The 57,671-nt window shown below is 32.6% G+C and carries 51 protein-coding genes and 2 tRNA genes (1 of these 53 only partly in view); 40 read left to right on the forward strand and 13 right to left on the reverse strand.

The features are described from left to right. On the forward strand, nt 1-1,551 hold the 3' portion of the coding sequence (locus BJS11_RS06380; RefSeq protein ID WP_069994938.1) for an acyltransferase family protein. Its footprint begins 279 nt before the window's first position; 1,551 of the gene's 1,830 nt are visible here — the last part of the coding sequence; the start codon falls outside the window, past its left edge; its stop codon occupies nt 1,549-1,551. 333 nt (nt 1,552-1,884) lie between these two features. Continuing rightward, the gene (gene clpB, locus BJS11_RS06385; RefSeq protein ID WP_069994937.1) at nt 1,885-4,494 is read left to right on the forward strand and encodes an ATP-dependent chaperone ClpB; all 2,610 of its coding nucleotides are present in this window, start codon (nt 1,885-1,887) and stop codon (nt 4,492-4,494) included. Between the two features lie 344 nt (nt 4,495-4,838). Here the strand turns inward: clpB and BJS11_RS06390 are convergent, their stop codons facing one another. Beyond that, nucleotides 4,839-5,033: a YjzD family protein gene (locus tag BJS11_RS06390; protein ID WP_069994936.1), complete on the reverse strand. Its 195-nt coding sequence runs from the start codon at nt 5,031-5,033 to the stop codon at nt 4,839-4,841. 230 nt (nt 5,034-5,263) lie between these two features. Between BJS11_RS06390 and BJS11_RS06395 the strand changes: the two genes are divergently transcribed. From BJS11_RS06395 to BJS11_RS06405, 3 genes are all read left to right on the forward strand, one after another. Further along, the gene (locus BJS11_RS06395) at nt 5,264-6,205 is read left to right on the forward strand and encodes a beta-ketoacyl-ACP synthase III (RefSeq protein ID WP_069994935.1); all 942 of its coding nucleotides are present in this window, start codon (nt 5,264-5,266) and stop codon (nt 6,203-6,205) included. 12 nt (nt 6,206-6,217) lie between these two features. Continuing rightward, a complete protein-coding gene (gene fabF, locus BJS11_RS06400; RefSeq protein ID WP_069994934.1) occupies nt 6,218-7,462 on the forward strand; it encodes a beta-ketoacyl-ACP synthase II in 1,245 nt (414 codons plus the stop codon). Between the two features lie 232 nt (nt 7,463-7,694). Next, nucleotides 7,695-8,951 carry an MFS transporter gene (locus BJS11_RS06405; RefSeq protein ID WP_069994933.1) on the forward strand — a complete coding sequence of 419 codons (1,257 nt, stop codon included), beginning with the start codon at nt 7,695-7,697 and terminating at the stop codon, nt 8,949-8,951. A gap of 145 nt (nt 8,952-9,096) precedes the next feature. Here BJS11_RS06405 and BJS11_RS06410 read toward each other — a convergent pair whose 3' ends face one another. Next, entirely contained in the window at nt 9,097-9,471 is a 375-nt protein-coding gene (locus BJS11_RS06410) for a DUF3899 domain-containing protein (RefSeq protein WP_069994932.1), read from the reverse strand. A gap of 245 nt (nt 9,472-9,716) precedes the next feature. Here BJS11_RS06410 and opp3b point away from each other — a divergent pair, with 245 nt between their 5' ends. The 5 genes from opp3b to BJS11_RS06435 are packed head-to-tail and all read left to right on the forward strand — an operon-like array spanning nt 9,717 to nt 15,417. Further along, a complete protein-coding gene (gene opp3b / locus BJS11_RS06415; protein ID WP_069994931.1) occupies nt 9,717-10,643 on the forward strand; it encodes an oligopeptide ABC transporter permease in 927 nt (308 codons plus the stop codon). Further along, nucleotides 10,643-11,710, forward strand: a complete 1,068-nt coding sequence (opp3C, locus tag BJS11_RS06420; RefSeq protein ID WP_069994930.1) for an oligopeptide ABC transporter permease — start codon at nt 10,643-10,645, stop codon at nt 11,708-11,710. The genes opp3b and opp3C overlap by 1 nt, the downstream gene beginning before the upstream one ends. Before the next feature lie 17 nt (nt 11,711-11,727). Next, nucleotides 11,728-12,813 carry an ABC transporter ATP-binding protein gene (locus tag BJS11_RS06425; protein WP_069994929.1) on the forward strand — a complete coding sequence of 362 codons (1,086 nt, stop codon included), beginning with the start codon at nt 11,728-11,730 and terminating at the stop codon, nt 12,811-12,813. Next, nucleotides 12,800-13,744 (forward strand): ABC transporter ATP-binding protein, encoded by a 945-nt coding sequence (locus BJS11_RS06430; RefSeq protein ID WP_069994928.1) that lies wholly within the window; start codon nt 12,800-12,802, stop codon nt 13,742-13,744. The genes BJS11_RS06425 and BJS11_RS06430 overlap by 14 nt, the downstream gene beginning before the upstream one ends. Nucleotides 13,745-13,764: 20 nt before the next feature. Then, complete coding sequence (locus BJS11_RS06435; protein ID WP_069994927.1) at nt 13,765-15,417, forward strand: peptide ABC transporter substrate-binding protein; 1,653 nt, start codon at nt 13,765-13,767, stop codon at nt 15,415-15,417. An 82-nt stretch (nt 15,418-15,499) separates the two neighbouring features. On the opposite strand, the gene trpS is transcribed toward BJS11_RS06435, so the two are convergent. Then, entirely contained in the window at nt 15,500-16,489 is a 990-nt protein-coding gene (gene trpS, locus BJS11_RS06440) for a tryptophan--tRNA ligase (protein WP_069994926.1), read from the reverse strand. A 301-nt stretch (nt 16,490-16,790) separates the two neighbouring features. Between trpS and spxA the strand changes: the two genes are divergently transcribed. The 6 genes from spxA (at nt 16,791) to BJS11_RS06465 (ending at nt 22,162) form a co-directional block, all read left to right on the forward strand. Beyond that, nucleotides 16,791-17,186: a transcriptional regulator SpxA gene (spxA, locus tag BJS11_RS06445; protein ID WP_002483765.1), complete on the forward strand. Its 396-nt coding sequence runs from the start codon at nt 16,791-16,793 to the stop codon at nt 17,184-17,186. A 332-nt stretch (nt 17,187-17,518) separates the two neighbouring features. Further along, nucleotides 17,519-18,235, forward strand: coding sequence for an adaptor protein MecA (gene mecA, locus BJS11_RS06450; protein ID WP_069994925.1), 717 nt, complete (start codon nt 17,519-17,521; stop codon nt 18,233-18,235). A 137-nt stretch (nt 18,236-18,372) separates the two neighbouring features. After that, complete coding sequence (locus BJS11_RS06455) at nt 18,373-19,368, forward strand: competence protein CoiA (protein ID WP_069994924.1); 996 nt, start codon at nt 18,373-18,375, stop codon at nt 19,366-19,368. Between the two features lie 50 nt (nt 19,369-19,418). Further along, the gene (gene pepF, locus BJS11_RS06460) at nt 19,419-21,227 is read left to right on the forward strand and encodes an oligoendopeptidase F (protein ID WP_069994923.1); all 1,809 of its coding nucleotides are present in this window, start codon (nt 19,419-19,421) and stop codon (nt 21,225-21,227) included. A 323-nt stretch (nt 21,228-21,550) separates the two neighbouring features. After that, on the forward strand, nt 21,551-21,682 hold the full coding sequence (locus tag BJS11_RS14065; protein WP_309598719.1) for a hypothetical protein: 132 nt from the start codon (nt 21,551-21,553) through the stop codon (nt 21,680-21,682). Between the two features lie 48 nt (nt 21,683-21,730). Continuing rightward, nucleotides 21,731-22,162 carry an NAD(P)-dependent oxidoreductase gene (locus tag BJS11_RS06465; protein WP_309598718.1) on the forward strand — a complete coding sequence of 144 codons (432 nt, stop codon included), beginning with the start codon at nt 21,731-21,733 and terminating at the stop codon, nt 22,160-22,162. 96 nt (nt 22,163-22,258) lie between these two features. Here the strand turns inward: BJS11_RS06465 and yjbH are convergent, their stop codons facing one another. The 3 genes from yjbH to BJS11_RS06480 all read right to left on the reverse strand — a co-directional run bounded on the left by yjbH (nt 22,259) and on the right by BJS11_RS06480 (nt 24,108). After that, entirely contained in the window at nt 22,259-23,047 is a 789-nt protein-coding gene (yjbH, locus tag BJS11_RS06470; RefSeq protein WP_069994922.1) for a protease adaptor protein YjbH, read from the reverse strand. A 17-nt stretch (nt 23,048-23,064) separates the two neighbouring features. Continuing rightward, a complete protein-coding gene (locus BJS11_RS06475) occupies nt 23,065-23,436 on the reverse strand; it encodes a truncated hemoglobin YjbI (protein WP_069994921.1) in 372 nt (123 codons plus the stop codon). A gap of 87 nt (nt 23,437-23,523) precedes the next feature. Further along, nucleotides 23,524-24,108 (reverse strand): CYTH domain-containing protein, encoded by a 585-nt coding sequence (locus BJS11_RS06480; RefSeq protein ID WP_069994920.1) that lies wholly within the window; start codon nt 24,106-24,108, stop codon nt 23,524-23,526. A 187-nt stretch (nt 24,109-24,295) separates the two neighbouring features. Here BJS11_RS06480 and BJS11_RS06485 point away from each other — a divergent pair, with 187 nt between their 5' ends. From BJS11_RS06485 to fabI, 7 genes are all read left to right on the forward strand, one after another. Then, on the forward strand, nt 24,296-24,643 hold the full coding sequence (locus tag BJS11_RS06485; protein ID WP_069994919.1) for a UPF0738 family protein: 348 nt from the start codon (nt 24,296-24,298) through the stop codon (nt 24,641-24,643). 16 nt (nt 24,644-24,659) lie between these two features. Beyond that, complete coding sequence (yjbM, locus tag BJS11_RS06490) at nt 24,660-25,295, forward strand: GTP diphosphokinase (protein WP_069994918.1); 636 nt, start codon at nt 24,660-24,662, stop codon at nt 25,293-25,295. A gap of 11 nt (nt 25,296-25,306) precedes the next feature. Then, nucleotides 25,307-26,116, forward strand: coding sequence for an NAD kinase (locus BJS11_RS06495; RefSeq protein WP_069994917.1), 810 nt, complete (start codon nt 25,307-25,309; stop codon nt 26,114-26,116). After that, nucleotides 26,116-26,982: an RluA family pseudouridine synthase gene (locus BJS11_RS06500; protein ID WP_069994916.1), complete on the forward strand. Its 867-nt coding sequence runs from the start codon at nt 26,116-26,118 to the stop codon at nt 26,980-26,982. The genes BJS11_RS06495 and BJS11_RS06500 overlap by 1 nt, the downstream gene beginning before the upstream one ends. A 25-nt stretch (nt 26,983-27,007) precedes the next feature. After that, nucleotides 27,008-28,393, forward strand: a complete 1,386-nt coding sequence (gene mgtE, locus BJS11_RS06505; RefSeq protein ID WP_069994915.1) for a magnesium transporter — start codon at nt 27,008-27,010, stop codon at nt 28,391-28,393. Nucleotides 28,394-28,402: 9 nt separating this feature from the next. Further along, nucleotides 28,403-30,247, forward strand: a complete 1,845-nt coding sequence (locus BJS11_RS06510) for a monovalent cation:proton antiporter family protein (protein WP_069994914.1) — start codon at nt 28,403-28,405, stop codon at nt 30,245-30,247. A 330-nt stretch (nt 30,248-30,577) separates the two neighbouring features. Next, nucleotides 30,578-31,348 carry an enoyl-ACP reductase FabI gene (gene fabI, locus BJS11_RS06515; RefSeq protein WP_069994913.1) on the forward strand — a complete coding sequence of 257 codons (771 nt, stop codon included), beginning with the start codon at nt 30,578-30,580 and terminating at the stop codon, nt 31,346-31,348. 60 nt (nt 31,349-31,408) lie between these two features. Here fabI and cozEa read toward each other — a convergent pair whose 3' ends face one another. After that, nucleotides 31,409-32,494: a lipoteichoic acid biosynthesis protein CozEa gene (gene cozEa, locus BJS11_RS06520; RefSeq protein ID WP_069994912.1), complete on the reverse strand. Its 1,086-nt coding sequence runs from the start codon at nt 32,492-32,494 to the stop codon at nt 31,409-31,411. A gap of 308 nt (nt 32,495-32,802) precedes the next feature. On the opposite strand from cozEa, the gene BJS11_RS06525 reads away from it, so the two are divergent. The 3 genes from BJS11_RS06525 to BJS11_RS06535 all read left to right on the forward strand — a co-directional run bounded on the left by BJS11_RS06525 (nt 32,803) and on the right by BJS11_RS06535 (nt 35,801). Further along, complete coding sequence (locus BJS11_RS06525) at nt 32,803-34,374, forward strand: alanine/glycine:cation symporter family protein (protein ID WP_069994911.1); 1,572 nt, start codon at nt 32,803-32,805, stop codon at nt 34,372-34,374. 85 nt (nt 34,375-34,459) lie between these two features. Further along, the gene (locus tag BJS11_RS06530; RefSeq protein WP_069994910.1) at nt 34,460-35,206 is read left to right on the forward strand and encodes an esterase family protein; all 747 of its coding nucleotides are present in this window, start codon (nt 34,460-34,462) and stop codon (nt 35,204-35,206) included. 85 nt (nt 35,207-35,291) lie between these two features. Beyond that, entirely contained in the window at nt 35,292-35,801 is a 510-nt protein-coding gene (locus tag BJS11_RS06535; protein WP_069994909.1) for a YjcG family protein, read from the forward strand. Between the two features lie 127 nt (nt 35,802-35,928). On the opposite strand, the gene ltaA is transcribed toward BJS11_RS06535, so the two are convergent. After that, nucleotides 35,929-37,125, reverse strand: coding sequence for a lipoteichoic acid biosynthesis MFS flippase LtaA (ltaA, locus tag BJS11_RS06540; RefSeq protein ID WP_069994908.1), 1,197 nt, complete (start codon nt 37,123-37,125; stop codon nt 35,929-35,931). After that, nucleotides 37,103-38,278 (reverse strand): diglucosyl diacylglycerol synthase, encoded by a 1,176-nt coding sequence (locus tag BJS11_RS06545; RefSeq protein ID WP_069994907.1) that lies wholly within the window; start codon nt 38,276-38,278, stop codon nt 37,103-37,105. Before BJS11_RS06545 ends, ltaA begins: the two co-directional genes overlap by 23 nt. A gap of 410 nt (nt 38,279-38,688) precedes the next feature. Between BJS11_RS06545 and BJS11_RS06550 the strand changes: the two genes are divergently transcribed. The 7 genes from BJS11_RS06550 (at nt 38,689) to BJS11_RS06580 (ending at nt 48,256) form a co-directional block, all read left to right on the forward strand. Next, nucleotides 38,689-40,173 carry a UDP-N-acetylmuramoyl-L-alanyl-D-glutamate--L-lysine ligase gene (locus BJS11_RS06550; RefSeq protein ID WP_069994988.1) on the forward strand — a complete coding sequence of 495 codons (1,485 nt, stop codon included), beginning with the start codon at nt 38,689-38,691 and terminating at the stop codon, nt 40,171-40,173. Next, complete coding sequence (locus tag BJS11_RS06555) at nt 40,163-40,402, forward strand: YueH family protein (RefSeq protein ID WP_069994906.1); 240 nt, start codon at nt 40,163-40,165, stop codon at nt 40,400-40,402. The genes BJS11_RS06550 and BJS11_RS06555 overlap by 11 nt, the downstream gene beginning before the upstream one ends. A 12-nt stretch (nt 40,403-40,414) precedes the next feature. After that, entirely contained in the window at nt 40,415-41,977 is a 1,563-nt protein-coding gene (locus BJS11_RS06560; protein ID WP_069994905.1) for a peptide chain release factor 3, read from the forward strand. A gap of 361 nt (nt 41,978-42,338) precedes the next feature. Beyond that, a complete protein-coding gene (locus BJS11_RS06565; protein WP_069994904.1) occupies nt 42,339-43,139 on the forward strand; it encodes a MeeY/MeeF family manganese export membrane protein in 801 nt (266 codons plus the stop codon). Between the two features lie 249 nt (nt 43,140-43,388). After that, complete coding sequence (locus tag BJS11_RS06570) at nt 43,389-45,173, forward strand: S1C family serine protease (RefSeq protein WP_069994903.1); 1,785 nt, start codon at nt 43,389-43,391, stop codon at nt 45,171-45,173. An 18-nt stretch (nt 45,174-45,191) separates the two neighbouring features. After that, nucleotides 45,192-46,550 (forward strand): TrkH family potassium uptake protein, encoded by a 1,359-nt coding sequence (locus BJS11_RS06575; RefSeq protein ID WP_069994902.1) that lies wholly within the window; start codon nt 45,192-45,194, stop codon nt 46,548-46,550. A gap of 197 nt (nt 46,551-46,747) precedes the next feature. Further along, on the forward strand, nt 46,748-48,256 hold the full coding sequence (locus BJS11_RS06580) for a bifunctional metallophosphatase/5'-nucleotidase (protein ID WP_069994901.1): 1,509 nt from the start codon (nt 46,748-46,750) through the stop codon (nt 48,254-48,256). Nucleotides 48,257-48,324: 68 nt separating this feature from the next. Here the strand turns inward: BJS11_RS06580 and BJS11_RS06585 are convergent, their stop codons facing one another. Further along, the gene (locus BJS11_RS06585; RefSeq protein ID WP_069994900.1) at nt 48,325-48,927 is read right to left on the reverse strand and encodes a CPBP family glutamic-type intramembrane protease; all 603 of its coding nucleotides are present in this window, start codon (nt 48,925-48,927) and stop codon (nt 48,325-48,327) included. A 5-nt stretch (nt 48,928-48,932) separates the two neighbouring features. Further along, the gene (locus BJS11_RS06590; protein WP_002483735.1) at nt 48,933-49,118 is read right to left on the reverse strand and encodes a YkvS family protein; all 186 of its coding nucleotides are present in this window, start codon (nt 49,116-49,118) and stop codon (nt 48,933-48,935) included. A 360-nt stretch (nt 49,119-49,478) separates the two neighbouring features. Between BJS11_RS06590 and lplA the strand changes: the two genes are divergently transcribed. Then, a complete protein-coding gene (gene lplA, locus BJS11_RS06595; protein ID WP_069994899.1) occupies nt 49,479-50,468 on the forward strand; it encodes a lipoate--protein ligase in 990 nt (329 codons plus the stop codon). Nucleotides 50,469-50,546: 78 nt separating this feature from the next. Here lplA and BJS11_RS06600 read toward each other — a convergent pair whose 3' ends face one another. After that, nucleotides 50,547-50,765 carry an IDEAL domain-containing protein gene (locus BJS11_RS06600; protein ID WP_069994898.1) on the reverse strand — a complete coding sequence of 73 codons (219 nt, stop codon included), beginning with the start codon at nt 50,763-50,765 and terminating at the stop codon, nt 50,547-50,549. Nucleotides 50,766-51,017: 252 nt separating this feature from the next. Between BJS11_RS06600 and BJS11_RS06605 the strand changes: the two genes are divergently transcribed. The 6 genes from BJS11_RS06605 (at nt 51,018) to BJS11_RS06630 (ending at nt 56,705) form a co-directional block, all read left to right on the forward strand. Further along, nucleotides 51,018-51,581, forward strand: coding sequence for a competence protein ComK (locus BJS11_RS06605; protein WP_069994897.1), 564 nt, complete (start codon nt 51,018-51,020; stop codon nt 51,579-51,581). Nucleotides 51,582-51,737: 156 nt separating this feature from the next. Further along, a tRNA-Asn gene (locus BJS11_RS06610) sits at nt 51,738-51,812 on the forward strand. A 2-nt stretch (nt 51,813-51,814) separates the two neighbouring features. Continuing rightward, nucleotides 51,815-51,903 (forward strand) — tRNA-Ser (locus BJS11_RS06615). A gap of 400 nt (nt 51,904-52,303) precedes the next feature. Beyond that, a complete protein-coding gene (locus BJS11_RS06620) occupies nt 52,304-53,062 on the forward strand; it encodes an ISL3 family transposase (RefSeq protein WP_258953781.1) in 759 nt (252 codons plus the stop codon). Nucleotides 53,063-53,653: 591 nt separating this feature from the next. Next, nucleotides 53,654-54,730 carry an acyltransferase family protein gene (locus BJS11_RS06625; RefSeq protein ID WP_069994895.1) on the forward strand — a complete coding sequence of 359 codons (1,077 nt, stop codon included), beginning with the start codon at nt 53,654-53,656 and terminating at the stop codon, nt 54,728-54,730. A gap of 79 nt (nt 54,731-54,809) precedes the next feature. Continuing rightward, nucleotides 54,810-56,705 (forward strand): glycosyltransferase, encoded by a 1,896-nt coding sequence (locus BJS11_RS06630; protein WP_069994894.1) that lies wholly within the window; start codon nt 54,810-54,812, stop codon nt 56,703-56,705. A 149-nt stretch (nt 56,706-56,854) separates the two neighbouring features. Here the strand turns inward: BJS11_RS06630 and BJS11_RS06635 are convergent, their stop codons facing one another. After that, a complete protein-coding gene (locus tag BJS11_RS06635) occupies nt 56,855-57,109 on the reverse strand; it encodes a hypothetical protein (protein ID WP_069994893.1) in 255 nt (84 codons plus the stop codon). Nucleotides 57,110-57,671: the final 562 nt, after the last annotated feature.

Below are 57,671 nucleotides of genomic sequence, written 5' to 3' on the forward strand. Positions count from 1 at the left end.
TTAGTATTTACTGTAACATTGACAACGCTCATTTTTAAACCTGAACAGATAATAAGTATTAAGCAAGATGCATTTGCAGCGATTTTCTATGTATCCAATTGGTGGTACATCGCTACTGATGTCAATTATTTTGAACAATTTGCATTCATGCCACTAAAACATCTATGGTCTTTAGCAATAGAAGAACAATTTTACATATGTTTTCCAATAGTCATTGTCGTGTTATTATTAACGGTAAAAAAATATCGCAATATATCGCTGATTTTTTGGATTGTATCGCTGATTTCATTAGCATTTATGATTTATATAGCACAGCCACATATGCATCATTCTCGTGTGTATTTTGGAACGGATACGAGACTTCAAACAATGTTACTAGGTGTCATACTAGCATTTATTTGGCCTCCGTTTAAATTGAAAGAAAATCCAAACAAAGCGTTAAGAACGATTATAGATAGCATGGGTGGATTTGGAATGATAATATTATTATTGTTATTCATTAAAGTAGATGACAATAGTGATTGGATATACAATGGCGGGTTTTACCTTATTTCTGGTATAACATTATTTGTTATCATGAGTGCAGTACATCCGTCAGGTTATTTCGCTAAAATGCTAGGTAATGCACTATTTATATATATAGGTAAACGCTCATATAGTTTATATTTGTGGCATTTTCCAGTTATAAGCTTCATCCATTCTTACTTTGTGGATGGGCAAATGCCGATATATGTATATGCCATTGACATTATTTTCACAGTTGTATTTTCGGAAATATCATATAGATATATAGAAACACCATTTAGAAAACAAGGATTGAAAGCATTTAGTTTAAATCGTTTCAAAAAAGCACCTTTCATAAGAACTGTTACTTTAATGTTGATTACTGTTCCTACATTATTTATATTTGCTGGGGCTTTTGATAAATTTGGCACAAATCAGCCGAATCAGCAATCATCTTATAACACTAATGAAATCGACAAGTATCTTGTACGTCCTATTCCTGTGGATGATGTTAATTTCTTAGGTAAATCTGATTTTAAAAAAGATAAGAAAAATGAGGTTTATACGGACCTTAAACCTTTACTTATTGGGGACTCTGTCATGGTGGATATTGGTGAAACCTTTAAAGAGCAAGTACCTAATGCAAATATTGATGGTAAAGTTGGACGCAATTTATATGAAGCTGCACCACTTGTTGATCAAAAATATAAGCAATACAACAATAAATCTAGTCAAGTTATTCTAGAGTTAGGTACAAACGGTGATTTCTCAGAAGCGCAATTAGAGGAATTAATTAGTAAATTTGGAAAAGCTAATATTTATCTTGTAAATACACGTGTACCAAGAAGTTATGAAAGTCATGTGAATCAACTTATGGCAGATGCAGCTAAAAAACATGAGAATGTTACATTAGTAGATTGGTATAAACGTTCAGAAGGTCACAGCGAATATTTCGCACCAGATGGGATACACTTAGAACCATCGGGTGTACGTGCATTGAGTGATGAAATTATAAAACATATTGCTCCTAAAAAAGAGCATTCATAGATGATTCATGAAGTTGAGAAGCTGGGACAAGCGTAGATGTCTCAGCTTCTTGTTTGATTTTAGGTATCCTTAGCTGGTAGGTGAAATGACAAAAACTATTTAGATAAGTTAGGTTTCTATTCTACGCTTATTTGTTTTAACTGTTTAACATTTTAAAAATAAGGGCAAAACATGATTATATAAGTCTTTTGACATTATAAAATTAATTGAAAAAGTATAATCATATGAGTTGAAAAGTCGAGAAGAAAGTACTATAATTTAATTAAGGTCAAAGAAAGTCAAAGTCAAACTTACTTTATTTTGATCAAAGACTAAATGGTGAGGTGAATCATTTTGGATATTAATCAAATGACCTATGCAGTTCAAAGCGCATTGCAAAAAGCGGTAGAACTTGCTAAAACATATGAAAATCAAAATATTGAAATTGAAGCAATACTAAAAGCATCATTAGAAGAAAGTGAAAGCCTATTCAATAGTGTATTAGAAAGAGCAAATATTGATACAACTTCACTCAATCAATCATATGAAACAAAATTGCAAAGTTATCCAACTGTTCAAGGCGATAACGTTCAATATGGACAATATATAAGTCAAAAAGCAAATGAATTATTCAACAAAGCAGAGCAGTATATGAAAACGTATGAAGATGAATATGTTTCGATGGAACATATCATTTTGGCTGCAATGGATGTAGACGAGATTACACAACAGTATGTCGATAATAAGAAGGAAATTATCGTAGAAATTATTAAAAAAATTAGAGGGGGAAATCATGTGACGACACAAAATCCAGAAGCAAATTATGAAGCTTTAGAAAAATATGGTAGAGATTTAGTAGAAGAAGTCCGTCAAGGAAACATGGATCCTGTGATCGGAAGAGACGAAGAGATTCGAAATACAGTGAGAATTTTGAGTAGAAAAACCAAAAACAACCCAGTTTTAATTGGGGAGCCTGGTGTAGGTAAAACAGCCATCGTAGAAGGACTTGCGCAACGAATTGTCCGTAAAGATGTACCAGAATCATTATTAGATAAAACTATTTTTGAATTAGACTTAAGTGCACTTGTAGCAGGTGCGAAATATCGTGGTGAATTTGAAGAACGATTAAAAGCGGTACTTAAAGAAGTGAAAGATTCAGATGGTAGAATTATTTTATTTATAGATGAAATTCACATGCTAGTAGGTGCTGGTAAAACAGAAGGTGCAATGGATGCAGGCAATATGTTGAAACCGATGCTTGCTCGTGGTGAATTACACTGTATTGGTGCGACAACATTAAATGAATACAGAGAATATATTGAAAAAGACTCTGCATTAGAACGTCGTTTCCAAAAAGTAAATGTATCTGAACCTGATGTTGAAGATACCATTTCAATTTTACGTGGTCTAAAAGAACGCTATGAAGTATATCATGGCGTACGCATACAAGATAAAGCACTCGTTGCTGCTGCCGAATTATCTGATCGCTATATCACTGATAGATTTTTACCTGATAAAGCAATTGACCTAGTTGACCAAGCTTGCGCAACGATCCGAACAGAAATGGGATCCAATCCAACTGAATTAGATCAAGTGAATCGCCGTGTTATGCAGTTGGAAATTGAAGAAAGTGCATTAAAGAATGAATCTGATAATGCAAGTAAACAACGCTTACAAGAGTTACAACAAGAATTATCGAATGAGAAAGAAAAACAAAGCGCAATTCAATCACGTGTAGAAGCAGAAAAAGAAAAAATTGCGAAACTACAAGAGAAACGTACAGAGTTAGATGAAAGTAGAAAAGCGCTTGAAGATGCAGAAAATAATTATAACTTGGAAAGAGCAGCAGAATTACAACATGGTAAAATTCCAGAATTAGAAAAAGAACTGCGGGATCTTGAAGATGCTTTCCAAAACGAACAAAATGGAGATAATGACCGTATTATCCGTGAAATTGTTTCTGATGAGGAAATTGGTGACATCGTAAGTTCATGGACAGGTATCCCAGTTTCTAAACTCGTCGAGACAGAAAGAGAAAAATTATTAAACCTATCTGATATATTACACGAACGTGTAGTTGGACAAGATAAAGCCGTTGATTTAGTGTCAGATGCTGTTGTAAGAGCACGTGCAGGTATCAAAGATCCAAATAGACCAATCGGTAGCTTTTTATTCTTAGGTCCAACAGGTGTAGGTAAAACAGAATTAGCCAAATCATTAGCCTCTACACTTTTCGATTCAGAAAAACACATGATTCGTATAGATATGAGTGAATACATGGAAAAACATTCCGTCTCACGTTTAATCGGTGCACCTCCAGGCTATGTCGGCCATGATGAAGGTGGTCAATTAACGGAAGCAGTTCGCAGAAATCCTTATTCTGTCATTCTGTTAGATGAAATTGAAAAAGCACATTCAGACGTATTCAATGTGTTACTTCAAATCTTAGAGGAAGGACGTTTAACAGATTCAAAAGGTAGAGAAGTAGACTTTAAAAATACTATCATCATTATGACAAGTAATATCGGTTCACAAATATTACTAGAAAACGTGAAAGATGCGGGCGTCATTACCGAAGAAACTGAAAAAGCAGTTATGACAAGCTTGAATCAATACTTCAAACCAGAAATTATCAATCGTATGGATGATATTGTGCTCTTCAAACCATTAACAATCAATGACATGAGTCATATCGTTGATAAAATTTTAACAGAATTAAATATTAGATTGATGGGTCAACGTATTTCTATCAATGTTTCTGATCAAGCTAAAAATTGGTTAGGCGAAGAAGCATATGAACCACAATTTGGTGCTAGACCATTGAAACGTTTTGTTCAAAGACAGATTGAGACACCACTTGCACGTAAAATGATTAAAGAAAATTTACCAGAAGGTACGACTATTGATATTGATTTATCCGAGGATGGTTTGACGTTTGAGACGCACGAGCCTGAAACAATATAATAAATGATATTAATGTCAGTAGTTATATATAGTAATAAATTTAACAATGCCCAACAAAGTAGAACTTTGTTGGGTGTTTTTATGTACTCATATCATACAGTGCTACCCTAGGAATGTAGCATTTAGGTCGTGCATCTCGCGGAGATGAAGTCAGTGACTAACATTACCATTTATAATTAAAATATATAAGCTAAAATAGTTTGATATAAGCAAATTTTGTGAATAATAAATAACAGTTTATAGAAAAAGTTGTATAACTGCTTTCTTATTATGCCACAAAAAAACTGCTAACCAAGGCTTTGAAGTCTTGATTAGCAGTCAATTTGTATTAGAAATGATTCATATTAATGTTGTTCTTTCGTGTCACTGTTTTTAGGCTTGATAATCGCATCTAGCAATAAAACAGCGATTGTTATGATTACAGCGACTACAATAGGTGTTACGAAATTAAGTGCACCGCCACCATCTAGGCTATTTAGCACGAAATTAATCATTTGTAATAAGACAATAGACCAAAATAAAACTGCGAGGTATTTCATTATGTAATGCCTCCAATATCAAAATATATACATTCATTATAAATAATAAATTGTCATTTGTATAGTACAGAAGTGAGAGTTACCCTTATACTTTGTGATTATATGCTATTTAATTTATAATAACTTGTGATAAATCATCTATAAAAATAGGTGTAGTTCTTGTATTTGAAATGTGTATTATGTTAAATTAATACCTGGTATTAAAATTAAAATTAAGAAGGTGTACAACCATGGACGTGGGTATTAAAGGTTTTGGTGCATATGCACCTGAAAGAGTTGTAGAAAATACCTATTTTGAATCATTTTTAGAAACATCAGATGAATGGATTTCTCAAATGACTGGTATTAAAGAACGTAGATGGGCAAGAGAAGATGAAGAAACATCTGATATGGCATATCAAGCAAGTTTGAAAGCAATTGAAGATGCAGGCATTGAAGCTTCAGAAATCGATATGATTATTGTTGCAACATCAACTGGAGATTATCCTTTCCCATCAGTTGCAAATATATTACAAGATAGATTAGGCATAGGCAAAGTTGCTTCCGTCGATCAATTAGCAGCATGTAGTGGTTTTATGTATTCAATGATTAACGCAAAACAATTTGTGCAATCAGGTGACTATAAAAATGTTTTAGTGGTCGGTGTAGATAAATTATCTAAAATCACAGATTTCACAGATCGTTCCACAGCGATTTTATTCGGTGATGGTGCAGGTGCTGTTGTGATTAGTGAAGTATCTGAAGGTCGCGGTATCTTAAGTTATGAATTAGGATCTGATGGCTCAGGTGCAAAACATTTATACTTAAATCCAGAAAATGGAAAAATATTTATGAATGGTCGAGAAGTCTTTAAATTTGCGGTAAGAATTATGGGTGAAGCATCTAATAATGCAGTAGCTAAAGCAAATTTAACGGCTGATGATGTAGATATGTTTGTACCGCATCAAGCAAATATTAGAATAATGGAATCTGCAAGAGAACGCTTAGGTATTCCAAAAGAAAAAATGAGTGTTTCAGTTGACCGTTTTGGTAATACATCTGCAGCTTCTATTCCGTTAAGTATTGCTCAAGAATTAGAAAATGGTAGGATTAAAGATGATGATGTCTTAGTATTAGTTGGCTTCGGTGGCGGTTTAACTTGGGGCGCTATCACACTAAGATGGGGAAAATAGGAGGATAAATTTATGAGTAAAGAACAACGTGTTGTTATTACAGGGATTGGTGCATTATCACCTATAGGCAATGATGCAAAATCCACATGGGATAACGCTTTAAAAGGTGTAAGCGGAATTGATGCTATTACACGTATAGATACAACAGATTATAATGTACATTTAGCTGGAGAATTAAAAGATTTCGATATAGAAAATCATATACCTAAAAAAGAAGCGCGCCGTATGGATCGCTTTACTCAATATGCTGTAGTTGCTGCTAGAGAAGCAGTAAATGATGCTAAACTTGAAATTAACGATAAGACAGCAGATCGTGTTGGCGTATGGATTGGTTCAGGTATTGGTGGCATGGAAACATTTGAAATTTCTCATAGCCAATTATTAAACCGTGGTCCTAGACGTGTGAGTCCTTTCTTTGTACCTATGTTGATTCCTGATATGGCAACAGGTCAAGTTTCAATTGATTTAGGTGCAAAAGGACCAAACGGGTCAACAGTCACTGCATGTGCAACGGGTACGAATTCTATTGGTGAAGCATTTAAAATCATTCAACGCGGTGATGCAGATGCGATGATTACAGGTGGTTCTGAAGCACCAATCACGCATATGGCATTAGCAGGTTTCAGTGCGAGTCGTGCATTATCAACAAATGAAGATAAAGAAACAGCATGTCGCCCATTCCAAGAAGGCCGTGATGGTTTTGTTATGGGTGAGGGTGCAGGTATAGTCGTATTAGAATCATTAGAATCTGCCAAGGCACGTGGTGCGCAAATTTATGCAGAAGTAGTAGGTTATGGCTCAACAGGAGACGCTTATCATATCACTGCGCCAGCTCCAGAAGGTGAAGGCGGTTCACGTGCTATGCAAGCCGCTTTAGATGATGCTGGAATCGAAGCGAAAGATGTGCAATATTTAAATGCGCATGGTACAAGTACTCCAGTCGGTGATTTAACTGAAATTCAAGCTATTAAAAATACATTCGGCGATGCTGCAGCAACATTAAAAGTAAGCTCGACAAAATCAATGACAGGACACTTACTTGGAGCAACTGGTGGCTTAGAGGCAATCTTCTCTGCACTTTCTATTAGAGATAGCCGTATTGCACCAACGATTCATGCGAATACACCAGATCCAGAGTGTGATTTGGACATTGTACCAAACCAAGCAGAAGATTTAGATATCACGTATGCAATGAGCAACAGTTTAGGTTTCGGTGGACACAATGCAGTATTAGTATTGAAAAAGTTTGCTGACTAAGGATTTAAATCAATTTAATATGTAAATAATGTAGGGAACGGAACGATGAAATCAAAGATTAAATTTTTGGTTTTAGTTGCGTTCCTTTTTTTGCAATTATTAAGTAACATTTGAGTTGCTAAATAAATAAAAGCTGTTAAGAGTTTAAAATTAATTTTTTGTAAAATGTCTATTTTAGAAACACAAATAGTGTATAATGTAAATTATTGGAATTAAGATAGGGGTGATTAAGATGAAACGATTTTTTACATTATCAACAACATTGCAAACTAGAATCATTGCTGAATTCATCTTAATTATTGCGAGTCAAGCGATTTTACCGTTTATGGCATTATACTTAACAAGTAAAGTCAATGCGATATTTGCAGGTACTTTTCTCATAGCTAATATAATTGTAGGTTTTGTAGTGTCTTTCATAGGTGGATACATTGGTGATAATTATAATAGGAAGAAAGTCGTTAATTATGTTCATGGATTATATGCAATATGTTTAATTATTCTTAGTATTACTGTGACAATGGATGGTTTAGGTTTAGTCATTTTTTGTATAACCGTATTCATATTTGAATTATTATTTGCTGCAAGTGAACCGATATTTGAAGCTGCGATTATGGATGCGATATACGAAGATGTTCGGGAATATGTGTATCAATTAAATTATTGGATATTTAATATTGCTACTGCAATAGGCATGTTATTAGGTGCATTATTGTATATCGGACATAAGCATTTGTTGTTTATATTATTTTTCCTTGCAATGCTGTTAAGTTGGTATTTATTTGAAAAGTACTACGATGTAGAGCAAGTTATAAATAAAAAGGAAGATCTTACTTCAAAACTCAAACATTTTATAGAGAGTTATCACACCGTTATTAAAGATAAGCATTATATGTTACTGAATATAGGCTTTATGATGGTTATTATGGCTGAATTAAGTTTGAATTCGTACGTCGTAGTAAGATTGAAAGAAGCATTTGAACCCATTTATATCCTTGGTTTTTATGTTGATGGTGTGAGAATGTTTTCAATTATCATGATTGTGAATACATTAGTCGTAGCAACGCTCACGTTTACTGTAAATAGAATTGTAGATGCAACCTCAAAGCGAATTGCTTTTATCATAGGAATTATTCTCTATACACTCGGATATAGTATATTAATGTCTGCAACATCATTTTGGATTTTATGTTTGTTCTCAATGGTAGCTACAATAGGTGAGTTGATTTATTCTCCAATTCAAAATGCACAGCGTTTTCTAATGATTCCAGACGATAAGCGGAGTACGTACAACACATTTGGAATGATTTCATTTTACGGTGGGAATATTTTAGCGCGATTTGGGCTGATTATAGGAGCATTTATTTTACCGTGGATGATGTCTGTATACGTTGCAGTGATTGTTTTATTAGGCTTTGCTTTATTGTATTACGCACTTTTCCGAAATCCAAATATTGAAGTGAACTCAAAAAAGAGCCTGGGACATAAATAGATGTCTCAGGTTATTTTTCCAATTGGGCAGTAGATGACTGAATTGAAAATGCGCTTATATCAAGCTTTTTTCAATCCTAGTCATCCTTGCCGGGGTGGGACAACGAAACTTTTTTAGAAAAGTAAGTTTCTGTCCCACTCCCTTTTTATATTAGAAATGATATAACGATGGATAATAATACATAAAAAATATTAGTATAAAATGCAGTGACAACCCAAGTTGAAACAAAATAGTGTGTTTTCTTCACTTGTGTCGGCTTAAAAAATTCATCATTTTCTAAAGCATCTTTATGCTTTTTATTTGTAAGTTGATATTTTAATCTTCTAAATCCATAACTTGTTGGATCTAATACACCCTCTTGAACAATAAGAATAATAAAGCTCAAAATAGTTAATGTAATAGCTATGTAAAAAATAATATTAATATACTGAACAAGTGTGTGTGTTGTGAAGAGCCAAAATATTAAAGTGAGTAATGGTGTGAATACAAACCAAAGCAACACGTGAATTGTTTTTTTCAAATAAATGGCCTCCTTTAATTAATATATTTATTGTAACTTAAAATAACTAATAAATGAATAAAAATAGTTATAAAATCTTTTGTACCAACGCTTTTAAAGAGATGGAAATATTTAAAAAATTTTTTCCTTTAATAAAGTAAAGCAAAACAATATTGATTAAAATAAGAAGTAAACGTATAATGTTATTAAATATTTCTGAATATTTAGAAGGGAATGTTTATTCTGAAAATAAAGGGGGATGAAATATGCTTAAGTACGTATTGAAACGTTTAGGGTATATGTTTTTATCACTATTCATTATTATTTCAATCACATTTTTCTTAATGAAGTTAATGCCTGGTTCGCCATTTAATGATGAAAAATTAAATGAAGAACAAAAGCAAATTTTAAATGAGAAATATGGGTTGAATGATCCTGTACCTGTACAGTATGCAAGTTATTTAAAGAATGTTGTTACGGGGGATTTTGGTAACTCATTCCAATATGATAACCAACCTGTATGGGATTTAATTAAGCCAAGGCTGATTCCATCACTAGAAATGGGTTTAACAGCAATGGTGATTGGTGTCATTATAGGACTCATATTAGGAGTCATTGCAGCAGTGCGGCAAAACACCTGGGTTGATTACAGTGCGACAGTAATATCAGTTATAGCTGTTTCAGTACCATCATTTGTATTAGCGGTATTGTTACAATATGTATTTTCAGTTAGATTACAATGGTTTCCAGTTGCTGGATGGGAAGGGATATCAACAGCAGTGTTGCCATCTTTAGCATTGTCTGCAGCAGTATTGGCTACTGTAGCAAGATACATAAGAGCAGAAATGATAGAAGTATTAAGTTCAGATTATATTCTGTTAGCACGTGCAAAAGGGAATTCAACGATGCGCGTACTCTTTGGTCATGCACTTAGAAATGCTTTGATTCCTGTTATAACAATTATTGTACCGATGTTAGCAAGTATTTTAACAGGGACATTAACCATTGAAAATATATTTGGTGTGCCAGGATTAGGGGACCAGTTCGTACGTTCTATCACTACAAATGATTTCCCAGTTATCATGGCAACAACTATTTTATTCAGTACACTATTTATCGTTTCTATATTCCTTGTAGATATTCTATATGGTTTGATTGATCCACGTATTCGTGTACAAGGAGGTAAAAAATAATGGCTGATAAAAAAGATGTAAAATTCAATGATGACCATTCAAATGCAGTAATGACACATACCTCAGAAGCAATACCAGCGTCTGATTTTATTCGCAGTAAGAATGATTTAGAAAAAGAACCTGAGATGCAAAGAGAAAGTAAGAATTTCTGGCAAGATGCATGGGCACAGTTGAAACGTAACAAGCTTGCAGTTGTTGGGATGATAGGGCTTATTATTATTATATTGTTAGCTTTAATAGGACCTTTATTAAGTTCACATGACTATGCGGAACAAGATGTAGAAAGACGTAATTTACCAGCGAAGATACCTGTGTTAGATCAGGTACCATTCCTACCGTTCGATGGTGAAGGGGCGCAAGGTGTTGATGCCTATAAAGAGGCAGGCGTGAAAGAGAATTTTTGGTTTGGTACCGATCAATTAGGTAGAGATTTGTGGTCAAGAACATGGCAAGGCGCGCAAGTATCGCTCTTTATCGGTGTGGTTGCGGCTTTATTAGATATTTTCATAGGGGTCGTTTATGGTGCCATCTCCGGCTTCTTTGGTGGACGGATTGATAATGTGATGCAACGTATTATTGAAATCGTCGCGTCTATTCCTACTTTGATTGTCGTAATCTTATTCGTTTTAATCTTCGAACCATCTATTTGGACGATTATATTAGCTATGACAATTACTGGTTGGATTGGTATGAGTCGTGTTGTTCGTGGTGAATTTTTAAAATTAAAAAACCAAGAATTTGTATTAGCTTCAAAAACATTAGGTGCATCAAAATCTAAACTAATCTTTAAACATATTTTACCTAATACATTAGGTGTTATCGTAGTAACTTCAATGTTTACAGTACCAAATGCGATATTCTTCGAGGCTTTCTTAAGCTTTATTGGAATAGGTGTACCAGCACCTAGAACGTCATTAGGTTCTTTAGTAAACGAAGGTAGAGCGATGTTATTAATACATCCACATGAACTATTTATACCTGCATTAGTATTAAGTTTATTAATCTTATTCTTCTATCTATTTAGTGATGGATTACGCGATGCATTCGATCCGAAAATGCGTAGATAATTAAAGGGGGCAACATTATGTCAGAAAGAGTATTAGAAGTAAGTAATTTGCATGTTTCCTTTGACATTGACGCAGGGGAAGTGCAGGCGGTTAGAGGTGTAGACTTTTTTATTAATAAAGGGGAAACACTTGCGATTGTTGGGGAATCTGGTTCAGGTAAATCAGTAACGACGAAAGCAATCACCAAGTTATTCCAAGGTGATGCAGGGCGAATTAAAAAAGGTAAAATTAACTTCTTAGGTGATGATTTAGCTCAAAAATCAGAACAAGAATTGATTAAATTACGTGGTAGAGACATTTCAATGATTTTCCAAGATCCAATGACATCTTTAAATCCTACGATGAAAATTGGAAAACAAGTTATGGAACCACTAATGAAACATAAGAATTACAATAAAGCTGATGCTAAAAAAAGAGCGTTAGAGATACTTAATTTAGTTGGTTTACCAAATGCTGAAAAAAGATTCAATGCATATCCACACCAATTCTCAGGTGGACAGCGCCAAAGAATTGTTATTGCAACAGCATTAGCATGTGAACCAAAAGTGTTGATTGCAGATGAACCGACGACAGCATTAGATGTAACGATGCAAGCTCAAATCTTAGAATTAATGAAAGAATTACAAGCAAAGATTAGTACTTCTATCATTTTTATTACACATGATTTAGGTGTGGTAGCCAATATTGCTGATAGAGTTGCAGTTATGTATGGTGGTCAAATGGTAGAAACTGGAGATGTAGATGAAATATTCTATGATCCCAAACATCCATATACATGGGGATTATTATCTTCGATGCCAGACTTAACAACAGGAACAGATACGGAATTATTAGCTATTCCAGGAACACCGCCAGATTTATTACATCCGCCAAAAGGTGACTCTTTTGCTGAACGAAGTCAGTATGCTTTAGATATTGACTTTAAAACGCCGCCACCATGGTATCAAGTTTCACCAACACATTTTGTAAAATCATGGTTACTAGATGAACGTGCACCGCATGTTGAGCCACCAGAGATGGTTAAAAAACGTTTGCGTAACATGCCGAATAATTACGCTAAGCCACAACAAGTAGAAAGGGTGTCGTTCGATGGAGAATCATAAAGAGCTATTATTACAGGTGAAGAACCTTAAGCAATATTTTAATGAAGGTAAACGAAATGAAGTAAGAGCGATTGAAAATATTTCGTTCGACGTCTTTAAAGGTGAAACATTTGGACTTGTTGGAGAATCAGGATGTGGTAAATCAACAACAGGCAAAGCAATTATCAAATTAAATGATATTACAGATGGTGAAATCTTATATGAAGGTATAGATATTCAAAAAATTAAAAACCGTAAAGACTCACTTAAATTTAATAAGAAAATTCAAATGATCTTTCAAGACCCGTATGCATCTTTGAATCCTAGATTGAAGGTAATGGATATTGTTGCAGAAGGTATTGATATTCATAAACTGTCCTCTGGCGTTAAAGACCGTAAGAAGCGTGTCTATGATTTATTAGAGACTGTTGGTTTAAGTAAGGAACATGCCAATCGTTATCCGCACGAATTCTCGGGCGGTCAACGTCAACGTATTGGTATTGCACGAGCATTAGCAGTTGAACCAGAATTTATTATAGCGGATGAACCTATTTCAGCCCTAGATGTTTCCATTCAAGCACAGGTCGTTAATTTATTATTAAAATTACAAAAAGAGCGCGGCATTACATTTTTATTCATCGCCCATGATCTTTCTATGGTTAAATACATTTCGGATCGAATTGCAGTGATGCATTTTGGAAAAATTGTTGAAATCGGTAGTTCTGATGAGATATATAATCATCCAATGCATCCGTATACTAAATCTTTACTTTCTGCGGTGCCTCAACCAGACCCAGAAAGTGAAAGAGTAAGAAAGAGAACGATTTTTGAAGAAGATGAAGCGAATAATGATCAGCGTACGTTACATGAAATTCGACCGAATCATTATGTCTTTACTACAGATGAAGAGGCAGAAACTTTAAAAGCGCAAATACAAGAAACAACAGTATAAAAGGGGAAAGGGGGATTACAATGAACAAATTCAAATTATTTATGATATTAATCGCATTATCTGTAGTATTGGCAGGGTGTGGAAATGCTGAAGGCGTTTATTCTGATAAAGGGCAAGTTTTTAGAAAAGTGTTACCACAAGATATTTCAACACTAGATTCTGCATTGGCAACAGATACTGTGTCATTTGATTTGTATAATCAAATCTATGAAGGTTTATATACATTGGATAAAAATGATAAGGCACAACCAGGTGTAGCCAAAGAAATGCCAAAAGAAAGTAATGGCGGTAAAACGTTAACGATAAAATTGCGTAAAGATGCAAAATGGTCAAATGGTGATCCGGTAACTGCACATGATTTTGAATATGCATGGAAACGTGTGGTTAATCCAGATACAGCATCTGAATACGCTTATATCATGTATGACCTGAAAAATGCAGAAGCCATTAATATGGGTAAAAAGAAAGTGGATGAATTGGGCGTAAAAGCAATTGATGACCATACTTTAAAAGTTGAATTGACAAAACCAATTCCATATATTAATGAAATGTTCGCATTCGGTTCATTTATGCCACAGAACGAAAAGGTAGTTAAAAAAGCAGGCGAACAATATGGTACAACTGCTGATAAAACAGTGTTTAATGGACCATTTAAATTAGAAAAATGGCAAGTTGAAGATAAACTGCAATTAGTTAAAAACAAAGATTATTGGGATAAAAAACATGTACATTTAGATCGAGTGAATTACAAAGTTTTAAAAGACCAACAAGCTGGAGCATCACTTTACTATACTGGTTCAGTAGATGATACTACAATCACAGCTGACCAAGTTGATAAGTATAAAGATAATCCGGGATTGAAGAAACGCTTATTGGCTAGTACATTTTATATTAAATTGAATAGAAACAATGTTCCAGAGTTTAAAAATAAAGACTTAAGACTAGCAATTTCACAAGCCATTGATAAAGAGGGCTATGTAAATGCAGTTAAAAATAATGGGTCGGAAGCCACAGATGGCTTTACAGCAAAATTAACAGCCAAGACACCGGATGGTAAAGATTTTGCAGATACAATCGATTCACCGTTAAGCTATAATCCAAAGGCTGCGAAGAAACATTTAGAAAAAGCTAAAAAAGATTTAGGCAAAAAGAACATAACGTTTACTATGAATACCGAAGATACACCAGACGCGAAAATTTCAGCAGAGTATATTAAATCTCAAGTTGAAAGTAACTTGCCAGGTGTAACTTTGAAAATTAAACAATTACCATTTAAACAAAGAATTAATCAAGAACATGCTGAAACATTTGAAGCGTCATTATCTGGTTGGGGTCCTGACTATCCTGATCCTTTAACATTCTTGAGTATTATGACTACAGGTAATACTTCTAATAACACAGGATGGGGCAATAAAGAATACGATAAATTAGTTAAAGACGCTAATGGAAAATTATTGAAAAAACCTGAAGAGCGTAATGCAACAATGAAAAAAGCTGAAGAACTCATGTTAAAAGAAGCACCTGTTGCGCCAATTTACCAAAAAGGTGAAGCACATTTAACAAATCCGCAAGTTAAAGGTTTGGTTTATCACCAAATTGGTGGAGATACGTCACTTAAACATGTAGAAATTGATAAGGATATTGATCCTAAAACTGGTGAAAAGAAAAAGTAATGAATTAAATGCATATGTTTTAAGACATCAAAAAAGCACATCCATAAGGGTGTGCTTTTTGATATGAGGTTGATTTACTATATTATCTTTTACGGCCAAGGCCCATTGCTTTTTCCATTTTTTTCAATGTTTTATAAGAGACTTGTTGTGCTTTATCTCTGCCGTTATCTAAAATAGTATCCAGTTCTTCTGAATTAAAATAGTATTCATATTTTTCTTGGAATTCTGTTAAGAAATTTTTTACAATTTCTGCTAAATCCGCTTTGAAAACACCATAATTTGACTCTTTGTACTTTTCTTCTAGTGAGTCAATAGACTCATCAGTTAAACTAGAATATATAGAAAGTAAATTTGAAATTCCTGGTTTTTGTTCACGATCAAATTTAATAATACCATCAGAATCTGTTACAGCACTTTTAATTTTCTTAGCTGCAACGCTTGGTTGATCTAATAATGATATGAAGTTTTTTTGGTTATCATCACTCTTACTCATTTTTCGAGTTGGGTCTTGAAGACTCATAACACGTCCGCCAACTTTTGGCATACGAATTTCTGGCTTAACTAAAATATCGTTAAAACGTGAATTGAAGCGGTCGACTAAGTTACGTGTTAACTCTAAATGTTGTTTTTGATCATCGCCTACAGGTACAATATTCGTATTATAAATAACGATATCTGCTGCCATTAATGGTGGATATGTTAATAATCCGGCTGGTACACCTTCAGTTTGTTTCGTGGCTTTGTCTTTAAATTGAGTCATGCGTTCTAGTTCGCCAATAGATGTAATTGTTGTTAACATCCAGCTTGCTTGCACATGGGCCGGTACCTCCGACTGGATAAAGAGTGTAGATTTTTCTGGATCGATACCTGAAGCAAGATATATTGCGGCAAGTTGTCTCGTTTGTTTGCGAAGCTTTAGTCTATCTTGTGGTACTGTAATTGCATGTTGATCAACGATACAGAAGAAACAATTGTAATCATCTTGAACTTCACCAAATTGTTTCAAAGCACCAATATAGTTTCCAATCGTTGGAATACCACTAGGCTGGATACCTGAGAATAATGTTTCCATTTTTAAATGCCTACTTTCTAAAATTTAATTTAATACACAATAACTTTATTATAACAGTATTTCAATCATTTGTAAGTTATGTTAAACTATAGTCATATCAATATTTCTGTTGAATTTATTGAGAAATTCTTATATTTTAAATTTTTTGAAAAAAATTAGAGAATTCTCATTTAATTTTAATGTTGGAAAGTTATACTTTCATTGTAAGGTTAAGGAAGACGAATTCACAGAATATTTCTTAATCATATAAATATTGAAATCAAATGAATTTACATTCATGAAAAATAGGAGAGTGAGATGTATGGTAACATTATTTACTTCACCAAGTTGCACATCTTGCCGTAAAGCGAAAGCATGGTTACAAGAACATGACATTCCGTATACGGAGCGTAACATTTTTTCAGAACACTTAACAATTGACGAAATCAAACAAATTTTAAAAATGACTGAAGATGGCACAGACGAAATTATATCTACACGTTCTAAAACATATCAAAAATTAAATGTAGATATTGATGCGTTACCACTTCAAGATTTATATTCAATTATTCAAGATAATCCTGGTTTATTACGTCGTCCAATCATCTTAGACGAAAAACGTCTACAAGTTGGTTATAACGAAGATGAAATCAGACGTTTCTTACCAAGAAAAGTGCGTACGTTCCAATTACAAGAAGCGCAACGTATGGTTGACTAATTACAAATTATACATGAAAAAACAAGCCATAAAGTAATGCCTGAGACAATTGCTTTATGGTTTTGCTATTTTAAACATAACAAATCAATGGTGACATACGTCAAATTATAACGTTTGTATTGATATTTAATTTTTATGAATTGCATAATGTATGGAATTATTGTGACAGCACTCTAAAGTTAGTGCTGTTTTTTTGGTTATTAACATGGTATATGTTAAGATAGTATACCAAATAGGTTTTAGTGAAAATTAATCAAACAAAACAATTGTAATTCTTACTTGGTTTTAATACAATATGATTACTATTCATCGACTGTAAGGAGTGAGATGATATGAGAATAGAGCGCGTTGACGATACTACTGTTAAATTATTTATAACATATAGTGATATTGAGGCAAGAGGCTTTAAACGAGAAGATTTGTGGACAAACCGCAAACGTGGAGAAGAGTTCTTCTGGAATATGATGGAAGAAATCAATGAAGAAGAAGACTTTGTTGTAGAAGGTCCTTTATGGATACAAGTTCACGCTTTTGAAAAAGGTGTTGAAGTTACGATATCTAAGTCTAAAAATGAAGATTTAATGAATATGTCTGATGATGATAATGAACAATTGGATTACCAAGTTAATGAGTTATTGTCACAAACATTTGATCAAGACGATAGTTTAGAAGATTTATTTGAACAACGTCAACAACAAAAAGAAGTTAAACAAAGCCATGAGCAAAATGAACATAAACAACAAAACAGACGTACTGTTATTGTGAAATTCGATGATTTAGAAGAAGTCATTGATTTTGCACATCATAATAATCCAGTAACAGATGCGTTTGAAGATTTATTATATAGTCTTAATCGCCAATACTATTACGCAGTACATTTTGATGAAACAGTGAATCAAGAAACAATCAATGATAGTTATAGTCAATTACTTGAATTCGCATATCCTACTGACAAATCAGAAGTGTATTTAAATGACTATGCTAAAATTATTATGAGTCATAATGTTGCGTCTCAAGTACGTCGTTATTTTTCAAATACGATTGATTAATATAAATAATTATATGGACACCATCAAAGGTCAATTACTTTTGATGGTGTTTTTTTGATGATTTTAAATATTTAATTAACAAAATATAGAAGTAATGAGTCACTTTCATACGTGTAATAGTATGAGGTGAGTGATTGATGCTATTTGCGATAAATGAAAATAATCAAATTATTAGTGCTCAGTACGCACAAAGAAAAGATATTTATGTTTGTCCCATCTGTAAGAGCCAAGTTATTTTGAAAAATGGGATGGTTACAATACCGCACTTTGCACATATAAAAAAGCGAAGTTTAGCATGTAATAATGGAGAAACATTGGAACATCAAAAGGTTAAATATATGATTGCAAGTCGTTTTAAAGAAACTGGACATTATATTCAAATTGAGCCATACATAGAAAAGTGCCGTCAAATTCCCGATTTGATCATCAATCAAAATTTTGCAATAGAAATTCAATTTTCTAATATAACGATACAAAGTATAAAAAAGCGTAGCAAGGGACTCATTAAATGTGGGTTACAAGTCATATGGGTTATAAAAGGGATACAATATCATGTTAAAACAAAAATTTTAAAGTTAAGTAAATATGAACGCACTTATATTGATCATTCAAGCCGTCAATTATTTGTATGGGAAAGCACATCAAAGCAATTATTCAAATATCGTATCATTCAATTTTTGGGAGGGAGTAATTATATAGCGATACGAGAAATAGTGGACTTTCAACATATTGAGCATGTATATAATAATTCGGTGAATATAGACATAAAAAACCTTAAATTAACATCACATGCGGTACAAAAGTATTTAAAAGGATGTAGAAATCGGCATTCTGTTCTTGAACCCAGTCTTAGCGTAATATACAATTTTCAACTTTCTGAATCATGGGTATGCAACCATTTAGGTATTATTTATCCAGAACAATTGTATATACAGTCACATCCTGTATATTGGCAATTACAAGTATTAAGAATGATAAAAATACAGGAAACTGACATAGAGCAACTGTCAAAAGTGTTTAAATTTAATCAATTCTATCATTATGATGTTGATACCATAGATATCACTAGAACACTATTTGAAAAATTCAAAAATTCATACAGGTTAATGGGGTGTAATGACGTGCAAAATTAACACTGACATGAGAAAATTATAATATTGAAACTATAGGAGGTTTACAGAATATGACACAACAATTAACAAGAGAAGAACAAGAACGTAAATATCCTGAATATACATGGGATTTAACTACTATATTTGAATCAGACGAAGCCTTCGAATCAGCTTTTAAAGAAGTTGAGCAAAGTCTTGGTCAAGAACAACAATTTCAAGGTCATTTGGCAGATAGTGCTGAAACACTATATAAAGCATTATCATTAGAAGATGAACTAGGTTCACAACTTGAAAAGGTCTATGTATATGCACATCTTAAACAAGACCAAGATACTGCCAATGATAAATATACTGGCTATGAATCGCGCGCGCATCAACTGATTATTAAATTCAGTTCAGGTTGGAGTTTCTTAGTGCCAGAGATTTTACAAATTGATGAATCAACAATTCAATCATTTATCGAATCAAATGATGATTTAAAACGCTATGCCTTTGATTTGAAATTGATTAATGAAAAGCGTCCACATGTTTTAAGTGCCGATAAAGAAAAGTTACTCACAGAAGCACAAGATGCCTTATCTACACCTGATAATGTATACGGTATGTTCAGTAATGCTGATTTAGAATTTGAAGATGCTATCGATAAAGATGGTGAACGTCATTCACTAACGCAAGGTACATTCATTAAATGTTTAGAATCGGATGACCGTATTCTACGTAAATCTGCATTTGAAAATTTATATAAAGCTTATGGTGCATATAATAATACGTTAAGTGCTACATTAGCTGGTGAAGTTAAGAAAAATGTATTCAATGCAAAATCACATAATTATGATTCGGCAAGAGCTGCTGCTTTAAGCAGAAATCATATTCCTGAAAAAGTATATGATAACTTAGTGAAAACAGTACATGAATACTTACCATTGTTACATCGTTATACAGAGTTACGTAAAGAATTACTAGGGTTAGATGATATGAAAATGTATGATCTTTATACACCACTAGTAAAAGATGTGAAATTTGAAATGCCTTATGAAGAAGCGAAAGATTGGATGATAAAGGCATTACAACCAATGGGTGAAGAATACATGGAAGTTGTGCATGAAGGCTTGAATAATCGCTGGGTTGACGTTTATGAGAATAAAGGAAAACGCTCAGGTGGTTATTCTTCAGGTGCACATTTAACGAATCCATTTATATTATTAAATTGGTCAAACACAGTATCTGATCTATATACATTGGTTCATGAGTTTGGTCACTCTGCACACAGTTATTTCAGTCGTAAAAATCAACCATCTAATTCAAGTGATTATACGATTTTTGTTGCAGAAGTTGCATCAACTTGTAATGAAGCATTGTTAAGTGATTACATGGATAAGCATTTAGATGATGAAAGAAGATTATTGTTACTAAATCAAGAATTAGAGCGGTTCCGTGCAACATTATTCAGACAAACGATGTTTGCAGAATTCGAACATAAAATTCATCAAATAGAAGAAGCTGGAGAACCTCTAACTGCAAACCGCATGAATGAAGAATATGCCGCATTGAATAGATTATACTTTGGCGATTCAGTAGAAACAGATGAAGATATTAGTAAAGAATGGTCTAGAATTCCACATTTCTATATGAATTATTATGTGTATCAATATGCAACCGGATACAGTGCAGCTCAAAGTTTAAGTCATCAAATTTTAACAGAAGGACAGCCAGCAGTAGAAAGATATATTAATGAATTTCTGAAAAAAGGTAGTTCAAATTATCCAATTGAAATACTAAAAAATGCAGGGGTAGATATGACGACGCCTGAACCAATTGAACAAGCTTGCCAAGTATTTGAACAAAAATTAGACGCTTTTGAAAAACTAATGAAAGCTTAGTATATATGTATTCGTTTACAATATGACAAGTTTGTGACAAACTGAACTTATTTAATTTAAATGGTTGAAAGGTACATTTAAGCGTGTTATATTGTATACATGAAATTAATCACATAACAAACATACCCCTTTGTTTGAAGTGAAAAATTTCTCCCATCCCCTTTGTTTAGCGCCGTGTAATCAGACACGGCGTTTTTTTATGCCCTTTTTTAAATGACAGCTAAAAAATACGAAAAAAATGAATAACTATTCAGTTGACTTTACTTTAATTAAAGTATACGCTTTTCTTGTATCTAATATAAGTACAAGGGAGAAGGGTGAATATGAAATTAGCAGTAATAGCGGCAAATGGAAAAGCAGGCCAACTCATTACTAAAGAGGCGATAAACAGAGGGTTAGATGTGACAGCTATAGTGAGAAGCACGAATAAAACAGAGGCCAAACAAGTTATTTAAAAGGATTTATTTGATTTAACAAAAGATGATTTATCAGAATTTGACGTAGTGATAGATGCGTTTGGGCAATCAGAGCCAACCAAATTAGAAGAGCATAGCAAATCATTAAAACACCTTAGTGATTTATTAAGTGGAAGTGAACAACGTTTATTGATTATAGGTGGTGCTGGTAGTTTATTTGTAGATTCATCGCATACAATGAGATTAGTAGATTCACCTGATTTTCCAGAACAATTTAAAGCTACAGCATTAGCACAAACCAAAACTTTAGAAGAAATAAAGCAACGTGATAATGTACAATGGACATTTATGAGTCCTGCACCAGATTTTCAATTTGATGGTGATAGAACAGGAACTTATAAAATAAGTAAAGATGAAGTGATAGGTACTAATGTAAGTTATGCAGACTTTGCTATAGCAATGGTTGATGAGGTTATTAATCCTAAATATATTCAACAACGTTTTGCAGTATTTGCATAATAGAATTTCAAAACCCATAAAAAACAAAAGGGCAGCACGCTATTCTTTATATAGCATGCTGCCTTTTGAAGAAAATGGCTATTGTTTCGAGATAAATTAATTCTTGGCTCTCCAAAACTTACCATCGGGTGAATTTAGTTTTTCAATCTTTTGACGTAGTGCAAGTTTTTTAAGTTCTTTATTCATTAATTTTTCTGGCCATTCATAGATTGTGAGTAATTCCTCTTTTGTCACTAGCTGTTGTTGTTGAATATATGCTTCAAGTTTTGGCGGTAATTCTTTTTCAATCGGTGTGCCGATAAGTTCATTAATAATATACGTGTAAATATGATAAGGATATAAACCTTCTACTTTTAAGCCTTCTTCATGTACATCTTCATTAAAAAATACGAGAGAGGGTGCTTCTTCGATTTCCATTTCTCGAGCAATATGCAAATCCACTTGTAAGCTTTCTTTTAAACAACTACTATGCAAATCCTCTTTGAATACTTCATAATCTAGGCCTGCGTTACTAATACAATGATTTACCATAGATTCAGTAATAATATCACGCTTTGGAATAATCTCGTTTTGAACAAGATGGATAAAACGTTCGGCACGAATACGTCCTTGAAGTTCTGCTGCTTTATAAGCAAGGGCGATATTGTCTAAGTCTGAAGTACTTTGTGCTTGGCATTTCGTTAAGACACGTAGTGACGGATTCAGTATATGTCTAATACTAATATATTGTTTATATTCAATGCGCAATTTAGAAAGTATCGCCGATAGCTTAAAGCATTCCTTACTGAAAGGATCGAAAAATGAATATATTTCAATCTTGCTCACAGGTGAAAGATTTGCATCTTCACGACTATTAGGTTGTATTATTCTTAATTCTTCAGTCATGTCTATTCCACCTACAATTAATTTTCGGAATTAACCATATGATTTGCTGTCAAACGTAATCTTTCATATAAGTAATCGCCAACACCAGCAGGAAGCTGCGCATGCATTATTGCATGTTGCATATTCTCAAGCCACGCATCGCGTTCATGAATTGTTATTTTAAAGTCCATATGACGTCGCTTAAGCATCGGGTGGCCATGTTCTTGTGTATAAAGGTTCGGTCCACCTAAAAATTGTGTTAAAAATTGTTTCTGCTTTCTGCTTGTTTCTTCAAAATCACCAGGAAATAAATGATTGATTCTCTCATCGCGCTCGACCAAATAATAAAAATGGTCAATCATGTTATATAGCGCGTGCTGTCCTATGATTTCATAAGGTGTTTGTGTCATATTATCACCATATTCTGTTAATATATTACTAATATAACATGAATTTTTACATTTGGAAGTAATTCGACTTTTTGTGATTGTGCCTAATTAATTGCTAGTTAATTTTGATTTACGTGTAAAAAATCTTTGTACTTTATTGTCTGGAATTTCATGTGTCATATTGAACTTTTTCAAAATATTATTGAATTGAATTAGGCCGTCGTCGTAGTCTTCTACCTCAAATTCTAGCTCGAAGTCTTCAGTATCAAGATAGTGGCTATGATCCAACACGAGTAAATTGCCATTAACCACTTTTTCCATACGCTGTGTCTTTAAAGCGCCAAGTACTACGAGTTGTGAAATGTCAACCTTCATCAGTGTTAACTGCTCTATGATTTCATTTGGCAACATGTCTCGTGTAATTCGCTTATCGAGTTCTGGCACAATATTTGTTTTAAAATTATATTCCATTAATCCCACTTCTGCAGGGATTTTTAATGTCATTTCATATTCGTTTTCTTTAACTCGGATTCTTAAAGCGGATTGATGAGCCTTTAAATCGAATTGAGGCGTATCTATATAATAATTTGTCTGACTAAATGGATTCATTTCTTGAAAATACATTTTATAAATAGCTTGGTATTGTGATTGTGTAAGTAATTGCTTAAATTCAATTTCGTTGTTCGTTGCCATAGAAGCACCCCTTTAATTTAATATCAGCATTTATTCTAAAGTACTTTGTACATATTTTAAATTGAACTGCATTTGAAAGTTAAATATCTTGTTTATATATACAATGAAACATGTTACAACATTAGCTTGTCACGTGTTATGTACTATGAAATTATGTTAAAATAATGAGGAATAAGGAGGAACAAGCATGCGTATTTATGTGAATGAAATTAAAGTTACAGAAGATAGTATAAATTGTTATACAGAGCAATCTACAGAAGGATTACAAGAAGCAGGGCAAATGCTTGTTGATAGTGATAATTATAGTTTTGCGTATATATTAGACGATGGTCAATCGTATTCCTATTTAATATTTGTTCAGGAAACATGGTCTATGTTACATGAAAACAAAGGCAAGAAAATTATTATTAATGATGATTTAGAATTAGAACAATTCGAAAATGAATTTAATTATATATTAGATAACATACAAGGTAATACAAATTATGGTAAGGAGTTTGTGTCCGTTGTAGAAAATACTTTCGAATTAGATTGAAGCGGAGTGAGGCACAATGAATCAATGGGATCAGTTTTTATCGCCATATAAGCAAGCAGTAGACGAATTGAAAATAAAATTAAAAGGGCTTAGAAAACAATATGAAGTAGAGGACAATGCGTCACCTATAGAATTTGTAACTGGCCGTGTTAAACCGATGACAAGTATCATAGATAAGGCGAATAAACGTCAAATATCATTTGATAGATTACATGAAGAAATGTACGATATTGCAGGGTTACGATTAATGTGTCAATTTGTCGATGATATTGATATAGTGGTTAATTTATTGAGACAACGTAAGGACTTTAGAGTTGTGGAAGAACGTGATTACATTAGTAACACGAAACAGAGTGGTTATCGTTCATTTCATGTTATTATCGAATATCCCATAGAAACGTTAAGTGGAGAGAAAAAGATTTTAGCAGAAATACAAATTAGAACATTAGCTATGAATTTTTGGGCAACTATTGAACACACATTGAGATATAAATATGATGGAGACTATCCACCTGAGATTCAGCATCGCCTAGAACGTGCAGCAGAAGCAGCCTACTTGTTAGATGAGGAAATGTCAGAAATAAAAGAAGAAATTCAAGAAGCACAGAAATATTATTCTAAGAAACGTGCGAAAAAGCATAATAATGACTAGGGGATGTTACAATGCGCTATACGATTTTATCTAAAGGTGATTCAAAATCTAATGCTTTAAAACATAAAATGATTAACCATATGAAAGACTTTCAGATGGTAGAAGACCCAGATAATCCAGAAATCGTCATATCAGTGGGTGGAGACGGTACGTTATTACAAGCGTTTCACCAATATAGTCATATGCTTTCACGTTGTGCATTTGTAGGGATTCATACAGGACATCTTGGATTTTATGCAGATTGGTTACCTCACGAAGTAGAAAAACTAATTATTGAGATTAACAATTCAGAATTTCAAGTTATTGAATATCCGTTACTAGAGATCATCGTGCGCTATAATGACAATGGTTATGAAACACGACACTTAGCATTAAATGAAGCAACTATGAAAACAGAAAACGGATCAACATTAGTGGTAGATGTGAATATTAGAGGCAATCAATTTGAACGTTTCAGAGGAGATGGCTTATGTATGTCTACGCCATCTGGATCAACCGCTTATAATAAAGCATTGGGCGGTGCATTGATTCATCCATCGTTAGAAGCGATGCAAATTGCTGAAATTGCTTCTATCAACAATAGAGTTTTTAGAACAGTGGGATCACCTTTAGTATTGCCAAAACATCATACATGTTTAATTACTCCGGTGAATCACGATACAATTTTAACAACGATTGATCATGTTAGTATTAAACATAAGAATGTCAATGCGATACAATATAGAGTGGCAAATGAGAAAATTAGATTCGCCAGATTTAGACCATTCCCATTCTGGAAACGTGTACATGATTCATTTATTTCTAGTGGAGATACGGAATAATGAAATTTACTTTCAATATAACAACTGCTGAGATGTTGCGAACATTTTTACAAAGACAGCGATTTTCAAAGCGGACGATTAGCGCCATTAAACATAATGGCGCTTTAATAGTTAATGGAGAGTCAGTTACGGTACGTGCGCAATTAAAACACGGTGATGTGTTAGAGGTATTGTTGGCAGATGAAACACCAAGTACAAACTTATTGCCATACAAACAACCATTGACCATACTGTATGAAGACCCATATTTAATTGCAGTATCCAAATCAGCAAATCAAAATTGTGCTCCTTCACGAGATCATCTTCACTACAGTGTTGCAGAACAAGTATTAGGTTATTTTCAAGCCCATGAAACTACGTCTGTACCACATATCATTACACGTTTAGATCGAAATACATCAGGCATTGTCATCATTGCGAAACATGGCTTTATTCACCATTTAATGTCGCAAACACAAATCGACAAGCAGTATTTATGTGTTTGTCGGGGTGAAGTAGCACGCAGTGATTTGATAGATGCACCGATTGCCAGACACCCGGACAGTATTATACAAAGATGTGTCGATGAAAATGGCAAAAAAGCACAAACACGCTTCGAACGATTGGATGTAACTCAAATTAATAGACACACATATAGTTTATGTGCGGTAACTTTACTCACTGGCCGTACGCATCAGATACGCGTGCATTTTCAACATATTGGTCATCCACTCGTCGGCGATGATTTATATGGAGGTGCACATGATGAATATGCCCATCAATTACTGCGCTGTAGGCAAGTCACATTCAATCACCCTATTAATAATCAAAAAATTATAATTAACGATAAATATGACGCGATAGAATCGATATTCAATATGCTATAATTTAACATATATGGAGGTGGGGCTAATGGCTAATGAAAAAGATTCAATCATGTTAGAAGATGAACAAGTTTATGATCAAGCATTGCTTGATAAATTATTATCAAGTAATGAAATTGATCAATTTAGAGAAGAATTCTTGTCCATGCATACATATGAACAAAGCGAATACTTTGAAGATAGTGATGAAGAAATTCGTCAACGTATGTTTGAAGTACTTTCACCAGAAGAAGTAGCGGATTTTTTCGAACAATTGGAAATTGATGAAGAAGATTACGAAGCACTCTTCGATACAATGAACGCAAGTTACGCGAGTAAAGTATTAGAAGAAATGTCTTATGATAATGCTGTTGATATTATGAACCAGTTATCAAAACAGAAAATCGTTAGTCTCCTCACATTAATGAATAAAGAAGATGCTAGAGAGATTAAAGCACTGTTACATTATGAAGAAGATACTGCCGGTGGTATCATGACTACCGAATATATTTCATTAAATGCGACGATGCCAGTCAAAGAAGCATTGATTCATGTCAAAGAACAAGCGCCAGATGCTGAAACAATATATGTGATTTTTGCAGTAAATGAAAATAAACAATTAGCGGGTGTGCTATCGTTAAGAGATTTAATTACAGCAGAAAATGATGCATATATAGAGGATATTATGAGCGAACGTGTCATCAGTGCAAATGCTGCTGATGACCAAGAAGATGTCGCACAAAAAATGAGAGACTATGACTTTATTGCCATGCCGGTTGTAGATTATCAAGATCATTTACTAGGAATTATCACAATCGATGATATCTTAGATGTTATGGATGAAGAAGCGAGCGAAGACTACTCGCGTTTAGCCGGTGTCTCTGATGTTGATGCAACGAATGATTCAGTATTTACAACTGCTAAAAAAAGGTTGCCTTGGCTTATCATATTAACATTTTTAGGCATGATCACAGCAACAATTCTTGGGTCATTTGAAGATACATTAGCTAAAGTTGCATTATTAGCTGCTTTTATACCTATAATTAGCGGAATGTCAGGAAATTCTGGTACACAATCGCTAGCCGTGTCAGTACGTAATATTTCAACTGGTGAAATTTATGAGCAGAGTAAGTTTAAGGTTGCGCTTAGAGAAGCAGGCAGTGGTTTCTTAAGTGGTTTAGTATGTGCTGCTGTGTTGTTTATAATCATTATGATTCTATATAGACAGCCTATTTTAGCAATAATTGTTGGCAGTAGTTTAACCATAGCGATGACAGTAGGTACTTTAGTTGGTTCAATGATTCCGTTAGTGATGAACAAACTTAACATTGACCCTGCTGTTGCAAGTGGACCATTTATTACAACGATTAATGATATTGTAAGTATGTTGATTTATTTTGGATTAGCAACATCATTTATGTCTTACCTAACTTAAGGGGGTTATATGGAATTTATATCGCTTGTTGTCGTTGTATTGGCAGCATTTCTTACACCAATTTTAGTCAATCGTTTAAAAATTAGTTTCTTACCTATTGTCGTTGCAGAAATATTAATGGGGATTGTCATTGGGCATTCATTTTTAAATCTTGTAGAACGAGATGCAATGCTTAACATATTATCTACCTTAGGTTTCATCTTCTTAATGTTTTTAAGTGGCTTAGAAATTGATTTTAAAGCATTTAAAAAAGATAAAAGTTCAACGCAAACCGAACAGAGAATTAAGAAAAAAGAACCAGGACATTTACAAATGGCGCTTGTTGTATTCATGTTTATCATGATTATTTCGATTGTTTTTGCATATATGTTTAAATGGTTCGGTCTTATTGACGACGTATTATTAATGGTTATTATCATTTCAACAATTTCACTAGGTGTAGTCGTACCTACATTAAAAGAAATGAATATTATGCGTACCACGATTGGCCAATTTATACTATTAGTTGCCGTACTTGCAGATTTAGTGACGATGATATTATTGACGGCATACGGTACGCTCAATGCATCTGGTAGTACATCGATGTGGCTTATTGGTAGTTTAGTCGTATTCACCATTGTCTTTTATTTCCTCGGAGGCATGTTTAAAAAGGCACAATTTCTTCAAAAACTAATGGATGGTACAACTCAAATTGGTATTCGTGCAGTTTTTGCTTTAATCATTTTATTAGTAGCTTTAGCTGAAGGGGTAGGTGCTGAGAATATTTTAGGTGCCTTCTTGGCAGGTGTAGTTGTTTCATTACTAGGTCCTGATGAAGATATGGTCGAAAAATTAGATTCATTTGGTTATGGATTTTTCATTCCAATCTTCTTCATAATGGTAGGAGTAGATTTAAATATACCTGAATTGATTAAAGAACCGTCGTTGTTATTAATTATTCCATTTTTAATGATTGCATTCTTAATATCTAAATTATTACCAATGTTTTACATACGCAGATGGTTCGATATGAAGACCACAATTTCTTCTGCCTTTTTACTGACGTCAACACTTTCCTTAGTTATAGCTTCAGCAAAAATCGCAGAACAACTTGGTACTATATCGGCTGAAATTTCAGGTATACTTATTTTAAGTGCGGTAATTACATGTGTCTTCGTACCAATTGTGTTCAAGAAAATGTTCCCAATGCCTGATGAAGCTACAAGACAAATAGAAGTAAGTTTAATAGGAAAAAATCAATTAACAATTCCAATTGCGCAAAATTTATCTTCACAATTGTATCAAGTGTCACTTTATTATCGAAATGATTTAAGCGATAAACGAAAACTATCTGACGCCATATCAATGATTGAGATTGGTGATTATGAAGAACAATTATTAGAGCGTTTAGGTTTGTTTGAGCGAAATATCGTTGTATGTTCGACCAATGATGATGACATTAATCGCAAAGTTGCGCTAATGGCGAAAAAACATGGTGTGAAACGTGTTATTTGTCGTTTGGAATCTAGCTCGACAGATGTGAGTTTACAAGAAGAAGGTATAGAAGTATTCAGTAGTTATATGAGTAATAAAATATTACTGAAAGGGTTAATTGAGACGCCAAACATGCTTAATATTTTAAGTAATGTCGAAACTTCATTATATGAAATTGCTATGTTAAACCATCAATATGATCAAATACAATTACGAAATTTCCCATTCGGTGGGGATATCATCTTTGTACGTATTATTAGAAATAATGAATCGATTGTGCCACATGGTGATACGCAATTACGTTATAAAGATCGCGTGATTGTTACTGGTTCTAAAGAATATGTGGATGAATTGAAACGCGAATTAGAATTCTATTATTAAGTTCAATTCTCATTTTGGAACAGTAAGTCTTATTGTGATATTAAAATATATAATAGAGCGGCTGAGCTTCTAAGATGAGGCGGCCGCTCTTTGTTATGATAGAAATTCGATGCATATCATAATACGTGATCATAGTATGAATGTAAAAATTCAAGATGAAAACGTATTAAATCGTTAAGGTTAGTAAAATAAATTGTTTATTCAATCAAACCAATGTTAAAATAAGAAATATTGAGATTGGCATCGAGCAAGAACTAACATTTTGTTGCTTTATAACAACTCGAACCAGTTAAATGTAAAAAAGGAAATTTAAATAAAGGAGTTATTTTCATGTTAAATTTAGAGAATAAAACATTTGTCATTATGGGTATTGCAAACAAACGTAGTATCGGGTTTGGCGTAGCTAAAGTATTAGACCAACTTGGTGCAAAGTTAGTGTTTACATATCGTAAAGAACGCAGTAAAAATGAATTGGAAAAATTAGTAGAACAATTAAATCAAGCAGAACATCATATGTATCAAATAGATGTTCAAAGTGATGATGACGTCATTAATGGCTTTGCTAAAATTGGTGAAGAAGTAGGAAATATTGATGGAGTTTATCATTCAATCGCATTTGCGAATATGGAAGATTTACGTGGGCGTTTCAGTGATACATCACGCGATGGTTTCTTGTTGGCGCAAGATATTAGTTCGTATTCATTAACACTTGTAGCACGAGAAGCTAAAAAATTAATGCCTGAAGGTGGAAGTATCGTAGCTACAACTTATTTAGGTGGCGAATTTGCTGTTCAAAACTATAACGTAATGGGTGTAGCTAAAGCTAGTTTAGAAGCAAATGTACGTTATTTAGCTCTAGATTTAGGAGAAGATAATATCCGTGTTAATGCTATTTCAGCAGGACCAATTCGTACGTTAAGTGCTAAAGGTGTCGGTGGTTTCAACTCTATACTGAAAGAAATTTCTGAACGTGCACCATTAAAACGTAATGTAGACCAAGAAGAAGTTGGTAAGACAGCTGCTTACTTGTTAAGTGACTTCTCAAGTGGTGTAACTGGCGAAAATATTCACGTTGATAGCGGTTATCATATCGTTAAATAAGCTAATAATATATATATAAAAGCGTTCGCTTCTGAATTTCGAAGCGAACGCTTTTTCGTGTTATTCTTTAATGTCACTATTTGCTCTAGCTATAATTTGTTCTCTATAGCGGAACACGTTACGAACGATTGTTTTAATAACTGCATAAAGTGGAACTGCGACAAGAATAAGCACAAAACCACCTAAATTACCTGCAGCAAGTATAACAACGATGATTGTTAAAGGATGAATATTGAGTGATTTACCCATAACATTAGGCGTAATAACGTTACCTTCTAATTGTTGTGCAACTAGAGTGATAATACATACCCAAATGAACGTCGTTGGACTTTGGATAATACCAATAATTGCAGCTGGTGCGAAAGCCATCCATGGTCCTAAGAAAGGTATCATGTTAGCCACACATGCAAACATGACAAGTAATAACGTATAGTTTAAACCTATGATTGTATACCCAATATATAAAATGATTCCCAAGATAACACTGACTGTAACTTGGCCTTGGATATAAGATTTTAACGTATGGTTTAAGTCATTTAAAAGTTTAACTATAAATACTTTTCTGTCACCCTTAAATAACTTAGCGATAAAAGGAATGAAGCGTTCATGGTCTTTCAGCATGTAAATTAAGAAGAAAGGCACCATGATGAGTAAGAATAATGTTGAAATAAATGAAGTAATATAGCTTAGTGAATTAGATAATATATCTGCTGTACTATTACTAAATGACTGCACCATTTTATTGATACGATCTGTTACATCATTTGGTAATCTTTCCATTTGATCTAAAGCAAAATTAATAATATGTTGTATTTCGTGTTGCAATGTTGGGATTTGATGTATCAAGTTTTCAATTTGCGCAGCAATTAATGGTCCAATATAACCAATAACTATACCGATAATCACAATTAAACCTATGAAGATGATTGTGATACTTCCCCAACGTGGGACTTTATTCTTTTCTAATATTTTTTGAAATGGTAAACAAATATAGAATAAGAAGCCACTAAGTAATAAAGGTAATAATACCGATTGAACAATGATAATAAACGGTATGAAGACGCTATGGACTTCCATAACTAATTTGATTAATACAAACAGGATGATTAACGCAATGCCTGTTCTAAACCAAACCTTGTTTAACATAGGACGGTTCCTCCTAAATTTAATTTATAAGTACTACTTAGTATATCTTAAATAAAGTCAGAACAAAAGATGAAAATAGAGTGATTGTCTATTTATATTTCGAGAAAACGCCACCATTATATATAATCGTGTGAAACTAGTTTGTTTTATAGAGATAGTTATCCAAAATATTTTATATTAATTAACAGTTATAATATATAAATTGTGAAAACAATAACTTATGAAATACGTTGCACGGAATATTCTATATGTGTATAATAATTGAAAATATATCATTTTACATAATGATACAACAAGGGGGATACATTATGTTAGAAAGTGTTTTGACTTGGTTTTATGATATTGTTTGGAGCAAGCCGTTAGTTTATGGGTTGCTAATTACAGGGATTCTTTTTTCTTTAATGATGCGTTTTTTCCAGGTGAGGCATTTTAAAGAAATGATAAGGTTGATGTTTCAAGGGGAGAAGTCACCGACGGGTATTTCAAGTTTCCAGGCGATTGCATTATCATTAGCAGGGCGTGTAGGAACTGGTAATATCGTAGGGGTTTCAACAGCAATCTTTATTGGAGGACCAGGTGCTGTTTTTTGGATGTGGGCAACAGCATTTTTAGGTGCGAGTAGCGCATTTATAGAATCGACATTAGGTCAGATATACAAGCGTGAGGAAAAAGGGCAATACCGTGGCGGACCAGCTTTCTATATTGAATATGGGATTAAAGGGAAATTAGGAAAGATTTATGGCTTGATTTTTGCAGTAGTGACAGTGATTTCTGTCGGATTATTATTGCCAGGTGTTCAATCCAATGCAATTGCTAGTTCAATGAAAAATGCGTTCCATTTAGAACCGTGGATTATTGCAATATTTTTAGCAGCCTTATTAGGTTTAATTATTTTTGGTGGTATTAAATGGATTGCTAATGCAGCAACTGCGATTGTACCTTTTATGGCTATTGCATATATTTTAATGGCAGTGATTATTATAATTATGAATATTGGACAAGTACCAGGTTTAATTGCGCTTATTTTCAAATCTGCGTTTGGTATGCAAGCGGCTTTTGGTGGTATATTAGGTGCAATGATAGAAATTGGTGTAAAACGAGGACTTTACTCTAATGAGGCTGGCCAAGGGACTGGACCACATGCAGCTTCTGCAGCAGAAGTTTCACATCCTGCCAAACAAGGATTAGTTCAAGCATTTTCAGTTTATGTGGATACTTTATTTGTTTGTACAGCGACAGCATTAATTATTTTGCTTTCTGGTACATATAACGTCACAGATGGTGGTACTACTTCTGGTGGTAAACCAAGTATGATTAAGGATAATGGGATTTTTGTGGAAATGTCTAATGGGGATAGAGATTATTCAGGAACGGCGATGTATGCACAAGCAGGTATCGATAAAGCGTTTCAAGGAAGCGGCTATCATTTTGACCCAGCATTTTCAGGCATAGGATCTTACTTCATTGCTTTTGCGTTATTCTTCTTTGCTTTCACAACTATATTGGCGTATTACTATATTGCAGAGACTAATATTACTTACTTGACGCGTAAAGGATCAGGACGAATGACATTCTTTTGGATCAATGTGACCCGTATTGTACTGATTATTGCTACTGTCTACGGTGCAATCAAGACTGCGGATATTGCGTGGAAGATGGGTGATTTAGGCGTAGGAATGATGGCATGGTTGAATATTATTGCTATTTGGATATTACACAAACCTGCATTACATGCATTGAAAGACTATGAAATGCAGAAAAAACAACTTGGATCCGGTAGAAATGCTATTTATAAACCTGATGCTAAAAAATTACCAAATGCAATATTTTGGTTAAAAGATTATCCAAAACGATTAGAAAAATCAAAATTAGATGAATAATATTGTAAAGATTAACATCGCTTTATTTTAAAATCATGCGTCTCTTGGTACAATGTCATTAAGACTACTAGGGGGCGTATGATTTATGTATGAATTTCAACCAGGACGTATCAATAAGATTAATTTTCCAAGTGAAATCTTAGAAAGAGATGTCACGTTATCGATTTATATACCGAAAGATTTTACAGAATTATTTAAATATAAAGTTGTCTTTTGTTTTGATGGAGCAGATTTTTTCAGTTTCGGTAGAATTCATAGAACCTACGAATCATTACGCGAAACCAATGAAGTTGAACGTGCAATATTTGTAGGCTTTCATTATGAAGATGTTGAGAAAAGACGTGCAGAATTTCATCCACAAGGTGAACGCACACCATTAACTGTTAAAGCAATGGCCAATGAGATACTACCATTTATAGATCAAACGTTTCCAACTTTTAAAGTAGGGAATGCGCGAATACTACTGGGAGACAGTTTGGCAGGAAGTGTCGCTTTAATGACTGCATTATCTTATCCGCGTATTTTCAGTCAAGTAGGGTTATTAAGTCCTCAACATGATGAAAATATTAAAGTACTAATAGAACGTTGCCAATATACAGAGCAATTATCAATTTGGCATGCCGTCGGTTTGGGCGAAGCAGATTTCAAATTACCAACATCTGGTAAACGTGCAGATTTTCTAACGCCGAATCGTGAATTAAATCAAATCATTGAACAACACGGCTTTACATATCAATATGTTGAATTTGATGGAGGTCATCAGTGGAAGTCATGGAAGCCATTACTTAGTGATTTGTTAAAACATTTTTTATCAGATAATATTTCTTTTTAATATTCTGAACTAAATTTACTTTAGAGTAACGAATTTTTCAGAAATTTGATATAATGAAATTATGTAAAACAAAGGAGGAATTTAAATGATTTTAGGATTAGCATTAATTCCGTCAAAAGCATTTCAAGATGAAGTGAATGCATATCGTAAGCGTTATGATGCTCATTATGCGTCAATTATGCCGCATATTACGATTAAGGGGCAGTTTAAAATAAACGATGGTGATTTAGAGTCAGTTAAAGAGACAATTAAATCAAAAATCGAAGGCATTCCGACGATTGATGTACATGCGACAAAAGCTTCAAATTTTGCGCCAATCACTAATGTTATTTATTTTAAAGTTGAAAAAACAGAAGCTTTAGAAAAATTATTTAATCAATTCAATAAAGGTGATTTCTATGGTGTCGCAGATCATACATTCGTGCCACACTTTACAATTGCCCAAGGCTTAACAAGTCAAGAGTTCGAAGATATTTATGGACAATTGAAATTAGCCGGAATTGACTACAAAGAAACAATAGAACAACTGTCACTTGTATATTATGATGAGCAAGAAGAAAAATGGAAAGTATCAGACAACTTTAACTTAGCGTAAAACTTAACCATTTTTTAAAATCATAGTTTATGATACAACGAGGCATTAAATAAGCACCATAATGATATTAGATTAGTTTCTAATGCCATTATGGTGCTTTTTGCTATATTTAAATAATCATTATGTTTTATTTTGAATGTACTGAACGTTTAGATTTAATAAAGTAAATACCATAAAAAACAGCTAAGAATAAAAATACTAATGCTGAGAAATAAAATGTATTATTTACTGATCTTGTGAATTCTGTAATGAGACCTCCAACAAGTGGACCAATCATCGAACCGAACCCTTGAACGCTATTAAAGACGCCCCAAGTTTCTTCTTGCTCCTCGGAGTGAATATGACTCGCCATAAAGGTATTCCATGCAGGAAGCAAGATGCCATACATCAAGCCAATAAATACAGCTAATATCCACACAAGCGTAATATTGGTAATCAATGATAATGCGAAAATCATCACTGTATATAGGAAGAATCCTGCGAGAATAATACCATACATAAATTGTTTACCATGATTATCTATAATTTTTGATAAAAAGAGCATTGAAATTGCACAACCAATACCTCCGAATACGAGTGCAAATGTATATTCCAAGGTAGAAACGCCAACAACTTTTGTAGCATAAGTAGGTAAGATAGGCACTAACGCAGTAATTGATGCACCTTGCAATAAGATACCAGGGAAAAGTATGAGATGTCGTTTAGTAACATTTACGATTTGACCCAATTGTTGTTTCACTGGGCGTGTATTATAGTTGGTGAGTTGTATTTTTACGAAATAGTATAGAATCCAAGCTATCAATACAACTAGTGACATTAAAAAGGCGAATTGTGTTGGATGGAATTTGAATATCACATTCATTGCTACCATACCAACGAGTAGACCTAATAACCAAGAAAAATATACATAGCCCATTTCTTTACCACGATTTTTTTCATCGACACTTGCCAACATAATGACCCAAATTGGACTTACCGCAATACCGAGCAGTATTGCACTAGTAATCAAAACAAATGGCGAAGTAGGGAACCAAATCACAAAGAACAGGCTGACGAAGGCGAGTAGGAAACCTAACGTTAGTACGACTTTTGTCCCTAAACGTTTAAGCAGGAACCCTATGACGAAATTTGTGGTTGCGTCTGCTATAAAATGTATAGAAATAGCGATAGATGTAATACCTACCGCGATAGAAGTTGCTGTTGGAAGCAATGCTAAATAACTTAGTATGTACATACCGCGTGCGAATTCCATTAAGAATAAGATAATTAGCATGATTATGAAATTTTTATTTGATTTATGATTATTTAACGAAGAGCTTTGCATATAAAGGAACCTTTCCATAAACTTCTTCATAATGTGATGAATGATTAAGTAAATTTAATAAATCTTTACATAGTTTATATGTCGAATATGGAATACGTGATGCGTCCATTGCTTGAGACATTGTTGCTAGTTTTTCTGGTTCATTTGTTAATGAAGCAACATGTTGAACAGCAGCTTCAGGTGTTTTAGCAATTCTGCCATAACCTTTTTCTTCAAAATAGACCGCATTTTCAAGTTCTTGACCTGGAGCTGGGTCTAAGAATATCATCGGGATTTGGCGTGTTAATGCTTCCGATATTGTGATACCACCCGGCTTCGTAATCATTAAGTGACTTGAGGCCATCCATTCATTCATATGTTTCGTATAGCCAAGAATAAGAACGTTATCATAGTGCTTAAATTGTGCAGATAGCGAACGTTTAAGTTCTTTACTTTTACCGCAAATCATTACTACTTGTGCATGTGGACTGCGATTTAATATATCTTGTATCATTGGTCCGAAACCTTTAGATACACCGAAAGCACCAGCAGACATTAAGATTGTCGGTTTGTTTGGATCAAGATTGTTTTGTCTTAACCAAGCATGTTGATCTACATTTCTTTCGAATTTATCAGAAATTGGAATACCCGTAACTTTAAGTTTATTTTTAGGAATACCGATGCTTGCAAGCTCTTCTTTTAACTCTTCTGTTGCCAGATAATATTTTTGAGAGTGAGGTGTAATCCAGTTTTTCTGCAAACGATAATCTGTCATAACTGTCGCAATCGGAATATTCATATCGAATTGTTCAGTTAACACAGACATGACCGGTGTTGGGAATGTAAGCAATATTAAGTCGGGCTTTTCTTTTAAAAGCAAATTAATTAATTTGTTTAAGCCATAATATTTATAAAAACATTTATCTAATTTGTCTGGTTGACTATAGTAAAAAGATTTATACATATTTCTAAAATATTTAAAGCTGTTGATATACCATTTTTTACAAATAGAAGTTAGGATTGGGTGTGCTTCTAAAAATAAATCATGTTCGATAACTGTTAAATTGTCTAGATTCATTTCTTTAAATTGGTTCACTACACTTTGAGTAACTTGTAAATGTCCATTACCAAAAGATCCAGTAATTATCAGTATTTTTTTATTTTGAGTAACCATTAAAAGCCACCCTCCAATAGATTATATTTAGCTCAAGCTAAGTTTAACGCATTTTTTTAATGCGTGAAAGAAAAAACACACAATTAATAATGATTATATCATTTTACAAACAGTTGTGAAATGATACATACTGTATTGGAAATTAATTTGTAATAAAAATATGCTGTTGTTACCTATACAATACCATTATTAATATAGAAGTATACTGCCAATATACGATTTTAAGAAAAAAATAGAAAATATTAACATTGAGACAACAATATATTAACAATAAATAACTAATCATAGATTTTGAAGCTATTGACATTATATATAATAGGAAGTAATTAATATAAACATGAGAAGAGATTCTATAAAAACAATTGAAAATGTGTATAATAGAAGTATTGGAAATAAAGGAGCGATAGATGTTGGAAGCAAACGTGTTGTTTGAAAAAATAAGAGTAAAACAAGTTATAGGTACGTTAGATAGAAATGTAACAGATATAACTACGGACTCTCGTACGGCACAACAAGGTAGTATTTTTGTTGCCTCGAAAGGATATACGGTTGATAGTCATAGATTTTGTCAAAATGTTGTTGAACAAGGTTGCCAAATCATTATCGTCAATCACAAGCAAGAATTAGAAGGTGATGTTACACAAGTTGTAGTACCTGATACGTTACGTGTAGCTAGTTTATTAGCAAATACATTATTTAACTATCCTAGCAAACATCTCGTGACTTATGGGGTGACAGGAACGAATGGTAAGACATCCATTGCTACGATGATTCATCACATATATAGAAAATTAGGTAAAGGCAGTGCATACTTAGGTACAAATGGTTTTCAAATTAATGAAAAGAAATCAAAAGGTGCAAATACAACACCTGAAACGGTATCTCTCACAAAGAAAATAAATGAAGCTGTTGAACAAGAAGCTGAAGCAATGACACTTGAAGTTTCTAGTCATGGTTTATCACTAGGAAGATTACGTGGTGTGGATTTTGATGTCGCTATTTTTTCAAATTTAACACAGGATCATTTAGATTTTCATGGAACGATGGAAGCCTATGGTCATGCTAAATCGCTATTGTTTAGTCAATTAGGAGAAGATTTATCACAAGAGAAGTATGTTGTTTTGAATAACGATGATACATTTTCAGAATACTTAGCTTCTGTAACACCATATGAAGTATTTACATACGGTGTTACCAATGATGCACAATTTACAGCAAGTCAGATAAATGAATCCCTACAAGGTGTTGCGTTTAATTTTAATACACCAGAGGGAACGTTTTATGTGAAATCGCCCTATGTCGGTTTGTTCAATGTATCGAACATAATGGCAGCAATAATTGCTGTATGGAGTAAAGGTGTTTCATTGACAGATATCGTGCGTGCAGTTGAGCACTTAGAACCAGTTGAAGGACGTTTAGAAGTGCTAGATCCTTCGCTACCGATAGATTTAATTATCGACTATGCGCACACAGCAGATGGCATGGATAAATTAATTGACGCGGTTCAGCCATTTGCTAAACAAAAATTGATATTCTTATGCGGTATGGCTGGAGAAAGAGATTTAACTAAAACACCAGAAATGGGTAGAGTTGCTTGTCGCGCGGACTATGTCATTTTCACCCCTGATAATCCAGCTAATGATGATCCTAAAAAGTTAACACAAGAATTAGCTAAAGGTGCGACACATGATAATTATATTGAATTTGATGATCGTGCTGAAGGGATACGCCATGCAATAGCAATTGCTGAGCCAGGTGATACGGTCGTGTTAGCATCTAAAGGTCGTGAACCTTACCAAATTATGCCCGGGCATATTAAAGTGCCGCACCGTGATGATTTTATCGGACTAGAAGCAGCATACGAAAAATTCGGTGGTGGTCCAAGTGAAGATTAGAACATTAAATTATCAAGGAATTAAAGGTAAAGTGTATATCTATGAACAGAGAGATGACCAATTATTGCTCATCGCCATTCCTGATATGAATTGGTCTGTTGAAATTTCTGAAATGTCAAACCAAGAAGATATACATGAATCACTTGTGATACACTTATTTACATTACTTGATGAGTCGACGGCAGAGCAAATAGCTGAAGATATCGTTAAATGGATATTTGAGAAATAAAGGAGCATATATATGAGTATAAAGGAAGAAGTAGAATCAAGAAAAACCTTTGCGATTATATCTCACCCAGATGCTGGTAAAACAACATTAACTGAAAAATTATTATTATTCGGTGGTGCGATAAGAGAAGCAGGTACAGTTAAAGGTAAAAAGAGTGGTAAATTCGCAACGAGTGACTGGATGAAAGTCGAACAAGAGCGTGGTATCTCTGTTACAAGTTCAGTTATGCAATTTGACTATGACCATTATAAAATTAATATTTTAGATACTCCAGGGCATGAAGACTTTTCGGAAGATACATACAGAACATTGATGGCTGTTGATAGTGCGGTCATGGTAATCGACTGTGCAAAAGGTATCGAGCCACAAACCTTAAAACTATTTAAAGTTTGTAAGATGAGAGGTATTCCAATTTTTACGTTTATCAATAAATTAGATAGAGTCGGTAAAGAGCCATTTGAATTACTAGACGAAATTGAATCTACATTGGAAATTGAAACGTATCCAATGAATTGGCCAGTCGGTATGGGACAAAATTTCTTCGGTATTATTGATAGAGATTCACATACAATTGAGCCATTTAGAGATGAAGAAAATGTCTTGCACTTAAAAGATGATTATGAATTAGAAGAAGATCATCCTATGAAAAATGATAGTGCCTTCGCACAAGCTATTGAAGAATTAATGTTAGTAGAAGAAGCGGGTGAAACATTTGATAATGAAGCATTATTAAGTGGTGATTTAACACCTGTATTCTTTGGTTCTGCTTTAGCAAACTTTGGTGTTCAAAATTTCTTGAACGCATACGTTGACCATGCACCAATGCCAAATGCACGTCAAACCAATGAGGATGTTGAAGTAAGTCCATTTGACGTTGATTTTTCTGGATTTATTTTTAAAATTCAAGCAAACATGGATCCAAAACATAGAGATAGAATTGCATTCATGCGTGTTGTAAGTGGTGCCTTCGAACGTGGTATGGACGTAACGTTACAACGTACAAAGAAAAAACAAAAAATCACGCGATCCACATCATTCATGGCAGATGATAAAGAAACAGTCAATCATGCTGTAGCGGGTGATATTATCGGTCTTTATGATACAGGTAACTACCAAATTGGTGACACACTTGTAGGTGGCAACCAGAAATTTAGTTTCCAGGAATTGCCTCAATTTACGCCAGAACTATTTATGAAAGTTTCTGCTAAAAATGTAATGAAGCAAAAACATTTCCATAAAGGTATCGAGCAACTTGTACAAGAAGGGGCAATTCAGTATTATAAAGCATTGCATACGAATCAAATTATTATCGGTGCAGTTGGTCAGTTACAGTTCGAAGTCTTTGAGCATCGTTTGAAAAATGAATACAATGTTGATGTTATCATGGAACCAGTTGGTCAAAAAATTGCACGCTGGATAGAAAATGAAGAAGATATCAAAGATAAAATGAGTTCATCACGTTCTATTTTAGTGAAAGATATCTATGACAATTACGTATTTTTATTCGAAAATGAATTTGCTACAAGATGGTTTGAAGAAAAATTCCCAGAAATCAAATTATATGGATTGTTATAAAATTTAAATTTGTGTATAATATTTGTATTAATAGAATACCTATGACTTTGTAGTCAGAGGGGAGTAACTCAACTATAAATAAGTGATATATGATTCACGCATTCAAGGGTTAATTTATTTAACTTATGTGCTGGATGTATCCTTTCAACATAGTCATTTTATCGTCATTACGAAGTTTAGGCTTCCGGTAAAATGGGCATAATAACAATGTCGAGTGAGACCTTTGCTAATAGTGAATAAGAGTATAGACTAAGTTTTAAATGTTAACATTAACGTTTACTTACATAGTGCTATATGCCGTATTTACTAACTTAGCTTAGGTCTCTATTTTTTATGCTTAATTAAAAAGGAGTTGTCCAGTATGGATCCGAGTTTGATCTTACCTTATTTATGGGTACTAGTTGTACTTGTATTTTTAGAAGGTTTGTTGGCTGCAGATAACGCAGTAGTTATGGCTGTAATGGTAAAACATTTACCGCCAGAGCAACGTAAGAAAGCACTGTTTTATGGTTTACTAGGTGCATTTGTATTTCGTTTTATTTCCCTATTCCTAATTAGTATCATTGCACACTTCTGGTGGATACAAGCATTAGGTGCAATATACTTATTGTATATGTCTATACGGAATTTAATATCATTCTTTAAAGAAAAAGACCATCAAGACCAAGATGGCACGGATGATCATCATTTTGATGAAGAAGGCACAGAAATTCATGCAAGTCCCAAAACATTCTGGGCTACTGTATTAAAAGTTGAATTTGCAGACATTGCATTTGCTATAGATTCAATGCTTGCTGCACTTGCTATTGCAGTAACATTACCAGCAGTCGGAATACATTTTGGTGGCATGGACTTAGGACAATTTGCAGTCATGTTCTTAGGTGGTATGTTTGGTGTAATTATCATGCGTTTTGCCGCAACGTGGTTTGTAAACTTACTAAACAAATATCCAGGACTCGAAGGCGCAGCCTTTGCTATCGTTGGTTGGGTCGGTATAAAATTAGTCGTGATGGTATTAGCACATCCAGATATTTTAATTTTACCGGAACACTTCCCGCATAGTGTGTTATGGCAATCTATCTTCTGGACTGTCATGATAGTATTAGTTGTTATCGGTTGGTTAACGTCCGTTCGTAATAATAAAAAAGAAGAGAAGAAATAAGCTTAACACGCCCCTGATTCGTATAAAAGTGCGAAACAGGGGTATTTTAATGTGAAAATAACGTTTCAAATCAAATTTATGTTTTAATCAGTTAGAAAATTAAAACTTTTGAAGGCAAACATTGAGGTGTATAATTAGTAGGGGAATTTTCAAAGAAAAGCATAAACAAAACTATGAAAATGGCAGAAAAATTGATTGTATTATGTCATAATAGACGTTATAGTAACATGCAATTTAGGGGGCGTTTTGATGTCTAATAATAAAAAACATGTGATTCCGAGAGCCCAATATGGACGTAAACGACGAGAATTCTTTCATAATGAGGAACGGGAACAACGTATAGAAATGGAAAGAAATGCACGTAAACATCGTGCTGAGAAAGACGAAATCTTGGCTAAGAATAATGAAGCGCGTGTCAAAGATAATTTGAGAAAAGCGCGAATTGAAAAACTTACACAAGAAGAAATTCAACAACAACGTACATTAGCAGCACAACGAAGTGATCAGAAAAAGCATGAAAAAACTGTGAATCCACAAAATGATAGCACAGTAGAAGCAAATGCTCAGACTTCAAGTGAAGAACCAGTGAATGATGGTAAAGTACAACATGTAGAGACAACAAATCATACTCAAAATAAATTAGCATTAAATACAACACAAAGTGAATCTAATCAAAATTCAGATAAGTGTAAATCAGATAAGCTAGATTCAATGAAAACAGATGATGATCACTTTTATTCGGAAGAAGCACAACAGTCCAGAGTGAATCAATACATTGAAGATGAAAATACTGATAAGGCGCATACGCAAAATCACAAGTACAAACAATCTAAAGCACACGCATCAATGAAAAGTGGAAATGGAAGAAGTAGTGATTCATTTGTAGATAAAGTGAAATCATTCTTTGAAGAACATTGGGCGAAAGTGTTAATTGTATTAGCTGTTATTTTATTAATCGTACTTATCAATGCGATATTCAATAATGTTGATAGAAATGGTACTAATAAAGATAGTATTTTCCAAAGTAATAATAACGAAGAAAAAACTTATACAACAACAATGAAAAGTGCTAACAGCGCAATTCATTCTGTAGTTACTGTTGAAAATGATACAGGGAAACATACTTCATCAGCTGAGAAAGAAACACAAGAGGCCGGAAAAGAAAATGAGTTAGGTTCAGGCGTCGTCTACAAAAAAGTGGACGACTCTATTTTTATTATTACAAATGCACACGTTGTTGGTGATAAAAAAGAACAGAAAATTACATATGGTAATAATGATTCTACAATTGGTACTGTTATTGGAGCAGACAAATATTCAGATATTGCTGTAGTTAAAGCCAAGGTTAAATCTGGAAGTGATGTTAAACCTATTAAAATGGGCGATTCTAGTACATTAATCCTTGGAGAACCTATTATTGTTGTGGGTAATCCGCTTGGTGTAGATTTTAAAGGTAGCGTATCGGAAGGTATTGTATCTGGATTAAATAGACATGTTCCTGTAGATATAGATAAGGATAAGCAATATGATGTACTTATGAATGCATTTCAAATGGATGCGCCTGTGAATCCTGGAAATTCGGGTGGCGGAGTCATAGATCAACATGGTAAATTGATTGGTATAGCTTCATTAAAAATTGATATGGAAAATGTAGAAGGTATTGCATTTGCGATTCCGATTAATGATGCAACATCTATTGCAAAACAATTAGAAGCAAATGGCGAAGTGACTTATCCAAATACAGGTGTTAAAATTGCCAATATTAAAGATTTAGATGATTCAGCACGTCAATCGATTCACTTACCAGATGATGTAAACCATGGCGTAGTGATTGGTGAAGTGAAAGAAAATGGACTCGGAGAAAAGTCCGGGTTGCAAAAAAATGATGTCATAGTAGAATTAGATGGTAAAGAAGTAGAAGATAATCTTAGATACAGACAAATTATTTTTAGTCATAAAGATGATTTAGATACTTTACCGGCTAAAATATACAGAGATGGTAAAGTAAAAAATATCAAGCTAAAATTGAAGTAGTGTTGAGGTGAATACGCGTTGTCCATTTTCAATCAATTATTAAAAAAATCCAGTCCTCAACAAGGTATAGTCATGTATTATATTGTAGCAATTATCGTTGCATTTTTGCTATTGAATTTGCCATTTGTTCATAAACCGGGGATTAACGTCGACCCAGTAGATTCACTGTTTGTTGCAGTCTCTGGTGTGAGTGTAACAGGATTATCACCCGTCAATATAGTGGATACTTATACGACATTTGGCCAAATTATCATTATGATCATTCTAAATATCGGTGGAATCGGCGTCATGGCTATTGGTACGATGTTATGGGTGGTATTGGGTAAGCATATTGGTATGCGTGAAAGACAATTAATCATGCTAGATAACAATAAAGATACTATGAGTGGTACGGTTAAATTAATTTTAGATATTGTACGTACTATTTTAATTATCGAAGCAGTCGGTGCTGCATTATTAGCATTTTATTTTTATAGGGATAATCCAGACTTACAGTATGCTATCATGCAAGGATTATTTGTAGCTGTGTCGGCTACAACAAATGGTGGCTTAGACATAACTGGTCAGTCGTTAATACCTTATGCCAATGATTACTTTGTACAAACGATAGTTATGTTTTTAATTATTTTAGGTTCTATTGGATTCCCGGTATTAATTGAAGTTAAAGCATATATTAAAAATAGGATTCCTAACTTTAGATTTTCTTTATTTGCTAAAATCACTACCATGACATACTTAGTGCTGTTTGTATCTGGTGTGCTTATTATTTTATTATTTGAATATAATCATGCTTTTCAAAATATGTCTTGGCATAAGTCATTATTTTACGCATTATTCCAATCAGCAACTACAAGAAGTGCTGGTTTACAAACGATTGATGTCAGTCATTTCAATGAAGGCACCAATGTCATTATGAGTATCTTAATGTTTATCGGATCATCACCAAGTTCTGTAGGTGGTGGTATAAGAACGACCACTTTCGCAATACTCATTTTGTTCTTACTCAATTTTAATAATAATAGTGAGAAAGTGTCTATCAAAGCATTCAATCGTGAAATTCATACAACGGATGTGCAGCGCTCATTTGCAGTATTTACAATGGCAAGTATATTAACGTTTGCGAGTACCATTTTTATTTTAATCGTAGAAAATGGTAAAATTTCTTTTTTACAAGCGTTTTTTGAAGTCATGTCTGCTTTCGGAACGTGTGGACTTTCATTAGGCGTGACTGATAACTTCAATGACATGTCTAAAGTTACATTAATGATACTCATGTTTATTGGACGTGTAGGATTAATTAGTTTCATTATTATGATTGGTGGAAGACGTGAACCAGATAAATACCATTACCCTAAAGAACGTGTTCAAATAGGTTAACGATGATATACAATACAGCCCTCTTCATTGACGCTATGAGTTATGAAGAGGGTTTTTCGTATGAGTCACAGCTCATTCATTTTAAAATAGTAATCGCATGTCACATTGTGATTAGGCACTGTATATCAATGAAAGTGATTTTTGTGTCGAAGTATTAATTAATCATGTTAAAATATGGTTGATGAGGAGAGTGGCCTATGAATAAAAGTGAAAAAGTTGCAATTGATGTCATTACGACTTCAGATATGCATAGTTATTTTCTAAATGGAGAGAGTGGTTCTAATATATATAGAGCAGGTACTTATGTTAAATCTATTCGTGAAAAAAATAAGCATGTCATATTATTAGATAGTGGTGGTAGTTTGGCTGGCTCATTAGCTGCATTCTATTATGCAGTCGTAGCACCATATAAACGTCACCCGATGATAAAGTTGATGAACGCGATGCAGTATGATGCAAGTGGTATCAGTCCAAATGAATTTAAGTTTGGATTGTCATTCTTTTCAAGGGCTGTGTCATTATCTAGATTTCCTTGGTTATCTGCCAATATAGAATATAAACAAACGAGGGAACCATATTTTTCAACGCCATATACTATAAAGGAAATTGATGGAGTTAAAGTTGCAATTGTTGGTTTGACTTCTGATGGATTAATGGAACGTGAGCATTTTGAAATGGAAAATGATGTACGTATTGAAAAGACGCTCTTATCATCAAAAAGATGGATACGGTTCATACATGAAACTGAGATGCCAGAATTTCTTATCGTTATATACCACGGTGGATTAAACCAACTTAATAAGTCAGCTACTGAACGTGAGCAAAACGTAAATGAAGCCGAAAAATTAATGCAAACATTGGGTGTCATAGATTTACTAATCACAGGGCACCAACACCAAACATTTATTGGTCAAAATGATAAAACATTGTATGTGCAAGCAGGTCAAAATGCTGAACAATTAATTCATGTAAAGTTGAATTTTAAAAAGCGAACAAATTCATACGAATTAGAAAATGTAGATTCACAAATTGTAGATTTAAACGAATATGACGAGGATCCAGATTTACTGGATTTAACATATTATGATCGTAAAACAGTAAATCATTGGAGTGAAGAATGCTTAACCACGCTGGAAACAGAGGCAAGTGTCTCAGGATTAGCTGATGTGATTACGCAACCTCATGCATTTACTCAATTACTGCATGATAGTATACGACAAGCATATGATAATGATATTTCTTGTGTACATTTACCTACGAGTGGGGAAAAAGGTCTGTCTGGAAACATTACTAATGAACGACTATATAATGCATACCCACACCCGGATATCCCTGTTGATTTAACATTAAAAGGCCAACAAATTAAAGACATACTAGAATATTGTTATGGACATATTGAATTTAGTCAGGGGGAACTTAGTTTAACAATTGTAGATGAAACACTGTGTACATTTTGGCAAGGTGTGGACTATACGATTGATATGAATGCACAGCCTTTCAAACGTGTTCATTTGCATAATATTGATTTAGAGCACACATATCGTGTTTGCATGACAGATTATTGTTATCGAAATTATAAACAGTATTTGGAAAGTGCTGTGATTCATGAGTCTGGAGAAATTACGATGGTAGAGCTTATTTCAAGAAAATTAACAGATTCAAATTACAAGATTCAACAGCATCAATCATTTAACGTCTTAACCTAAAAAAGCTGGAGGATTTCATAGTTATTGAAATCTTCCAGCTTTTGTTAAGTTATTGTATGATTTTATAGCTAAACATTAAATATTAATAGAATAACAACTGCAACTATTTGTGCGACAGCAGTAGTAGCAATCCTACGTGTATAGAAATAGCTCATTGAAAGTACAATTTGTACAATAAATATAAAGAACATAATCCACATATTATCTAAATAGAAAAACAATGAGGCAGAACATAATGCGGTAACGATAATGCTCAACCAACTTGGAATGTTCAATTTAAGTAATTCTTTTTGTAAAACAGTTCTCATATAAAGTTCATGACACGGTATAACAAAGACTAATGTGACTAACATTTGCCATTTATAGTAGACACCTGTACGTGTTAATTCTTTAATTAATTCAGAATATTTTATATCAGAAACAATTGCTGCAAAAATAAGTTGAATTACGATGAGTATCAAACCTGTTATAATTCCAACGCCTAGTGATGTGAGCAATCGCTTAGATTCAATATCTCTTTGATAAAAGATATAGCTAACACCAGCGATAAGCATGATACCTGTATAGAGATACCAATACTCTTGTTTTTCGCCCCACATGACGAAAAGTATTAAATGAAATACAATGAAACTTGCAACAAACCATATTAAAGCTTTTGAAATTCTATTCATTATAATTATCCTTCTTGTTCAACGATTGTGTATCGTTTATGATTAATGACAGTTTTCTCTGGCAAGTCTAGTTCTTCGAAGTTCTCCATAATTGTTAAGTCTACAATTACTGAGTTGTCATTAATTTTTTCTACTCGACCTTTTAAGCCGTCATAAAATTCTACGATATTTCCAACTTCTGCAACAGTCATTTTTAGCCCTCCCTAGAAATGCTAACTAGATAGTATTATACAAAAAATCAGCAAACAAATAAACAAATAAACATTAAATAGTGTGATATAAAGCAATTTTAAGAATTTAGTAAAATTTCAGTGTGAATGATTGGCAATTTTTCACAAAATATTGCATAAATAAAGTAAGGGTATATAGGAGTGTGATATAAAGCAAATTCTCGAATAGAGATTTCGTAATCACACCACGGCAAGGTTGACTAGGATTGAAAAGTGCATGATATAAGCGAATTTTCAATTCAGTTATTTACTGCCTAAATAAAATGTATCTGAGGCATCTATTTTTGTCTCGGTCTCATATAAGGTAAAGGAGTGCAGTTGATGAAATTTATTAGTAATAATGATATTACCGATCCAACATTGAATTTGGCAATGGAAGAATATGTATTGAAGCATATGCCAGCAGATGATAGTTATTTCTTATTCTATGTAAATAGGCCGTCAATAATCATTGGGAAAAATCAAAACACAATTGAAGAAGTAAATCAGCCGTATATTGATGCACACGGTATAGATGTTGTCAGACGTATATCCGGTGGGGGTGCCGTATATCATGATAAAGGTAATTTAAACTTTAGTTTTATTACAGACGATGATGGCAATAGTTTCCATAATTTTAAAAAGTTCACAGAGCCTATTGTTGAAGCATTAAACAAACTAGGTGTAGATGCAGAGCTAAGTGGAAGAAACGATATTCAAGTAGGGAAAGCTAAAATATCTGGTAATGCCATGGTAAAAGTAAAAGCGCGTATGTTTAGTCATGGTACATTGATGCTAAATAGTGAATTGAACGAAGTACAGAATGCATTAAAGGTAAATCCGGCAAAAATTAAATCCAAAGGTATTAAATCTGTAAGAAGTAGAGTTGCGAATATCTCAGAATTTTTAGAAGAACCAATTGATATTAATCAGTTTAAGAAAATTATTTTAAAAACAATTTTTGGTGAAGCTACGCAGGTAGAAGAATATAAATTGACGGATGAAGATTGGGAAAATATTGAAAAATTGAGTAATGAAAAATATCGAACTTGGGAATGGAATTATGGTAGAAATCCAAAGTATAATTTTGAACGAGAAGAAAAATTTGAAAAAGGGTTTGTACAAATTAAGTTAGACGTGAAAAAAGGACGCATAGAACATGCTAAAATATTTGGTGACTTTTTTGGTGAGGGTGATATTACCGAATTAGAAAACGCATTAGAAGGTACGATGCATGAATTTGAAAGTATTGAAGAAGCACTTTCAAACTATGATATTTATCATTATTTTGGAGATATTGATCGATATGAATTAATTAGATTAATGTCATAAAATAGCAAAGTAAAAGGTCTATTCTCTATTTAAATAAAAGTAGGGAATAGACCTTAATTTGTGTATAAAAATGTTAATTTAGCCAACGAGAAATGCCTCCAATTGCTTATATTCTTCAGTAAAACGTTTGAAATCATTCTCGTTTTTATTTTTTAGTGCATTATCAATCAGTTGTTCTAATTGTTGCTTGCGAACATTGCGAAGTGATTCATCAATGATTAATTCGATACCTAAATCATTAATGGCGGAAACAAAAGATTCTAGCGTATTGTATTTAACATGTGTGTTATGTTTCATTATCTACACGACCTCTCTGTTTATATTTAAGTAATAGTATACAAGGTTTTAATTTTGAAATCAATGAATATTCTGACTTTTCTGAAGAAATAAGTGTAAAATGCACCTTTTCCAAAAATTAATAATTGTAAAAGATTCTGCTCTGAAAATTAATTGTAGAAAACTTATAAAAATAATTATTATATAAGTTGATTTTAAGATGTTATTGGTATATTATTTGTTTATCGCTACAAATAACAAGGAGGTAACAACATGATTCAACCCTATATTATTAAAAAAGGTGATATGGCCATACAACCATGTAATTTGGCCACAGGTAAAAATGAAGGGAGTTATTTGCTGAGATATAAAGAAGAAAGTAAGATATTGAAAGAACGAGTACCAAAAATTATTGACAGGTCTTGTCGATTTTATGGTAGTAGTTATGCTTTTAAGAAAGAAGATACGATGCGCATTACTGGCATTAGTAGTAAACCCCCAATTTTATTCACTCCGCTTTTTCCTACGTACTTTTTCCCAACGCATTCTGACAGAAAAGAAGAAAATACTTGGATCAATATTCATTATGTTCACAATATTAAAGCTGTAAAAGAGAAGAAATGTAAAGTAACTTTTGTAGATAATCAAACGATGATTGCTAATATTTCAGCGCATAGTATGCAACATCAATATCTAAATGGCATTTTATATTATTACATGATGGATAGGGCAGCAAGGGTTGCGACATTTGATCCGGATTCTCCAATTGATTACACAAAACCTCAATTAAACATTTATGAAGCACTAGCTAAGTATTCTTTATTCGAAAATAAATAGCCTAATCCTTATCGATTTTATATGTAAAAATGGCATATGTGGAATATTATATTAATTTAGTGTAAATATTCCGCATATTTTTTTAGTGTTTCCACTTGAAAAATTTAACATTGTTGATATAATAGTATTTGTGCTTGATAAGAGAGAACACATTAATCCACAGTAGCTCAGTGGTAGAGCTATCGGCTGTTAACCGATCGGTCGTAGGTTCGAGTCCTACCTGTGGAGCCATTGGAAACGTACTCAAGTTGGCTGAAGAGGCGCCCCTGCTAAGGGTGTAGGTCGCGAAAGCGGCGCGAGGGTTCGAATCCCTCCGTTTCCGTAAAAACAGAAAAACCAATCCAAGTGAATACTTTGGATGTCGAAAGAACGTTGTTAAATCAACGTTCTTTTTATTTTGTCAAAAATACATAAAAGCAAGTTCTAAAAATTTTGGCCGAGAAGCGGACAAGTTGACCATATATATTTAAAAGTTGTCCGTTTTATTGTCCATTAGAAATTAAGGCTGTACACTTTTAATGGTTGGTGAGTAAAATCATCAATCGCTTTTTTATGTTTGGATACAAAAAAGCACAAATATCTCTATAATTATAAGTGACCAAACCATAATTAAAGGAGAGATATCTGTGCCGTATATTTATAATAAAACAAATTACCTTGGTTTAAAAGTAGATAATATTTATTTTTCAAATGAATTACCTTAAGAAATATACTACAAGTGCATTAAAACACTATTTTATAAAGCTGTTTTAACCTATGATGCTATTGCTTGTAAATGTTGTGGTATTAAAAATGAAAATAATACTGTTATTAAAAATGGCAAGCGACGCACATTAATTTATATGGGTGAAATCATTTATAAACCTGCTTACTTAGAACTAAATAAACAGCGATTTTACTGTAAGGCTTGTGGTGAAACTTTCACTGCTAAGTCATCTTTCGTTCAACCAAAATCTTCGATTTCAAATTCAGTAAAGCTAGCCATTGCTGAAAAGGCTGCTGAAGCACGCTCTGAGAAAGCAATCGCGCATGATTTGTTTATTTCACCTTCAACTGTTCATCGTCAAATGAAAATTATTGCCCAACAAGTTAAATCAAAATTATCAGATATACTGCCAAATCATTTGTCTTTTGATGAGTTTAAATCAACTAAAGATGTTGAAGGCGCAATGAGTTTTATATATTGTGACGGAACTACACACGAAATATTAGATATTTTACCTGATCGACGAAAAGGTGAACTTGAAAAATATTTTAGTCGATTCCCTCTTAAAACACGGGCACGTGTTAAAACCATATCCATTGATATGTATAAACCTTATATAGAATTAATCAAAAAATTATTCCCAAATGCTAAAATCATTATTGATCGCTTTCATATTGTACAAGCAATTAATAGAGAAATTAATCGTTGTCGTGTGTCAGTTATGAATAGTAAACGAAAGACAAACAGCCCATCTACAATAGAGTGCCGTTTATAGGCATTTTTTGAAATATTAAGTGTGATTCACTTAATATTTCAATCCGTCATACATAAACAAAAATTGGACTGTTGAGATTATTTTTTCACCAGTCTAATTTATTATAGATTCTTAAATATATCAGATAAATGTTACAACGTATTTGATATATTTTAAAAATGATGAAGTTACAAAATTAACAGAACATTTTAATTGTTTGTTTTAAATCAATAGATAGGAAAGATTATTCAGAAAATCCTATAGCAATTGATTTTATGATAAAAATTTAAATGTACTGATAGATATTGAAAGTCAAGATAAAATTAATTAATAAAGAAAGCATAGCTGATATCTACCAATCAAAATGCTATATCAGCTTTTTGTATATATGTAGTAATTACTTTTATTAATTAAAGCGAAATCTACCAACTGTTTATTTAAAATATTGAAATTATATCTTTATACGACCTTATTTCAACCTTATATTTATTGTGGAGTTAAAAAATGTTATAATTTACAATAATTAACATATTATTTGAGTTTCGTATTAAAGATTTAACCTTTTGATTTAAATGGCGCTCTATATATATAACATTAAAGGAATGAAAAGTTGTGAATAAAAAATTAGAAATTACATATGCTAGGGCTATATTTTGTATAACAATTGTAGCACTGCACTCTTTTCCAGGATTAATAACTGATCCTAACACGTCAGATTTTAGCCAAAGTTTAAATAGTTTTATTAGAATTTTTCTATTGTTTGCAACACTTTCATTTATAATTCTGTCTGAAATTCTTTTGTCTATGAGATACTCAGAGGGTCTTCCTAAGGGATTTTTTCTTAAAAGGATAAAATTTATTTTACTTCCATATTTATTTATTGGAATATTTTATTCATTGAATATTTATTTTGATACAAGTGAAACTAGAAGTTTTTTAGATATATTTGCTACATATATTTTATATGGTAGTTGGTATGGTTGGTTTGTTATAGTGATTTTCCAGTTTTACATATTACATGCTTTTTTTCATAACTTTTTAAATAAAATGAATCCTATAATTATATTGTTAATAACTTTTATTATTAGTTCCAGTCATTCATTTACTGCCTATATTAATCAAGACTATTTACAATGGTGGGCAGATTTTTATCCAGTTTATTCTAGAACTGCTATTCCATATTGGATTTTTTATTTCACTTTTGGTTATTACTTTGGAAAAAATTATGATTATGTAATGAAAATGGTTGAAAAATATATATGGGTAGTAGTTTCATTATGGTTATGTTCTATAATCCCAATTTTTATGTTTTATCATTATAAAGATGTAGTTTATGCACAATCAAACAGATTTGATATTATTCTTTATACTATTCTCACCTTTTTAATAGTTTTATATGTAATGAAAGTATTAAGTAAATATAAATTCTCAATATTACTATTAATTAGTGAAATATCATTTTTTATATATTTATCACATCCACTAATTAACGAATACATTTCTAGGGGATTAGCATCATTTGTTGATATTCCGTTATTATTCATAGTTATACTCACAGTTTTCACTTTAGGAATTAGTATTGGAATAGCAATATTGTTGTCTCAGTTCCCCTTTTCTAAATATTTGATTGGTAGAAATTCATTTAAAAAAATGCTTGAAGTAAATTATGTTAATGAAAAAGACCAATAAATTTTTATCTATATGAATTTATTGGCAAAAAATATATAAACTTAAACATAAGTTCAAAATAACAATGGGGTGTTTGATTATGAGAAAAATTATTTTTTTAACTAGTAGAATAGATGAAGACCACGGTGGCTTAACGGCATCATTACTAAATAAATCTAGAATTTTACATGACGAAAAAGGAATAAAATCAAATATTTTAACTTTTCACGCGGATTCAAATTTTATAGATATAAGAAATATTATATTAAATCGTTATAATTTAAATGATAAGGTTGATATTTTAAACATAAATGAGTATTTTAGAAGCCGTGATATTAAAAACGAATTCCAGAAATATAAAATAGATACAGAAAAAATGATGAAAATAGAGATAAACGAAAATAAAGTGGAATATTATGATGAGGGATTAAAAAAATTAGAGGTAATATACAAGCAAAATAAAATCAGAGAAGTAAAATATTTCGCTCCTAATAATATTTGCATTGAAAAAGATGTTGTAGACAAAAATGGTTTTTTATATTGGAAGAGTTTTTATTATAATAATAGTATAGCAAGACAAGTTTTCTATAGAAAAGACAATAGCGTATACCTTACTAGAGAATATGATGCAATTAATAAATCAAATAAAATGAAAAGTATAATTTTATTTGAAGAAGAAACAATCAGATTTAATTCATTCGAAAGCTATAAAGAATTTTTTATAAAAAAACAAATAAGTGATTCGCCTACGTATTTAGTTGGTGAAGCACGAGCTTTAGATTCTACAATATTAAATATGAAGGACGATAGGATAAGAAAGATATTTATGACACATAGTATTCATATTAGACCGAATACTAATATAATTCGAGTAGGCAATAGAGCTGTTTTGAATAATTTAAATAATATTGATGCCCTTGTCTTATTAACGGAGAAGCAAAAAGAAGATATAATTGAACAATTTGGAAATCGTGATAATTATTATGTAATACCACATTCAATAAATGTTATTGATAAATTACCATTTAAAGAGAGAAATAAGGTTGTAATTATATCTCGTTTGCATAAAGAAAAAAGAATAGATCATAGCATAAAAGCTTTTAAAGCTGTAGTAAATAAAATTCCAAATGCAAAATTATATATATATGGTGACGGCGAGGAAAAAAATAATTTACAAAAGTTAATAAATGAATTTAATTTAAAAAATAATGTAAAGCTTATGGGTTACACTGATAAAGCGAATGAAATATTTAAAACAGCGGATTGCTCATTACTTACATCACAATATGAAGGTTTTGCGCTTTCAATACAAGAAAGTATTTCTTCAGGAACACCAGTAATTGCTTACGACATTAAATATGGTCCTTCAGATATGATAGAAAATGAAATTAATGGCTATTTGGTACAAAATGAGAATATCAATTCTCTTTCAAAGAGTATAATTGAGTATTTAGAGAAAACTGAGAAAGAAAAGATAGAATTTTCTAATTCAGCAATCAATAAAGCCAAATATTTTTCACATAGTCGTTTTGCAAATGCTTGGGTTGAACTATTTAATGATGTGAAAAGTAATGAAAGTTTTAAAGAGCCAGTAATAAAACTAATGAATATTGAAAATTCCAAAATAAATAAGAATAAGTTCGAAATCTTTTTACAAGTGGATTTAGATAAAAAAATAAAAGTAAATCCAAATATAAAAGCAAAATTTTACTTGAGATCTTCTTTGGAAGATGGGAAAGATACAGAGATAGAAAATGAAAGGGTAAGTGTAATAAAAGAAAATAATAATAGTTTTTCAATTAAAATTGTCTTTGATGCAAAAAAATATAAAAAAAATGAAATCTATGATTTAAGTTTAGAAATCCAATATCTATCAAAATTTTATGAAATTAGAGTTGGAAATAATAGAGGCAACATTGAAATAGAAAAATTACTTAATAAAAAAGTAACGCCATACTTTACAAACCCATATGGCAATCTAAGTTTTAAAATCTAAGTTTATTTTTGATAATAAATTGTATTAAATATTAAAATAAGGAGGATAATTACTGGTAATCAGTTATTATCTTCCTTATTTATGTAACAAAGCAGTATAAATTAAAAAAATGAACAGACTATATTTCGAAAATTTTTTAATCAATTGATTTAATAGTAAGCAGAGATATTCCCATTGTTAATGAATAATTTTTTCACCTTCATTGGTTCAGTAATTTTGTTTTCAATTTTTGCTACATTGAACCCATTAATATTAAGAATGGGCTTTGTTTTATTAATTATAATTTCACCATAAATTTTTTCATAATCTTTATAAATTGTTTTGATTAACTCTTTGTTGTGTTTTAAATCTTTTTTATTTAAATATATAAGCTTTAAATCATCATAATAATTTTCATCATACATAAAAAATCCCCATTTCGACAAAATATATTTACTTACATTTTATCAAATTTCTTGAATAATGCACACTACATAATGAAAAAATATAACTTTTAATTAATTATTTTCATAATCAAAGATTTTGTTTTGAGTCTGAAAATAATCAACTATAAATAAAAATGTTGTGGAACAATTATAGTTGTATAAAAATACACCCCTAAAAGTTTGATTTTTAGTCCAACTTTTGGGGTGCACATCACTTTGGCAAGGACGAGATGATTGTTTTCGAATAATTATTTAAACCAGCCACCGTCTTTTTAACGGGCTCGCTTGGGTGATACACTTATTGTGTGTCGCCTTTTTCATATATAAATTAACACAATATAAAAAAATTATCAAATGTTTAAGTCGGTATAGTCATGTTGTCTTTTTATTATGCAGAGGAAAATTAAAGTAGCAAAAGAACCTAGTATAGTTTGGGTGTCGGATTGTATTTTTACATCTAATAAAACCAATTTTTGTTAGACGTTCAATAGGATTAGATAAAGCATAAATAGATAAAGAATCGTGGATTTATTCTGAAAAA

This window comes from Staphylococcus caeli (assembly GCF_900097965.1).
In the GTDB taxonomy this organism is placed as follows: domain Bacteria; phylum Bacillota; class Bacilli; order Staphylococcales; family Staphylococcaceae; genus Staphylococcus; species Staphylococcus caeli.

Bases quoted from the DNA above. Each gene is read 5' to 3' on its own strand.
- BJS11_RS06390 (WP_069994936.1), bottom strand. From the start codon at position 5,033: ATGAAATACCTCGCAGTTTTATTTTGGTCTATTGTCTTATTACAAATG.
- BJS11_RS06395 (WP_069994935.1), top strand. From the start codon at position 5,264: ATGGACGTGGGTATTAAAGGTTTTGGTGCATATGCACCTGAAAGAGTT.
- fabF (WP_069994934.1), top strand. From the start codon at position 6,218: ATGAGTAAAGAACAACGTGTTGTTATTACAGGGATTGGTGCATTATCA.
- BJS11_RS06405 (WP_069994933.1), top strand. From the start codon at position 7,695: ATGAAACGATTTTTTACATTATCAACAACATTGCAAACTAGAATCATT.
- opp3b (WP_069994931.1), top strand. From the start codon at position 9,717: ATGCTTAAGTACGTATTGAAACGTTTAGGGTATATGTTTTTATCACTA.
- opp3C (WP_069994930.1), top strand. From the start codon at position 10,643: ATGGCTGATAAAAAAGATGTAAAATTCAATGATGACCATTCAAATGCA.
- BJS11_RS06425 (WP_069994929.1), top strand. From the start codon at position 11,728: ATGTCAGAAAGAGTATTAGAAGTAAGTAATTTGCATGTTTCCTTTGAC.
- BJS11_RS06430 (WP_069994928.1), top strand. From the start codon at position 12,800: ATGGAGAATCATAAAGAGCTATTATTACAGGTGAAGAACCTTAAGCAA.
- BJS11_RS06435 (WP_069994927.1), top strand. From the start codon at position 13,765: ATGAACAAATTCAAATTATTTATGATATTAATCGCATTATCTGTAGTA.
- trpS (WP_069994926.1), bottom strand. From the start codon at position 16,489: ATGGAAACATTATTCTCAGGTATCCAGCCTAGTGGTATTCCAACGATT.
- spxA (WP_002483765.1), top strand. From the start codon at position 16,791: ATGGTAACATTATTTACTTCACCAAGTTGCACATCTTGCCGTAAAGCG.
- mecA (WP_069994925.1), top strand. From the start codon at position 17,519: ATGAGAATAGAGCGCGTTGACGATACTACTGTTAAATTATTTATAACA.
- BJS11_RS06455 (WP_069994924.1), top strand. From the start codon at position 18,373: ATGCTATTTGCGATAAATGAAAATAATCAAATTATTAGTGCTCAGTAC.
- pepF (WP_069994923.1), top strand. From the start codon at position 19,419: ATGACACAACAATTAACAAGAGAAGAACAAGAACGTAAATATCCTGAA.
- BJS11_RS14065 (WP_309598719.1), top strand. From the start codon at position 21,551: ATGAAATTAGCAGTAATAGCGGCAAATGGAAAAGCAGGCCAACTCATT.
- yjbH (WP_069994922.1), bottom strand. From the start codon at position 23,047: ATGACTGAAGAATTAAGAATAATACAACCTAATAGTCGTGAAGATGCA.
- BJS11_RS06475 (WP_069994921.1), bottom strand. From the start codon at position 23,436: ATGACACAAACACCTTATGAAATCATAGGACAGCACGCGCTATATAAC.
- BJS11_RS06480 (WP_069994920.1), bottom strand. From the start codon at position 24,108: ATGGCAACGAACAACGAAATTGAATTTAAGCAATTACTTACACAATCA.
- BJS11_RS06485 (WP_069994919.1), top strand. From the start codon at position 24,296: ATGCGTATTTATGTGAATGAAATTAAAGTTACAGAAGATAGTATAAAT.
- yjbM (WP_069994918.1), top strand. From the start codon at position 24,660: ATGAATCAATGGGATCAGTTTTTATCGCCATATAAGCAAGCAGTAGAC.
- BJS11_RS06495 (WP_069994917.1), top strand. From the start codon at position 25,307: ATGCGCTATACGATTTTATCTAAAGGTGATTCAAAATCTAATGCTTTA.
- BJS11_RS06500 (WP_069994916.1), top strand. From the start codon at position 26,116: ATGAAATTTACTTTCAATATAACAACTGCTGAGATGTTGCGAACATTT.
- mgtE (WP_069994915.1), top strand. From the start codon at position 27,008: ATGGCTAATGAAAAAGATTCAATCATGTTAGAAGATGAACAAGTTTAT.
- BJS11_RS06510 (WP_069994914.1), top strand. From the start codon at position 28,403: ATGGAATTTATATCGCTTGTTGTCGTTGTATTGGCAGCATTTCTTACA.
- fabI (WP_069994913.1), top strand. From the start codon at position 30,578: ATGTTAAATTTAGAGAATAAAACATTTGTCATTATGGGTATTGCAAAC.
- cozEa (WP_069994912.1), bottom strand. From the start codon at position 32,494: ATGTTAAACAAGGTTTGGTTTAGAACAGGCATTGCGTTAATCATCCTG.
- BJS11_RS06525 (WP_069994911.1), top strand. From the start codon at position 32,803: ATGTTAGAAAGTGTTTTGACTTGGTTTTATGATATTGTTTGGAGCAAG.
- BJS11_RS06530 (WP_069994910.1), top strand. From the start codon at position 34,460: ATGTATGAATTTCAACCAGGACGTATCAATAAGATTAATTTTCCAAGT.
- BJS11_RS06535 (WP_069994909.1), top strand. From the start codon at position 35,292: ATGATTTTAGGATTAGCATTAATTCCGTCAAAAGCATTTCAAGATGAA.
- ltaA (WP_069994908.1), bottom strand. From the start codon at position 37,125: ATGCAAAGCTCTTCGTTAAATAATCATAAATCAAATAAAAATTTCATA.
- BJS11_RS06545 (WP_069994907.1), bottom strand. From the start codon at position 38,278: ATGGTTACTCAAAATAAAAAAATACTGATAATTACTGGATCTTTTGGT.
- BJS11_RS06560 (WP_069994905.1), top strand. From the start codon at position 40,415: ATGAGTATAAAGGAAGAAGTAGAATCAAGAAAAACCTTTGCGATTATA.
- BJS11_RS06565 (WP_069994904.1), top strand. From the start codon at position 42,339: ATGGATCCGAGTTTGATCTTACCTTATTTATGGGTACTAGTTGTACTT.
- BJS11_RS06570 (WP_069994903.1), top strand. From the start codon at position 43,389: ATGTCTAATAATAAAAAACATGTGATTCCGAGAGCCCAATATGGACGT.
- BJS11_RS06580 (WP_069994901.1), top strand. From the start codon at position 46,748: ATGAATAAAAGTGAAAAAGTTGCAATTGATGTCATTACGACTTCAGAT.
- BJS11_RS06585 (WP_069994900.1), bottom strand. From the start codon at position 48,927: ATGAATAGAATTTCAAAAGCTTTAATATGGTTTGTTGCAAGTTTCATT.
- BJS11_RS06590 (WP_002483735.1), bottom strand. From the start codon at position 49,118: ATGACTGTTGCAGAAGTTGGAAATATCGTAGAATTTTATGACGGCTTA.
- lplA (WP_069994899.1), top strand. From the start codon at position 49,479: ATGAAATTTATTAGTAATAATGATATTACCGATCCAACATTGAATTTG.
- BJS11_RS06600 (WP_069994898.1), bottom strand. From the start codon at position 50,765: ATGAAACATAACACACATGTTAAATACAATACGCTAGAATCTTTTGTT.
- BJS11_RS06605 (WP_069994897.1), top strand. From the start codon at position 51,018: ATGATTCAACCCTATATTATTAAAAAAGGTGATATGGCCATACAACCA.
- BJS11_RS06630 (WP_069994894.1), top strand. From the start codon at position 54,810: ATGAGAAAAATTATTTTTTTAACTAGTAGAATAGATGAAGACCACGGT.
- BJS11_RS06635 (WP_069994893.1), bottom strand. From the start codon at position 57,109: ATGTATGATGAAAATTATTATGATGATTTAAAGCTTATATATTTAAAT.